Annotated in this window: 50 protein-coding genes, 2 tRNA genes, 3 rRNA genes, 1 other RNA gene and 1 riboswitch (2 of these 57 cut by a window edge); of the genes, 21 read left to right on the top strand and 35 right to left on the bottom strand. The window is 61.3% G+C overall.

The features are described from left to right. The 4 genes from COCCU_RS03785 to COCCU_RS14920 form a co-directional block, all read right to left on the bottom strand. Positions 1–923, bottom strand: partial view of an ATP-binding protein gene (locus COCCU_RS03785; protein WP_156230291.1) — the 5' portion only. Its footprint begins 688 nt before the window's first position; 923 of the gene's 1,611 nt are visible here — the first part of the coding sequence; its start codon is at positions 921–923; its stop codon lies off the left edge, out of view. After that, positions 920–1,690: a bifunctional DNA primase/polymerase gene (locus COCCU_RS03780; RefSeq protein ID WP_156230290.1), complete on the bottom strand. Its 771-nt coding sequence runs from the start codon at positions 1,688–1,690 to the stop codon at positions 920–922. Before COCCU_RS03780 ends, COCCU_RS03785 begins: the two co-directional genes overlap by 4 nt. Positions 1,691–2,037: 347 nt before the next feature. Beyond that, on the bottom strand, positions 2,038–2,463 hold the full coding sequence (locus COCCU_RS14925) for a phage antirepressor KilAC domain-containing protein (RefSeq protein WP_407924161.1): 426 nt from the start codon (positions 2,461–2,463) through the stop codon (positions 2,038–2,040). Positions 2,464–2,685: 222 nt separating this feature from the next. Then, positions 2,686–2,859: an excisionase family DNA-binding protein gene (locus COCCU_RS14920; RefSeq protein ID WP_156230288.1), complete on the bottom strand. Its 174-nt coding sequence runs from the start codon at positions 2,857–2,859 to the stop codon at positions 2,686–2,688. A 250-nt stretch (positions 2,860–3,109) separates the two neighbouring features. Here COCCU_RS14920 and COCCU_RS03765 point away from each other — a divergent pair, with 250 nt between their 5' ends. The 3 genes from COCCU_RS03765 to COCCU_RS03755 all read left to right on the top strand — a co-directional run bounded on the left by COCCU_RS03765 (position 3,110) and on the right by COCCU_RS03755 (position 5,878). Further along, positions 3,110–3,448, top strand: coding sequence for a helix-turn-helix domain-containing protein (locus COCCU_RS03765; protein WP_156230287.1), 339 nt, complete (start codon positions 3,110–3,112; stop codon positions 3,446–3,448). A 13-nt stretch (positions 3,449–3,461) separates the two neighbouring features. Next, positions 3,462–4,568, top strand: a complete 1,107-nt coding sequence (locus COCCU_RS03760; protein ID WP_197088427.1) for a tyrosine-type recombinase/integrase — start codon at positions 3,462–3,464, stop codon at positions 4,566–4,568. A gap of 389 nt (positions 4,569–4,957) precedes the next feature. Beyond that, positions 4,958–5,878, top strand: coding sequence for a DUF1906 domain-containing protein (locus COCCU_RS03755; protein ID WP_156230285.1), 921 nt, complete (start codon positions 4,958–4,960; stop codon positions 5,876–5,878). A 39-nt stretch (positions 5,879–5,917) separates the two neighbouring features. Here COCCU_RS03755 and COCCU_RS03750 read toward each other — a convergent pair whose 3' ends face one another. The 6 genes from COCCU_RS03750 to COCCU_RS03725 all read right to left on the bottom strand — a co-directional run bounded on the left by COCCU_RS03750 (position 5,918) and on the right by COCCU_RS03725 (position 11,997). Beyond that, on the bottom strand, positions 5,918–6,805 hold the full coding sequence (locus COCCU_RS03750) for a hypothetical protein (protein ID WP_231598849.1): 888 nt from the start codon (positions 6,803–6,805) through the stop codon (positions 5,918–5,920). 84 nt (positions 6,806–6,889) lie between these two features. Further along, on the bottom strand, positions 6,890–8,539 hold the full coding sequence (locus COCCU_RS03745; protein WP_156230284.1) for a solute symporter family protein: 1,650 nt from the start codon (positions 8,537–8,539) through the stop codon (positions 6,890–6,892). 3 nt (positions 8,540–8,542) lie between these two features. Next, on the bottom strand, positions 8,543–8,890 hold the full coding sequence (locus COCCU_RS03740) for a DUF485 domain-containing protein (RefSeq protein ID WP_407924152.1): 348 nt from the start codon (positions 8,888–8,890) through the stop codon (positions 8,543–8,545). Between the two features lie 371 nt (positions 8,891–9,261). After that, positions 9,262–10,122, bottom strand: coding sequence for an aldo/keto reductase (locus tag COCCU_RS03735; protein WP_156230283.1), 861 nt, complete (start codon positions 10,120–10,122; stop codon positions 9,262–9,264). Positions 10,123–10,162: 40 nt separating this feature from the next. Continuing rightward, a complete protein-coding gene (fkpA, locus tag COCCU_RS03730; protein WP_156230282.1) occupies positions 10,163–10,525 on the bottom strand; it encodes an FKBP-type peptidyl-prolyl cis-trans isomerase FkpA in 363 nt (120 codons plus the stop codon). A 158-nt stretch (positions 10,526–10,683) separates the two neighbouring features. Next, positions 10,684–11,997: a citrate synthase gene (locus COCCU_RS03725; protein ID WP_156230281.1), complete on the bottom strand. Its 1,314-nt coding sequence runs from the start codon at positions 11,995–11,997 to the stop codon at positions 10,684–10,686. 527 nt (positions 11,998–12,524) lie between these two features. On the opposite strand from COCCU_RS03725, the gene serC reads away from it, so the two are divergent. The 3 genes from serC to COCCU_RS03710 all read left to right on the top strand — a co-directional run bounded on the left by serC (position 12,525) and on the right by COCCU_RS03710 (position 15,601). Further along, positions 12,525–13,664, top strand: a complete 1,140-nt coding sequence (gene serC / locus COCCU_RS03720; RefSeq protein WP_156230280.1) for a phosphoserine transaminase — start codon at positions 12,525–12,527, stop codon at positions 13,662–13,664. 105 nt (positions 13,665–13,769) lie between these two features. Then, positions 13,770–14,687, top strand: coding sequence for a septation protein SepH (gene sepH, locus COCCU_RS03715; protein ID WP_156230279.1), 918 nt, complete (start codon positions 13,770–13,772; stop codon positions 14,685–14,687). Positions 14,688–14,701: 14 nt separating this feature from the next. Further along, positions 14,702–15,601, top strand: coding sequence for a DUF6928 family protein (locus tag COCCU_RS03710; RefSeq protein ID WP_231598848.1), 900 nt, complete (start codon positions 14,702–14,704; stop codon positions 15,599–15,601). On the opposite strand, the gene COCCU_RS03705 is transcribed toward COCCU_RS03710, so the two are convergent. Together COCCU_RS03705 and COCCU_RS03700 are read right to left on the bottom strand one after the other, a co-directional pair. Then, positions 15,598–16,437 carry a TrmH family RNA methyltransferase gene (locus COCCU_RS03705; RefSeq protein WP_407924151.1) on the bottom strand — a complete coding sequence of 280 codons (840 nt, stop codon included), beginning with the start codon at positions 16,435–16,437 and terminating at the stop codon, positions 15,598–15,600. The genes COCCU_RS03710 and COCCU_RS03705 overlap by 4 nt on opposite strands. A 39-nt stretch (positions 16,438–16,476) precedes the next feature. Beyond that, entirely contained in the window at positions 16,477–17,940 is a 1,464-nt protein-coding gene (locus COCCU_RS03700) for an NCS2 family permease (RefSeq protein WP_156230277.1), read from the bottom strand. A gap of 211 nt (positions 17,941–18,151) precedes the next feature. Here COCCU_RS03700 and COCCU_RS03695 point away from each other — a divergent pair, with 211 nt between their 5' ends. Beyond that, positions 18,152–18,790: a hypothetical protein gene (locus COCCU_RS03695; protein ID WP_197088426.1), complete on the top strand. Its 639-nt coding sequence runs from the start codon at positions 18,152–18,154 to the stop codon at positions 18,788–18,790. Between the two features lie 3 nt (positions 18,791–18,793). Here the strand turns inward: COCCU_RS03695 and COCCU_RS03690 are convergent, their stop codons facing one another. After that, positions 18,794–19,519, bottom strand: coding sequence for a DUF3027 domain-containing protein (locus COCCU_RS03690; RefSeq protein ID WP_407924150.1), 726 nt, complete (start codon positions 19,517–19,519; stop codon positions 18,794–18,796). A 22-nt stretch (positions 19,520–19,541) separates the two neighbouring features. On the opposite strand from COCCU_RS03690, the gene COCCU_RS03685 reads away from it, so the two are divergent. Beyond that, positions 19,542–20,318: a glutaminyl-peptide cyclotransferase gene (locus COCCU_RS03685; RefSeq protein WP_156230274.1), complete on the top strand. Its 777-nt coding sequence runs from the start codon at positions 19,542–19,544 to the stop codon at positions 20,316–20,318. Positions 20,319–20,329: 11 nt separating this feature from the next. After that, positions 20,330–20,875: a DUF2771 domain-containing protein gene (locus tag COCCU_RS03680; RefSeq protein WP_156230273.1), complete on the top strand. Its 546-nt coding sequence runs from the start codon at positions 20,330–20,332 to the stop codon at positions 20,873–20,875. 28 nt (positions 20,876–20,903) lie between these two features. Here the strand turns inward: COCCU_RS03680 and COCCU_RS03675 are convergent, their stop codons facing one another. Further along, positions 20,904–21,290: a cold-shock protein gene (locus tag COCCU_RS03675; protein WP_156230272.1), complete on the bottom strand. Its 387-nt coding sequence runs from the start codon at positions 21,288–21,290 to the stop codon at positions 20,904–20,906. 369 nt (positions 21,291–21,659) lie between these two features. Then, positions 21,660–21,826: riboswitch (cyclic di-AMP (ydaO/yuaA leader) on the top strand. 7 nt (positions 21,827–21,833) lie between these two features. On the opposite strand from COCCU_RS03675, the gene COCCU_RS03670 reads away from it, so the two are divergent. Further along, the gene (locus tag COCCU_RS03670; protein WP_156230271.1) at positions 21,834–22,451 is read left to right on the top strand and encodes a resuscitation-promoting factor Rpf1 domain-containing protein; all 618 of its coding nucleotides are present in this window, start codon (positions 21,834–21,836) and stop codon (positions 22,449–22,451) included. 153 nt (positions 22,452–22,604) lie between these two features. On the opposite strand, the gene COCCU_RS03665 is transcribed toward COCCU_RS03670, so the two are convergent. After that, positions 22,605–22,799 carry a hypothetical protein gene (locus COCCU_RS03665; RefSeq protein WP_156230270.1) on the bottom strand — a complete coding sequence of 65 codons (195 nt, stop codon included), beginning with the start codon at positions 22,797–22,799 and terminating at the stop codon, positions 22,605–22,607. Between the two features lie 64 nt (positions 22,800–22,863). Here COCCU_RS03665 and COCCU_RS03660 point away from each other — a divergent pair, with 64 nt between their 5' ends. From COCCU_RS03660 to COCCU_RS03645, 4 genes are all read left to right on the top strand, one after another. Further along, entirely contained in the window at positions 22,864–25,101 is a 2,238-nt protein-coding gene (locus COCCU_RS03660; RefSeq protein ID WP_156230269.1) for a helicase-associated domain-containing protein, read from the top strand. Positions 25,102–25,177: 76 nt separating this feature from the next. Then, positions 25,178–26,905 carry a DNA repair helicase XPB gene (locus COCCU_RS03655; RefSeq protein WP_156230268.1) on the top strand — a complete coding sequence of 576 codons (1,728 nt, stop codon included), beginning with the start codon at positions 25,178–25,180 and terminating at the stop codon, positions 26,903–26,905. Beyond that, entirely contained in the window at positions 26,902–27,543 is a 642-nt protein-coding gene (locus COCCU_RS03650; protein ID WP_156230267.1) for a DUF3239 domain-containing protein, read from the top strand. The genes COCCU_RS03655 and COCCU_RS03650 overlap by 4 nt, the downstream gene beginning before the upstream one ends. A gap of 24 nt (positions 27,544–27,567) precedes the next feature. Further along, on the top strand, positions 27,568–28,734 hold the full coding sequence (locus tag COCCU_RS03645; RefSeq protein ID WP_156230266.1) for a pyridoxal phosphate-dependent aminotransferase: 1,167 nt from the start codon (positions 27,568–27,570) through the stop codon (positions 28,732–28,734). Between the two features lie 140 nt (positions 28,735–28,874). On the opposite strand, the gene rrf is transcribed toward COCCU_RS03645, so the two are convergent. The 13 genes from rrf to prfB form a co-directional block, all read right to left on the bottom strand. Continuing rightward, positions 28,875–28,992, bottom strand: a 5S ribosomal RNA gene (gene rrf / locus COCCU_RS03640). Between the two features lie 142 nt (positions 28,993–29,134). Beyond that, positions 29,135–32,209: ribosomal RNA gene (locus COCCU_RS03635) — 23S ribosomal RNA — on the bottom strand. A gap of 359 nt (positions 32,210–32,568) precedes the next feature. Beyond that, positions 32,569–34,085: ribosomal RNA gene (locus COCCU_RS03630) — 16S ribosomal RNA — on the bottom strand. Together the 16S, 23S and 5S rRNA genes form the textbook arrangement of a ribosomal RNA operon. Before the next feature lie 675 nt (positions 34,086–34,760). Next, positions 34,761–35,516 carry an iron ABC transporter ATP-binding protein gene (locus tag COCCU_RS03625; RefSeq protein WP_156230265.1) on the bottom strand — a complete coding sequence of 252 codons (756 nt, stop codon included), beginning with the start codon at positions 35,514–35,516 and terminating at the stop codon, positions 34,761–34,763. Beyond that, a complete protein-coding gene (locus COCCU_RS03620; RefSeq protein WP_231598913.1) occupies positions 35,513–36,547 on the bottom strand; it encodes an iron chelate uptake ABC transporter family permease subunit in 1,035 nt (344 codons plus the stop codon). Before COCCU_RS03620 ends, COCCU_RS03625 begins: the two co-directional genes overlap by 4 nt. A gap of 19 nt (positions 36,548–36,566) precedes the next feature. Then, a complete protein-coding gene (locus COCCU_RS03615) occupies positions 36,567–37,586 on the bottom strand; it encodes an ABC transporter permease (protein WP_156230263.1) in 1,020 nt (339 codons plus the stop codon). 219 nt (positions 37,587–37,805) lie between these two features. Continuing rightward, positions 37,806–38,816 (bottom strand): siderophore ABC transporter substrate-binding protein, encoded by a 1,011-nt coding sequence (locus tag COCCU_RS03610; RefSeq protein ID WP_156230262.1) that lies wholly within the window; start codon positions 38,814–38,816, stop codon positions 37,806–37,808. Positions 38,817–39,215: 399 nt separating this feature from the next. Continuing rightward, positions 39,216–39,594, bottom strand: a transfer-messenger RNA (tmRNA) gene (ssrA, locus tag COCCU_RS03605). A 76-nt stretch (positions 39,595–39,670) separates the two neighbouring features. Next, the gene (locus COCCU_RS03600) at positions 39,671–40,030 is read right to left on the bottom strand and encodes a DUF488 domain-containing protein (protein ID WP_156230261.1); all 360 of its coding nucleotides are present in this window, start codon (positions 40,028–40,030) and stop codon (positions 39,671–39,673) included. Next, positions 40,027–40,530 (bottom strand): SsrA-binding protein SmpB, encoded by a 504-nt coding sequence (smpB, locus tag COCCU_RS03595; RefSeq protein WP_156230260.1) that lies wholly within the window; start codon positions 40,528–40,530, stop codon positions 40,027–40,029. Before smpB ends, COCCU_RS03600 begins: the two co-directional genes overlap by 4 nt. A 25-nt stretch (positions 40,531–40,555) precedes the next feature. Next, a complete protein-coding gene (gene ftsX, locus COCCU_RS03590; RefSeq protein ID WP_156230259.1) occupies positions 40,556–41,458 on the bottom strand; it encodes a permease-like cell division protein FtsX in 903 nt (300 codons plus the stop codon). Between the two features lie 18 nt (positions 41,459–41,476). Continuing rightward, the gene (gene ftsE, locus COCCU_RS03585) at positions 41,477–42,166 is read right to left on the bottom strand and encodes a cell division ATP-binding protein FtsE (protein ID WP_156230258.1); all 690 of its coding nucleotides are present in this window, start codon (positions 42,164–42,166) and stop codon (positions 41,477–41,479) included. A 31-nt stretch (positions 42,167–42,197) separates the two neighbouring features. After that, a complete protein-coding gene (gene prfB / locus COCCU_RS03580; RefSeq protein ID WP_156230257.1) occupies positions 42,198–43,307 on the bottom strand; it encodes a peptide chain release factor 2 in 1,110 nt (369 codons plus the stop codon). A gap of 78 nt (positions 43,308–43,385) precedes the next feature. Here prfB and COCCU_RS03575 point away from each other — a divergent pair, with 78 nt between their 5' ends. Together COCCU_RS03575 and hisN are read left to right on the top strand one after the other, a co-directional pair. Next, complete coding sequence (locus COCCU_RS03575; RefSeq protein WP_156230256.1) at positions 43,386–44,237, top strand: inositol monophosphatase family protein; 852 nt, start codon at positions 43,386–43,388, stop codon at positions 44,235–44,237. A gap of 19 nt (positions 44,238–44,256) precedes the next feature. Next, positions 44,257–45,039 (top strand): histidinol-phosphatase, encoded by a 783-nt coding sequence (gene hisN / locus COCCU_RS03570; protein ID WP_156230255.1) that lies wholly within the window; start codon positions 44,257–44,259, stop codon positions 45,037–45,039. Positions 45,040–45,049: 10 nt separating this feature from the next. Here the strand turns inward: hisN and COCCU_RS03565 are convergent, their stop codons facing one another. Further along, positions 45,050–45,955, bottom strand: coding sequence for a S1 family peptidase (locus COCCU_RS03565; RefSeq protein WP_231598846.1), 906 nt, complete (start codon positions 45,953–45,955; stop codon positions 45,050–45,052). 186 nt (positions 45,956–46,141) lie between these two features. Between COCCU_RS03565 and COCCU_RS03560 the strand changes: the two genes are divergently transcribed. After that, positions 46,142–47,980: a BCCT family transporter gene (locus COCCU_RS03560; RefSeq protein WP_156230254.1), complete on the top strand. Its 1,839-nt coding sequence runs from the start codon at positions 46,142–46,144 to the stop codon at positions 47,978–47,980. Between the two features lie 65 nt (positions 47,981–48,045). Here COCCU_RS03560 and COCCU_RS03555 read toward each other — a convergent pair. The 3 genes from COCCU_RS03555 to COCCU_RS03545 form a co-directional block, all read right to left on the bottom strand. Further along, positions 48,046–48,122: transfer RNA gene (locus tag COCCU_RS03555), tRNA-Met, on the bottom strand. Between the two features lie 196 nt (positions 48,123–48,318). Continuing rightward, positions 48,319–48,395, bottom strand: a tRNA-Met gene (locus COCCU_RS03550). Positions 48,396–48,508: 113 nt separating this feature from the next. After that, positions 48,509–51,496 carry a UPF0182 family protein gene (locus COCCU_RS03545; RefSeq protein ID WP_197088425.1) on the bottom strand — a complete coding sequence of 996 codons (2,988 nt, stop codon included), beginning with the start codon at positions 51,494–51,496 and terminating at the stop codon, positions 48,509–48,511. An 84-nt stretch (positions 51,497–51,580) separates the two neighbouring features. Here COCCU_RS03545 and COCCU_RS03540 point away from each other — a divergent pair, with 84 nt between their 5' ends. Both COCCU_RS03540 and COCCU_RS03535 read left to right on the top strand, forming a co-directional pair. Next, positions 51,581–52,108, top strand: a complete 528-nt coding sequence (locus tag COCCU_RS03540; protein ID WP_156230252.1) for a PPA1309 family protein — start codon at positions 51,581–51,583, stop codon at positions 52,106–52,108. A 68-nt stretch (positions 52,109–52,176) separates the two neighbouring features. Continuing rightward, positions 52,177–52,884 (top strand): hypothetical protein, encoded by a 708-nt coding sequence (locus COCCU_RS03535; protein ID WP_407924160.1) that lies wholly within the window; start codon positions 52,177–52,179, stop codon positions 52,882–52,884. Positions 52,885–52,886: 2 nt separating this feature from the next. On the opposite strand, the gene COCCU_RS03530 is transcribed toward COCCU_RS03535, so the two are convergent. Beyond that, positions 52,887–53,939, bottom strand: a complete 1,053-nt coding sequence (locus COCCU_RS03530; RefSeq protein WP_156230250.1) for a YlbL family protein — start codon at positions 53,937–53,939, stop codon at positions 52,887–52,889. Between the two features lie 81 nt (positions 53,940–54,020). Between COCCU_RS03530 and COCCU_RS03525 the strand changes: the two genes are divergently transcribed. After that, entirely contained in the window at positions 54,021–55,382 is a 1,362-nt protein-coding gene (locus COCCU_RS03525) for a zinc-dependent metalloprotease (RefSeq protein WP_156230249.1), read from the top strand. Here COCCU_RS03525 and COCCU_RS03520 read toward each other — a convergent pair. Next, on the bottom strand, positions 55,379–55,876 hold the full coding sequence (locus tag COCCU_RS03520) for a M48 metallopeptidase family protein (RefSeq protein WP_156230248.1): 498 nt from the start codon (positions 55,874–55,876) through the stop codon (positions 55,379–55,381). The genes COCCU_RS03525 and COCCU_RS03520 overlap by 4 nt on opposite strands. Before the next feature lie 46 nt (positions 55,877–55,922). Between COCCU_RS03520 and COCCU_RS03515 the strand changes: the two genes are divergently transcribed. Then, a complete protein-coding gene (locus tag COCCU_RS03515) occupies positions 55,923–56,753 on the top strand; it encodes a hypothetical protein (RefSeq protein WP_156230247.1) in 831 nt (276 codons plus the stop codon). On the opposite strand, the gene COCCU_RS03510 is transcribed toward COCCU_RS03515, so the two are convergent. Continuing rightward, a protein-coding gene (locus COCCU_RS03510) for an ATP-dependent DNA helicase UvrD2 (RefSeq protein WP_156230246.1) crosses the window boundary here: on the bottom strand, positions 56,747–57,282 show its end. Its footprint extends 1,525 nt past the window's final position; only the last 536 of its 2,061 coding nucleotides appear in the window; the start codon falls outside the window, past its right edge; its stop codon occupies positions 56,747–56,749. The genes COCCU_RS03515 and COCCU_RS03510 overlap by 7 nt on opposite strands.

Here is a 57,282-nt window from a genome sequence, read left to right as displayed (position 1 = left end):
AGGATTACGCAGCGACGGAATCGGATGATTGCTAGGTCGCCGTCGCTGTAGAGCCTCCTCTTCACATCGCCGTCGCCTGTGACTGCTCTGCAAAGAGCGTCGCTGAACCAGGGCTGGATGGAAGAGGCGTTGTCAATCCCGACGACCCAGGAACCAGCCGCTGCTGTCACCCATTGTTCTTCCCCGCGGGGTGCTGTCCGATTCTGCACAGAGGAGGGGTCAACCATTTGCCCTAGTCTCTTTGTGGCCGTGCTTTTGGCGGTCCCCTGCTCGGCTAAGAGAGCCAGGACTGGATGCGGGATATTGGGCGCGATGAGGGACGCCACCAGCCAGGCGAGAACGGGACGATGATCCTCCTCGACGATATTGAGATGACCGAAGAGATCCCTGACCCCTACGGCTCCCTCCGGGTGCTCTCCCGGTGCGGGAAGCTCCGACGTGAGCTCAGTCCTATGGAACTTCACCGGAGCGGTGGTCTGTGCTGTCCACTTTCCTCCGGCCACCCGAAAGACAGTTCCTTCCGGGTCACCTCGGTCGATGTAGACAGCCCCGTCCTTCTCGGCTACTCGTAGGTGGAGTTCTTCCGGAGAGACGTCGCTTGCGACACCTTCCAGAACCACCAGGCAATCCGCGAGAGCTGCTTGATTAGCCACTCGTCCTTCCGTTTCGAAGAAGGCACGCGCCAGGTCTGCCCGAAGCCCCCTACGGCCTCCTCTGAACATGTGGACCAGGTGTGGCTTGTCTTCTTGGTAGGCAAACGGGTCACCGGATGGAGTGACCCCAAACTGGAAGCGCTGTTCCGCGAGGCGAATCAGCTTCACCGCCACCGGCTGGTTCGGATCTTCACGTTCCTGTTCTTCCTCTAGTTCAATTGACAGTTCCTCCGGTGCGGGGCCTGGTTCATGGTCACCAAAGGAGATCATCGGCTGCCCCCCAAAACCGCATGTCGGGCGCTTTCAAGGGTTCCCTCGATTTCGGGGAGGTCGAGCCCGATATCTAGTGCGACTTCGAGCAGGTCCTCGTCGAGGTTGAGACCCTTCTCGTAGACCCGACAACCCACCCAAAAGAGCAGGTTGTTTCTTTCTCCCTCCCGAGCACCGGTCAGCGTCCGGAGCAAAGCCCTGTCCTCCTTACCTACGAAGGTGCGTGCCCTCTTCTTTGGATTCCAGCTCGCCCTAAACACCGTCCTGATCAGATGGTCCGGGAGCATGGCTATTGGTGTCATAGTTTCCCATCTGTACGCCTCTCCAGTGGTCGGATGGATTGACCCGGGCAGGACCGTGAGCTGGCGTGAGTTCTTCAGATCGATTCCCGGGCCGGCTTTGCCTCGCACAGGCAGGTTGTAGGGGAGCTTGAACCACAGGTGGCGTCCCCCTCGACTTGTGCGGGCAGTGAGGGTTGTCGGGAGGTCACAACCCTCGTTGAGTTCCTGCCAGGTGTCGTCACCTCCGTTTCGAGGGTCAATATCAACTACGATGTGCCCGTTGAAGACCATCCCTCCGATATTGGAGAAGGGCATCTGGTACCACCACCAGTTGATCTTGTTCGGGTCACGGGTGGCCTCGTTCTGATATCCCTTGAGAATCGGGAGTTTTCCATTGAGTGGGAAGACTCGGAATCCTAGCTGTGCCAGCTCTAACGCGGCGTGGTGCCTGGGAGATAGCCCGTCCCATGTTGTCGGTGTGGCCATTAGAAGACCTCCTTACTTCTGAAGTGTCCCCATAGGGGACGGTGGGTGGATTTCTTGTTGAAGTCTTGATGCGGAAAATCGTGCAAGAACGAGCTGTGCCTCTGCTGTTCCAGGGCGCTGACTGGGCCTGTGGTTAGGCAGGTCCAGTCGTGAGCTCGAATCTCGTTCGTCAAGCCCTGTCCAGGCTCAGCACCTGTCTTGACCAGATGGGAGGATTGTTCACGAGCCGGAGCTGGGCGGTCGGTCCTCTACAGCACTCAAGAGCGCATCCTCCCCGCCCTGCGGTCATTCTTTGAAGGTTTCCGCTCTCTGACTTGTATCAGGGCGAGGAGGAAAAGGAGGGTCGTTTACCTGGTGGGCTTCCCGTCTCTTAGTGGAAAGGGGAAGTCCAGAGGAGGAAGCTCCAGTCGCTTCCTGACGTAGTTGATCCCCGAAGTTTTCACTCTTGTGGTGTAGCCCTCACCATAGGTTCCGTCGATCCTCGGAAACTGGACCTGAAACACCTCAAAATGGTGTGCGTAGGGCTGGTATGGGGTGTTCCTCATGCCGGCTCCAGACATCAAGATCCGCTTCTCATGGAGCTCATCAAACAACTGCTGCCGGCCCATCCCCATGCTCTTGGCGAGAACCCCAATGCTGTGAGTTCCATTCGTGGGAACACACTCAATACAGTCATATTGGCTGCACACCAGAGCCCTTGCCCCACCCTGCTGCTGGCAGAGCCAGGGGGAATGAGCTCCCCACGGAGGACATGAGCTACGGCTCTCATGCATGTTAGGATTACGGTGGTCAAACAAGGGAGACACCTTTCATTTTGACTGGGACTCGACGTGTGCGAACGTCGGGTCCTTTTTTGCTTTATGTATCGCTGTGGTTTGAATTCCGGGTGCGAATCGTCCTGCTTCACATCACTCCCCTCTTTACAACTCTTGCCCCTGATCCTCCGCCTTGACGGTCACCATCGGTGGAGAGATCGCGGTCGATCCTGTCGCGTCTCATGCGGCCAACCCCTCCAGGTACTCGTCGGCCCACTCGCGGCGGATTCGGTAGGTCTGCCCGAGAAGCACTCCCTGAAGGTTCTTCCTACGCAGCTCTCGCCGGACATGTGACGGGGAGCATCGTAGATAGCTCGCCGCCTCGTCCGTTGTCAGCCAGGTGCCGTACTCCATCTATGCCCCTCCTCTAGAGAACCATTTAGCTCATCAGGTGCGCAGCCAGCTTCCCAACACGCTGGCCTGCCACAGATCACCATTGCATATCTAAGCGCACCACGTCAACCGTCTGACCTGCGGAAAGATATTCAAATGGAGAGCAATCTACTTGAATTTTTTCCCGCCCAATCCGGGGGACTAATTTTTCAAGTACCGGAAGAATTACTTGAATGTTGCGCAAGAGCGCATCGGACGCTACCGTGAGCACATGAAGTTCCGTGAATGGTTATCGAACGTCACCAAGGACAGCCAAGGCGAGATCGCCGAGAAGATCGGTGTATCCCGACGCACACTTCAAAATCAGATCTACCGGGGCCCTCGAATCGAAACTGTCATCGACATCTCGGAGGCTTACGACGTGAATCCGGTCAAAACCCTCATCGACCTAGGCTTCCTGAACCCCAAATGGGCGATCCCTTCAAGGGCTGACAGAGAGGCAGCTTTGGGGTCAGCCACGGCGGAAGAGCTGGCCACTGAGGTCACTCGCCGACTACGGGCCGCAGAAGCAACTGATGAAAATTCCCCCGACAAACCCCCTACTCATTAGAGGAGATCACCCCATGGCATCAATCCAAAAGTACCCAGCAAAAAAGGCCAAAAAAGGCTACATGTGGCGAGTTCAATACGCTGGCCCTGACGGTGTCGGTCGAACCAAACAGGGATTCCGAACGAAGGATGAGGCCCAAGCATGGGCAGACAGCAACGCTGTCTCTGCCAGGACCGGCGAATGGATCAGGCCCGAGGACCAGCGCACCACAATCGCCGAGGTGTGGCTCCGGTGGAAAATCGCACGCGAGAAACAACTCACCGTGTCCTCGTGGCGCAGCATGGAAGCGGCTTGGCGCAATCATGTGGAGCCGGTGTGGGGACACAGGACCGTGGGGAGTGTCCATCCCGCCGAGGTTCAGGACTGGGTAGACCAACTCAACCTGTCAGCCTCCACTATTCATCGCGCCTTCAACCTCCTGAGGAACCTCTTCGATGACGCGGTTCGTCTTCGTCAATTGCGCACGAGCCCTTGCGCTGGGGTGCAGCTACCGTCCCGACAGCAGTCGAAGGACACGACACTTAATCAAGAACAAGTCAGTCTTCTCATCAAACAGACGAATCGCTACAAGTCCTTAGTGGCCTTCCTCGCCTACACGGGAGTGCGCTGGGGGGAAGCAGCCGCTTTGACTGTGGCCGACGTGGACCTCCAGAAGCAGCGGGCTGCCATCACAAAGTCAGCCTCCACTGTGGGAGGAAAGGTCATTGTCGGAGGAACAAAGACCGGCACCGCCAGGAGCGTCGCCATCCCAACACCAGTCATTCCCCACCTCAAGGAGGCGATGAAGGACAAACGCCCCACCGCTCTTCTATGGACTAATCGGAACGGCAGGCATGTGACAACCCCGAGCCGCCGCTCCTGGTGGCACTCTGCGGTCGATGCCTGCAAAGAGATCGACGGCTCTTTCCCCGATGTCACCCCCCACGATCTCCGCCATGCTGCTGCCTCAGTGCTTCACTCTGCCGGTGCCAATGTCCTGGTAATCCAGCGCCAGTTGGGCCACAGTTCAGCGAAGATGACCCTCGATAAATACAGTCATCTTTTCGACTCCGACCTCGACGCCATAGTGGATGCTTTCCCCCAGGATCGTGGAAAGGTCGTGGAAAGCGAGGTAAATTGACGATAACTGCAGGTAAACAGTAGAACGTCAGAGGTTCGATTCCTCTCTGGGGCACCACAGAAACACCCCCCTGAACAGCCACGATGAAGTGGAAGGTCAGGGGGTTGCTTCATTTCTCATTCACCGTGACACACGAATTCCCCCACACAATGGTTGGCTCTCTCCCCCGGGATCCCAGAAGAGCCTGTAGATATTCTTTCCCCAATCAAGCCCGCATTCACCCAGTTGGGTGATACTTTCAGGTGCTTTATCCTGAAAAAGTGTGTCCACATTCATCTGGTAGAAGCATAAGGCTATTGCTAACGTGACTCCTGTTGCATTTTTTCAGGTGCATTTCGCATGGCTCACCCTCCGGGGTGAGCGGTTGAACCCCTAAGGAAGTCACTCGGATGACCACATCGCCCTTCAATGCCCCCATCAGCCGCCGGACGCTCTTCCGGGCGGCTGCCGTCGCGGTGACCGCAGGTGTCGCCGTCCAGGCCGCCCCCAAGGCCTTCGCCCTGGGACCGGTGCTCGGTACCGTAATCGACTACGCCGCCGGGGTTCCCAGCGCCCAGTCGATCAAGAATGCCGGCCACCTGGGTGCGGTCCGCTATGTCTCGGATCGTCGGCCGGGCACGGAGAGCTGGATGGTGGGCAAGCCGGTGACTCTGCGGGAGACTCAGGCATTCGCTGCCCTGGGTCTGCAGACCGCCAGCGTCTACCAGTTCGGTAAGGCAGAGACCGCTGATTGGAAGCGGGGCGCCGCCGGTGCCGCCATCCATGCACCGAAGGCCATTGCCCTGCATGTGGCTGCCGGTGGTCCCACCAATCGGCCGATCTACGTTGCCATCGATGACAACCCCAGCCTGAGCGAATTCAACGGGCAGATCAGCCCCTACCTCCGGGCTTTCGAGGTGGCGCTGCACGCGGCCGGCTACCAGATGGGCATCTACGGCAACTACAACGTAGTCCAGTGGGCCACCGAAGATGGCCTGGGTGAGTTCTTCTGGATGCACAACTGGGGTTCTGGCGGAAAGATCCACCCGCGTACCACCATCCACCAGATCCGTATCGACAAGGACACCCTGGATGGCGTGGGCATTGACATCAACAATGTCTACGCCGCTGATTGGGGCCAGTGGACCCCGGGTGTGGCGCTTCCCTCCATCCCGGGCAACTCCGGTGGTTCCAACTCCGACTATGTGAACCCGGGTACCACTCCCCCGCCGGCGGCTGGTTCCTCCCTGCCGGCAGCTGGTCAGGCTCCCACCGCGGAGCAGATCAACCAGGGAGCCCAGCTGTTGAACGTGCTTTCCAGCATGGGTTAGTCCCACCACGGTCGAACCCTCAGTTCAAGGATCTGCCCATCAGTTCTTCTCGGGCAGGTCCTTTAATTGATTCTCCACCAGCGAGGTCAGGTCTTCCGCTGATCCCGTCACGGCGGCGGCGACCACGAAATCTTCGCCGAAGGAGACTGAGGAGTGCAGCTCGAGGTCATCGGACCAGCCCCATTTGCTGCCGATGACCCCGGGCAGCACCGCTGTGCCGAAGTTCTGTTCATAACCGTCGGAGGCCACCTCATCAGACTTGGACATGGCCACCAGAATGGGGTGGGTGGGGTCCTCCTCCAGCAACGCCGCGATGAAGGTCACCACATCATAGGTGGAGGTGAGACTGTAGCCCCAGCGCTCATTGGAACGGGTGGACAACAACTCATATTCCGCCGCGGTCTCATCGATGGCTTCCGGATATTTCCGGTGGAGTTCCTCTGCCGTTTCATCGCTGGATGAGCTGATCATGTCCAGGGCGGCAAAGCGTTCCGCTGTGGTGCCGTTCTTGAGCACGTAGTCCGCCAGGTAGAGCTTTATCAGGCTCAGCGCAGGTCGGGCGAAACGTTCCGTGGCGGTGCCCGCGTGATAGTCCTCGCTGAGGCTGATGTAGGTCACCTGGGAACCGGTGGTGTGCCGCAGGAATTCCTCGATGACATCCTCTTCATCAGCCTCACCTTCTTCAACGTCCCCCTCATCAGCCTCAGGAGCTCGGCTGAAGGACTCCGGCACCGAAAGCGTGGCCCGGGTCGGGGGCAGTCCGCCCGGCCTTTCAGATTGGCTCTGGACAGAAGAATTCCCGCCGCCGAAATATACGACGAAGGGAATGGAGGAGAGGGCGATTAGAGCGATCAGGGTGAAGAGAACCCCCCAGGGGCGGATTTTTTTCCGCTTTGTGGCTCTCACCGCCGCGGGTGAGGGTGTCATGCCCCAAATACTAGTACCGCCCCAGTGCGCGGCACTGGGGCGGTACTGTGTAAATCTTCTGGTGTGGACTTTTAGCCGGAGATCTTAGTGATCGACCGCAGCTTCAACGCCGACGCCGGTGAGGGAGCGAACCTCCATCTCAGCCTGGAGTTCTTCCATGTTATCCGGCTTGCCGAGGTAGGTACCGACGATACCGGCCAGGAAAGCCAGCGGGATGGAAACCAGACCCGGGCTGGTCAGCGGGAAGATCGCCCAGTCGGCACCCGGAACCATGGCGGTATCGGTTCCGGAGACTGCCGGGGAGAAGAAGATCAGGACCAGCGCGGAGATCAGGCCGGTGTACATGGAGGCCACTGCGCCGACGGTGTTGAACTTCTTCCAGTACAGGGAGTACAGGATGGTCGGCAGGTTCGCCGAAGCTGCGATGGCGAAGGCCAGGGAGACCAGGAAGGCGACGTTCTGCTGCATCGCGAGGATGCCCAGGACAATGGAGACGACACCGATGACGATCACGGTGATACGGGAAACCTTGACCTGCTCCGCTTCGGTGGACTCACCGTTACGGAAGACCGCGTCGTAGATGTCATGGCCGACCGCCGCAGAGGCGGTGATGGACAGTCCGGCGACCACGGCAAGCACCGTGGCGAAGGCGACCGCCGAGATCAGTGCCATGAAGATCGGGCCACCGAGCTCGAGAGCCAGCAGCGGCGCGGCAGCGTTGGCGCCACCCGGTGCAGCGAGGATACGGTCCGGGCCGACCAGTGCAGCAGCTGCGTAACCCAGCACCAGGGTCATCAGGTAGAAGGCGCCGATGAGGATGATGGCCCAGACCACGGACTTACGGGCCTCACGGGCGGTGGGCACGGTGTAGAAGCGCATCAGGACGTGCGGCAGACCCGCGGTGCCCAGCACCAGGGACAGGCCCAGGGAGACGAAGTCCAGCTGGGAAGCCAGGTCGCCACCGTACTTCAGGCCCGGGTTGAGGATGTCAATGGCCTCATAGCCCTTGTCTGCCAGGGTGGCGGAGCTGGCATGCATGGCGACAGCCTCGTCCAGCAGAGTGTTGAAGCCGCCCTTGATGGCGACGAAGGACCAGACGGTCATGACGGCGACACCGGCGACCAGCAGCACAGCCTTGATCATCTGGACGTAGGTGGTGCCCTTCATGCCGCCGATGAGGACGTAGGCGATCATGACGACACCGACGACGGCGATGACGAGTGCCTGGGAGCCGAAGGAGTGCAGATCCAGCAGGACGGAGACCAGGGAACCTGCACCGGCCATCTGAGCGATCAGGTAGAAGAGGGTCACGAAGAGGGTGCCGAAGGCAGCGGCAATTCGGACCGGCTTCTGGCGCAGGCGGAAGGAGAGCACGTCCGCCATGGTGAAGCGGCCGACGTTACGCAGCGGCTCAGCGACCAGCAGCAGGGCCACCAGCCAGGCGACGAAGAAGCCCACGGAGTAGAGGAAGCCATCGTAACCACTCAGGGCGATGGAGCCGACGATACCGAGGAAGGATGCCGCAGAAAGGTAGTCACCTGCGATGGCGAGACCATTCTGGGTACCGGAGAAGGAGGCACCACCGGTGTAGAAGTCGGAGGACTCCTTGGTGGTCTTGCCGGCGCGGAGCACCACGGTCATGGTGACCACGATGAAGACCACGAAAACCGAGATGTTGAGGATCGGGTTACCGGTGGATGGCGCTTCCTGCGCCAGGTAAAGGGTGCTGTTCATCTTCTATGCACGACCTTCCATTGCTTCCCGGATGGCCGTCTGACGCGGTTCCAGGTTCTTGTTGGCGAAACGGATGTAAATCCAGGTGATCAGGAAGGTCGTGACGAACTGCGCCAGACCAAGCAGCAGGCCGACATTGAAGCCCGGGATGAGCTCCACCGACATTGCCTCGGGAAGGAAGGTGGCAACCACAACATAGGCGATGTACCAGACAAAAAATGCTATGGAAGTGGGGAATGCAAAGCCCCGGAACTTGGACCGGAGGGCCTGGAACTCAGGGCTTTTCTGCATCGCCACAAAATCTGCGGCGGTTGGCTCACGCCGTTGTTGAATCGGAGGTGTCGCGCTCACGGCTGCTCATCTCACTTTCTTTACCGCTGAATGACGGTCTTTAGAAGACATAGAAGGTGACCACCCAATGTGGGTGCCGTCACAATCCTTGTTGCAAACTTAAGTTACCCAACTCACATTGCAATGAGTAAGCGCAATTGGCTACTTTCTTGAATTTTCATAATAATCTACCCCCGAGAATCTCTTTCACCAGCAGATTTAAGACAAATGACATCACCCCCACAATGTTCAAAAAGGAAGTTTTGCAAATTCTGCAAAGTCTGTCATTACAGGATTCACTAGCTTCACTAGATGTCTTCACAAAACAAAACCGGGTAAGAAGGGTGAGTTAACATCTTCTTACCCGGCCACTGGGGACCTCAGGACCGCGACTAGACCTCACCCGGATAGGTCAGCGGATCCCCGAAAACGCGACCGAAACCGCGCATCTCATCAAGGGCGTTGATCTGCTTGAGCTGCCCCGTGGAAAGCTCGAAATCGAAGAGCTGGATGTTCTCCTGCAACCGGGACCGCGAGGCGGTCTTGGGCACCACGGAAATACCCTGCTGGGTCGCCCAACGCAGGATGACCTGGGCGGGTGAGCGCCCCACCTGATCGGCGATATCAGAGATCAGGGGGTTCATCAGCAGCAGCCCCCGCCCCAGGGGGGACCAGGCTTCGCTGAGGATCCCCAGTTCCTCATGCACCTTGCGCAGGGGCGCCTGGGAGTATCCGGGGTGCAGCTCGACCTGGTTCAGGGCCGGTACGACCCCGGTCTTGGACACCACTTCGCGGAGCACCTCTTCATAGAAGTTGGCTACGCCGATGGACTGCACGGTGCCCAGTCCCTGAATCTTGGCGATTGCCTCGAAGGTTTCCACATACAACCCGCGCTGGGGCCAGGGCCAGTGGATGAGATAGAGGTCCAGATAGTCCAGCCCCAGTCGACTGAGGGAGGCGTGGAAGGCCCGTGAGGCGGCTTCCGATCCGTGGTCCTCATTGCGGACCTTCGAGGTGATGAAAAGTTCATCCCGGGTCACATCGCCGGCCGCGATGGCCTCGGCGATCCCCCGCCCGATCTCGGACTCATTCCCGTACATGGCGGCGGTGTCGAAGTGCCGGTAGCCCGCGTCAATTGCTTCGCGGACCACCCGCACTGCATCCTCGCCGGTGATCTTCCAGGTGCCGAGGCCGATCTGCGGCATCTCGGTCCCGTCATTCAGAGTGAAGGTGGGTACCACTACTTGGTTCATGCCCTTATTCAACACCACAAAGCTGCTTTCAGTAGCCCGATCAGCTACCGACACCGATCAGATCGATGATGAAGACCAGGGTGCGACCGGACAGGGGGTGTCCGCCACCAGCCGGGCCGTAGGCTGCCTCCGGAGGGACGGTGAGCTGACGACGTCCGCCGACCTTCATGCCCGGGATCCCCTCCTGCCAGCCTGCGATCAGACCGTTCAGCGGGAACTGGGCGCTCTCGCCCCGGTCCCAGGATGAGTCGAATTCCTGGCCGGTCTCGTAGTCGACACCGACGTAGTGGACCTCAACCAGCCCGCCTGGCTGGACCGCGTCCCCCTCGCCCTCAATGAGATCGACAATGACGAGGTCTTCCGGTGCCGGACCGGCGGGGATTTCAATCTGCGGCTTTTCCATGAGGATCAGAACTCCTTGGATTTCTCAGGTAGTGCGTATGATTCCGGACCGGGACAGAAAACGGGCCGGATACTTCACCTGCCATTATAAGTGGCTGGTGTCGCATCCGACCCGTCAGGCACGCCGTTGACTGGCGGCCACCCTCTTAATGGGAGGGATTAGCGCTGTTCACGGGGAACGAAGCTGCGCAGAGTCTCGCCGGTGTAGATCTGGCGCGGGCGGTTGATCTTGGTGTTCATCTGCAGCTGCTCGCGGAAGTGGGCGATCCAGCCCGGCAGGCGGCCGATTGCGAAGAGAACGGTGAAGAAATCAGTGGGGAAGCCCATGGCGCGGTAGATCAGGCCGGTGTAGAAGTCCACGTTCGGGTAGAGCTTGCGCTGGATGAAGTAGTCATCAGCCAGGGCGATCTCCTCAAGCTTCATGGCCAGGTCCAGCAGCTCATCGCCACCGAGGTGTGCGAGCACCTCATGTGCGGTCTCCTTGACGATCTGCGCACGCGGGTCATAGTTCTTGTAGACGCGGTGGCCGAAGCCCATCAGGCGGACGCCGTCAACCTTGTTCTTGACCTTGTCCATGAACTCGGTGGCGTCACCGCCGTGGTTGTTCTGGATGTCCTCGAGCATTTCCAGAACAGCCTGGTTGGCGCCACCGTGCAGCGGGCCGGACAGGGCGTTGATGCCACCGGCGACGGAGGCGAACATGTTGGCCTGTGCGGAACCGATCATGCGCACGGTGGAGGTGGAGCAGTTCTGCTCGTGATCAGCATGCAGGATCAGCAGCTTATCCAGGGCCTTGACCAGGATCGGGTCGATCTCGTAGGGCTCGGTCGGGTAGCCGAACATCATGCGCAGGAAGTTCTCGCGGGCGTTCAGCGAGTTATCCGGGTACATGTAGGGCTTGCCCTGGGAAGCGCGGTAGGCGTAGGCGGCCAGCATCGGTACCTTGGCCATCAGGCGTACGGTGGCCTTGTCCAGCTGCTCTTCGTTCAGCGGATCCAGCTGGCCCTGGTAGTAGGTCGAGAGGATGTTCACCGAGGAAGCCAGGACGGACATCGGGTGTGCGTTGCGCGGGAAGATGTTGAACTGGGACTTGAAGTCCTCATCCAGCAGGGTGTGGTGGCGGATCTCATCGTTGAACTTGTGCAGCTCATCGGTGGTCGGCAGCTCACCCTTGATCAGGAGGTAGGAAACCTCGTTGAAGGTGGCGTTTTCAGCCAGCTCAGCGATGTCGTAGCCGCGGTAGCGCAGGATGCCTTCATCGCCGTCGATGTAGGTGATCTTCGACTCGGTGGAGCCGGTGGACACATAACCCGGGTCGAAGGTGGTGAATCCGGTTTCGGAGAGCATCTTGCCCAGTTCGATACCAGAGCTACCTTCGGTGGCCTGCTTGATCTGCATCTCAAACTCACCACCGGGGTAGTGAAGGACGGCCTTGTCGTTGTTCTCGGAAGCCACAGTTTCCCTTTCAAACATCAGTTGTCAATTTATCCCGGGTCCCAGGATGCCCACCGCAAGGCGGGCCGCCATACCGCAGCCTGGCCACCACACCCCTGAGGGTGAGATGATCGCATCCACGCCGATCCCGCCGGGGAGTATAAGCCATATTTCAGCTAAGGCGACGCTACCACGGAATGGGGTGCGGGCTAGCTCCCCAGGTCGGCCTTTGCCAGCCCTGGGAACCCTAGGTAATCCCTATGGAATTATTACCTGCCCTTGAGACCGTGGAGCCCCGACGGTAACCAGCGTGTCACCGGCCTATTTCCGCCAACACCCGTGCCACTCGTCACAACCCATCGTGGGACACAGCACACTCTAGCAAATTTTGTAATGATTGCCACAACAATGTGGCCACATCCACAATCTCCCTCCCTATTGGGGTAGTCAGAGAGGTCACCCCCGTCACCGGGGAAAAGTCACCCATGGCTATCTATCTATCAACAGGTTTGGTTATGGTGGAAACGTCCAAATTGTGTGACCGTCGTGAAAGTGTGCAGGAGATTATGAGCGAGTCCTCCCAGTTCCCCACCCTCCCCGAAGAGCTGCTCCCGGCGGACGGCCGCTTCGGTTGTGGCCCCTCCAAGGTGCGCCCCGAACAGATCCAGGCCATCGTTGCAGGTGCTGAATCCGTTATCGGCACCTCTCACCGCCAGCCGGCGGTGAAGAACGTGGTCGGCTCCGTCCGCGAGGGCCTGTCCGACCTCTTCTCCCTGCCCGAGGGTTATGAGATTATCCTCTCGCTGGGTGGCGCCACCGCTTTCTGGGATGCCGCGACCTTCGGTCTGATCGAGCAGAAGTCCGGACACCTCTCCTTCGGTGAGTTCTCCTCCAAGTTCGCAAAGGCTGCGAAGCAGGCACCCTGGCTGGATGATCCCACCATCCTGGAAGCCCCGACCGGCGATGCCCCGGAGCCGACCGCCATTGAAGGCGCCGATCTGATCGGTTGGGCCCACAATGAAACCTCCACCGGCGCCATGGTTCCGGTTGTTCGCCCCGCAGGTTCTGAGGGTTCCCTGATCGCCATCGACGCCACCTCCGGCGCCGGCGGCCTGCCCGTCGACATCTCCCAGTCCGATGTCTACTATTTCTCCCCGCAGAAGTGCTTCGCCTCCGACGGTGGCCTGTGGTTGGCTGCGATGTCCCCGGCCGCGATCGAGCGCATCGAGAAGATCAAGGCTTCCGGCCGTTTCATCCCGGCTTTCCTGGATCTGCAGACCGCGGTGGATAACTCCCGCAAGAACCAGACCTACAACACCCCGGCCGTGTCCACCCTGCTGATGCTGGATGCCCAGGTCAAGTGGATGAACGAGAACGGTGGCCTGGACGGCATGGTCGCCCGCACCACCGCTTCCTCCAACACCCTCTACAACTGGGCTGAGCAGCGCGAGGAGGCTTCTCCTTATGTCACTGCCCCGAGCAAGCGTTCACTGGTCGTCGGCACCATCGACTTCGATGACACCATCGATGCCGCAGTCCTGGCCAAGATCCTGCGTGCCAACGGTATCCTGGATGTCGAACCCTACCGCAAGCTGGGCCGCAACCAGCTGCGCGTCGGCATGTTCCCGGCGATTGACACCGCCGACGTGGAGAAGCTGACCAAGGCCATCGATTTCGTTCTCGATGCTGGTCACGCCCGCGCCTAAGCTGGCCTGACCGCCTAACATGCGCCGCGACTTCACACGTCGCGGCGCTTTTCTGCGTTAGGGTTGCACTTATCAACACTTTGCCCATCCCCGAAGGAGAACGGCATGCGCGAGCTATTCCTCGTCAGCAGTGAATCGACGGATTCCTCCCTGGTCTTCCGGAGCACCGCAGACCCCTCGGAGGCCGCCGAGCAGTTCTTCCTGGCGGTCGACGAAAATCTGCGCGCTGTGCTCCTGGGTCAGGCGCCCCCCAATCCGGAACCCGGAGAGGACCCCGCCCTCGCCCCCGAACCGGAGGTCCGTACCCCGGTGATACCACCCACCGAACCCCGCCCAGCGCGCGTGGAAACCGATCCCCGAATCTCGGCGCCGATGACCATGCGTCCCCGGGAAATCCAGGATCGGGTGCGTGCGGGTGCCACCGCCGCTGAGCTGGCGGAGGAGATGGGTGTGACGGAGGCCCGGGTGGAACCTTTTGCCTACGCGGTTCTCTTGGAACGCGCCCAGGTGGCGGAGACCGCCAAGCGGGCGCATCCCGTGCGTGATGATGGCCCTGCCCGCCTCACTCTCTGGGAGGTGCTGGCCACCGCTTTCACCGCCCGGGGTAATGATCTTTCCCAGGCCACCTGGGATGCTTACCGGGATGCCTCCGGTCAATGGGTGATCCAGGTGTCCTGGCAGGCCGGGCACACCCAGAATGTGGCGGAGTGGACCTTCCAGAATCATGCCACCAGCTCCCCCACTGCGGTGGCCCGTAATGCGGTGGCCGCTGAGCTGACTGATCCGGATTTCGTTCAGCCGGTGCGTTCGCTTTCCTCGGTGGGTGGCAGCGGGATCCGTTATGTGGAGGAGTTCGGGGATGAGGAGGAGCCGGAGGAGAGTGTGACGGCTCCGGAGGAGGATGAGCTGCGTGAACCGGAGCCGGAGCAGGCTCCGGTGAAGCGGCGTCGTAAGGCGGTGACCCCGCACTGGGAGGATGTCCTCCTCGGGGTCCGGACCAACACCAAGCGTCCCAAGAACTAGCAGGGGCGCTGGCGATGATGGATTCCTGGGACCGGGCGGAAAATCCCCGTGGGACGGTGGTGACGTTGTGGTTTGTCACCGCCTCCTCCCCTGCTGAGGTGATCGCCGCGGAACCCCGGGCGGACCGTGGCTATGGCCGTAAACTGTTGGCCCAGATGAACCCCGCCTGGCCGATCAGCCCGATCGGGCAGTTCCCGCTGAACCGTTCCACCCCGGCTGCTGAGGGGGAATTCTATATTGCGGGTTTTCCGGGTGTCACGGTGATTCAGACGGTGGTGCCGGATCTGGAGTTGCTTTCCGAGCTCAGCCCCCGGTTACGCAATGCGGTGAAGGCCCCTGATGTCTATGCTTTCGCGTTGAATGAGGCGGCTGACTTCGGTGGTCTGGCGCATTGGCACCGCGGGGAGTTGAAGCGTTCGCTCTGTGCCAGGCCGATGGAGCTGCGGGAGGATCTGGGTCTGCCGGAGCCTTTTGAGAGTCCTTTCTGGGCGGGGGAACGGGGAACGCCGCGGGGAGGGATCTATCTTCCCTTTGATCCTCCGGATCTGGTGGTGGAGGCGCAGCGTAGTTGGCTGGGTTTTGAGGTCAGCCCGGCGGGCCCGGACATCAATGTGGTGGCCTATGCCGTGGATGGCCGTCCGGAGCCGAAGGTGCAGCCCCATCCCACGCAGCTGCGCCGTAGTGTCGGTGAGATCGCCAGTGCGGCCACTGCCCGCCTGGGTATCGGGGCCAGCCGGGGTGACTATGACGATTATGAAGAGCATGAGGAAAGCTCCTCCACCTCGGAGGAGCTGGCCCGGCTGGCGGGTGCCGCCGCCGGGGCGGCGAAGCGTGCGGGGCGGGGACTGCGTTCCCGGGCGCGGTCCCTGCGGGAGACGGTCGTCGATAAGCTGCGGCACACGGACCGCCCTTAACGCAGGGAGCGCTGTCTTTCGTAGAAGGCGATGGCCGCTGAGGTGGCCACGTTGAGGGAGTCGGTGTCCGGGGCCATGGGGATCCGGGCCCGGATATCGGTGGCCCGCATGGCGTGTTCGGTCAGGCCGGGGCCTTCCCCACCCACGAGCAGGGCGATCTTGTCCCAGGGCCGGCCCGCGGCGTCGACAAGCGCATCAGCGAGGTGGGCGGCGCTGGCATCAGGGGTCAGGGACACCAGGCGGAAGCCGGCCGCCCGGAGTTCCTCCAATTCGCGCTGCCAGGTGGTGTAGGTGCCGCCGAAATGGGCGAAGGGGGTGCGCAGGACATGTCCCATGGATACCCGCACCACGCGGCGGTAGAGGGGGTCCGCACAGCCGTTGCCGAAGAGCAGGGCATCCACGCCCATGCCGGCGGCGTTGCGGAAGAGGGAGCCGATGTTCTCGTGGTCACCCACGCCCTCGAGCACCACCACGGTGCGTGCGCTCTCCAGGATCTCCGCCACGGGGGTTTCCTCGACCCGCTCAGCGGCGGCGAGCAACCCGCGGTGCATGTCGAAACCGGCGACCTCGGCGAGGGTGGCACGGTCCACGGCATAGACCGGGGTCTCCCCCACTGCCGCCCGGTTCGCGGGTTCGGCGAGGAAGCTCTCCAATTTGGCGGGGAAGCCCACCAGGGCACGCACCGGGAAGCGGGAAGCGAAAAGCCGACCCACCACCAGGGGGCCTTCCGCGATCACCAGTCCTTTGCCACCCGGTAGATCGGGGCGGTTATCGGAGTGGTTGAGATTGCGGACATCGTCCAGGCGGGGGTCGGCGGGGTCTTCGATGCGGATCACACCCCCCATGCTAGAGGGCGGTGCTCCCAGGGCGGAAAATTAGCCCAGCAGAGCCATGATCGGGTCCATCGCGAAGTAGACGACGAAGAGGGCGGAGATCAGCCACATGATCCAGTGGACCTCGCGGATCTTGCCGGCGGCGACGGTCATCAGGGTGAAGGCGATGAAACCGACGCCGATGCCGTTGGCGATGGAGTAGGTCATCGGCATGACCACGATGGTCAGGAAGGCGGGCAGGGCGATGTGGAACTTGGAGAAGTCGATGTCGATGACCTGGGCCATCATCATGGCACCCACGATGACCAGGACCGGGGCGGCGGCCTCGATGGGGACGACCTCATAGAGCGGGGTCAGGAACATCGCCAGCAGGAAGAGGACACCGGTGACGATATTGGCCAGACCGGTGCGGGCACCATCCCCGACACCGGCGGCGGAGTCCGCGAAGACGGTGGCAGAAGACGATGAGGTGACACCACCGACGATGGCGCCGGCACCCTCAACCACCAGGGACTTCTTCATGTCGGGCAGCTCATTGTTCTCATCGACCAGGTTGCCCTGCTTGCCCAGGGCGGTCATGGTTCCCATGGCGTCGAAGAAGTTGGCCAACACCAGGGTGAACACCAGCATGGTGGCGGCGACGACGCCGATGCGGGTGAAGGCACCGAAGAGGTTGACATCACCGACGATGGACAGGTCAGGCAGACCACCGAAGGAGGTGGGCAGCGCCGGAACCGCCAGGGACCAGCCGCCCGGGTTCTCCGCGGAGGAACCTGCCCCGACGACGGCCTCGACGATCATGGCGATGATGGTGGTGGCGAGGATGCCGATGAAGAGTCCACCGCGGATCTTGCGGACGACCATGGTGCCGCAGATGATCAGACCGATGATGAAGACCAGGGTGGGCCAGGCGTTGATGGATCCGCCGTCACCCAGCTGCACCGGGACGGTGGTCATCGCGGCATCCGGGACGCGGGTGACAAACCCTGCGTCGACCAGACCGATCATGGCGATGAACATGCCGATGCCCACACCGATGGAGGCCTTCATGGCCGGTGGGATGGCACGGAAGACGGCGGTTCGAAAACCGGAGACCGCCAGAATGACGATGACGATGCCATCCAGGACCACCAGGCCCATGGCTTCCGGCCAGGTCAGGCCTTCACCGGCGACCAGGGTCACCGCGACCAGGGTGTTCAGTCCCAGGCCGGTGGCGATACCGAAGGGATAGCGGGCGATCAGGCCGAAGGCGATGGTCATCACGCCGGCGGCCAGGGCCGTGGCGGCGGCGACCTGGGGGATGCCCAGGGTGTTGCCGGCACTGTCCTCAGCGGTGCCGAGGATCAGGGGGTTCAGAATCACGATGTAGGCCATCGCGAAGAAGGTCACGACACCGGCACGGACCTCAGTGCCGAGCGTGGAACCCCGTTCCGAGATTTTAAAGTAACGGTCAAGCGCGCCACCCGATGGTTTGGCAGCGGTTGATTCGTCCAGGCGTTGGGTCATCCGGAGATCTCCATATCAATAATGAACTGGTAATTCACCGTCTAAGAGTCCCACTCACACCCCCGTTTCTCAAAAAAATTCAGCACATTACTGAGCAAAATCACAGGTGGTGCTACCTTGAGAATTCCAGTTCAAGAGGGAAGTTGTGATGGTTACCTTTGATTTTACGGTTAAGGACCGCCGGGTCGCCCACTTCGAGACGCTCCTAGCGATGTTGCATCGACAAGAAGACTTTAGCCCAGCCCAGGAAGAAGAGCTGATTGAAAAGCTCCGCGCCTCCGGGCCCGGTGTACATCGCGTTGTGCTGACGTCCCGACCGGGCACCTTCACGGTGGATCTTCGCCCCATGGAAGACCGGGGCAGTGAGATCATCATGGATGCCGCCGGCACCCCGGATCAGCGCCAGCATCCCCACCAGCCGGGTGGGGACCGCGGTTGGATCCTCACCCAGCTCTCCCGGATCCGACGGGGCGGGGCCGGGGATTCGGTGCTGCTGGATGAGTCTGGGCAGATCATCTCCACCATCACCGCCCCCCTGGTGTTGCTCGAGGGCGCCAATGTGCATGTCAGCGATCACCCACTCCTCACCCCTTCACTGATGCTGGATGAGGTGGTGGCCCATCTGCTGGAGCATGGTCTGCAGCTGATCCATTACCCGGCCGGCTTCACCATGCCGCCACTGCGGCGCGGGGAGGTCTGGGTGCTCAACCCGCTGAGTGGACTCTGCAAGGTCTCCGGCTGGCTGGAGTACGGCTCCATCGTGACTCCCCGACCGCTGCCCCAGCGGATTCCGCCGACCCACCTGGAGGTGGAGGCCTGGCGCTGGGAGCAGGCCACCGATCTGAGTTAAAAGCTAGTAGTCGACGGGGAGCTCATCGTCGAAGGCGCTCGGTGGCTCCTCCCCCTGGCTCGGGGTGGGCGGGGTTTCGGAGTGGGCGCCGCAGCCATAGGTGGCGTGCACCAGGTGACCATCGGCGGAATATTCATTGGCACAGACCCCGAAGTTCTCCCCGATGGCTCCCTCCACCTTGAGGTAGAAGGCGCAGCTACGGCAGTGCAGGGCGGCTTTCTCCGCAAATTCGGAGGTGGGGCCATAGTCCCCGGTGTGCCAGCGGTGGCGGGCCTCCTCCAGGCCATGGCGGCTGATCCGGTAGCGCCCCTCAACCTTGTCCAGGCGTTCATCGCCGGGCATCGGCGGCATGAGGTCTCCGGGGCCGAGATCACCCGGGCGGACTCTTTCCTCATAGGGCACCCAATCAGGTGCCTGCAGCGCCTCGTGGGCGGGCACCAGGGCTACTTCATTGACGGTGACGTGGCGGGAACCTTCGGCACAGGCCAGCACGGCATTCCATTCCCAGCCGTGATAGCCGGGGACTGCTGCCTGGAAACGGTGGGTGGCCACATTAGGGCCCAACATCGACACTCCGATGTGTTCTCCGACCTCACCATCGCCGAGTTCCTCCAGCGAGCCTCTCGCGACCTGGATGGCGCGGGCGTCGAGAAGCGGGTTGGTGTTTTTCCTTCGGGGATTACGTTGACGTTGACGGGACACGCCCCTATTATCCATGTCCTGCGGCATTATGGTTAACATGCCCCTGCACATGCCTAAAATTCTTGCTGCCCTGAGCCTGCTCCCGATGCTCAGTTCCTGCGCCTCCGGTGCCGCCACCCCGGCCGAAACCGGGGTGCAGTACCTGGAACCGGAGATCATCCAGGTGCACCCCTTCGATGAGCGGAGTTTCACCCAGGGTCTGGAGGTGGATGAGCAGGGCAATCTGCTGGTGGCCACCGGAATGGTGGGTGAGTCCCGGCTCTACCGCGTCACCCCTGAGGGTGAGGAACTGCAGTCCGTGGACCTGGACCCCGCTTTCTTCGGGGAGGGCGTCACCGTGGCCGGAGCGGACCTCTGGCAGCTGACCTGGCAGGACGGGGTTGCCATCCGGCGCGATGCCGGAAGCCTGGCGGAGCTGGGCCGCTACCCCCTCAGCACCGAAGGCTGGGGAATCTGCTCCCGCCAGGATGAGCTGCTGCTCTCTGATGGTTCCGCCGCTCTCTCCCGCCTTGATCCGGAGACCTTTGAGCTCCGCGAACAAACTCGGGTCACCTTGGAGGGTGTGCCCGTGGAGGGGCTCAATGAGCTGGAGTGCGTGGGAGATGAGGTCTACGCCAATGTTTTCCTGAGCACCGAGATCATGCGTATCGACGCCCTGAGCGGGGAGGTCACCGCCGTCATTGACGCCGCCAACCTGCCCAATAACGCCACCCCGGACCCCAACCACGTCCTCAACGGCATCGCCCACCTGGATAATGGGAGCTTCCTGTTGGGCGGTAAACGCTGGCCGGACCTCTACGAGGTTCGTTTCGTACCCTCCGCCTAGGATGGATGATCATGGTCAGTCCTAAGAAAGCCAAGAAGAAGTCACTGCTGCGGGTGCTCACCCTGATCATCGCCGTGGTGATCGTGGTGGTCGCCTCTGTGCTGGTGCAGACCTGGTGGAATAACCGTCCCGGACCAGAACCGGCGGAGATCTCCCTCACCGCCCGGGTCGGCGAGCAGGAGATTGAACTTCTCCCCTACCTCGCCTGTGAGCCGGGCACCGAGTGTGAGGAGGGTGATATCCCCGCCCTTGAGGTCGGCCCCGGTGAGACCCTGGAGCTGGAGATCCCCGAGGAGGTGCACCGCGGGGAGTGGTCCCTGCTGAGCATCTACGATGATCCGGCCGCCAATGACCAGATCCTGCATGCCGGTTATGACGCGGACAGCGCGGAGATCCCCGGGTCGGTGGATCCGGTCGAAGAAGGGAATGCAGAACGGCCCCGCCTGGTGGTGGTTGAGGTGTCCGCCGTGATGATTGGCACGGACGCTGATGGGGAGGAAACTCCCTTGAGCGTCGTCTGGTCCCTCAACACCCAGGGCGAGGCCGTGGAGAATTAGCTGGGCTGACGTGAACCCCTCTTGGGGGTCAGACGTCGAGTTCGCGGGCCACGGCCCGCAGGATCTCCGCCACCTGGTGGCCGGCCTTACGCTCCGGGTAACGACCCGAACGCAGATCCGGCTGCACCTTGAGCTCAAGCAGGGTCACCAGGTCCGAGATCATGCTGTGCAGTTCCTCCGGCTGGTACTTGTGCTGGGGACGGCGTGCCTTCGGTTCCTCCAGTACCCGGACGCGGAGCGCCTGGGGGCCCCGACGACCTGCCGCGAAATCAAACTCAATGCGCTGACCGGGGTGGAGTTCTTCAACGCCCTCCGGCAGCACCTGCTTGCCCACGTAGACGTCCTCGTCCCCCGGGTTAGAGACAAAACCGAAGCCTTTACCGGCGTCGTACCACTTCACCTTGCCAATCGGCACTTGATCTCACCGCTTTCTCTATGAATCAGCGCGGCGGAAGATCTTTGCCGCAGGCGATTCCTTGAATGACATGAAGCAGTGATTATACACCCCGGGATAACCACCCCCCTGAAGCACAAAAATCACGCATGAGATACAAATCACACCCGTTTCCATAACGCTTTGACCTGCGCCGTTATTCCCCCTTTTCCCCTTTAGGAATCATTCCGCGCCTTTAACGTGACTCAAACGTTATAAAACGTTATTGTGGTCGGCAGGCACAAGGGGAATGATCCCCGCCGACGCTAACGCCTAACCCTGTCTGAGCGTCGGACGGGCCCCGGAAGATGTGCACGATAACCCGTCAGAGCGGCGGAAATAGCCGCTCATTGAAACTGAACATCGACATTACAGACAGGGGCGGGGAACCCACCGCGGAACCATCCGCACCGGAGGACAACCTCCTTGGGGTGAAGCCGCAGCACGCGGCCGGGCAGTCTGAATCCTCACAGCCCGAACCCGACAGCTCACCTCGCAGGCGGACAATGAGAGGAATCCTTTTTCATGGCACGTCACAACAGCAAGTCCGCTACCTTCGCCAAGATCGCCGCTTCCACCGCCGCATTCGGCGCAGCAGCCACCATCATGGCACCGACCGCAACCGCCGCCCCGGACTCCGACTGGGATCGACTGGCACAGTGCGAGGCCGGCGGCAACTGGAAGATCAACACCGGTAACGGTTACCACGGTGGTCTCCAGTTCTCCCCCTCCACCTGGGCTGCCTACGGCGGCACCCAGTTCGCCCCCTACGCCTACCAGGCCACCCGGGAGCAGCAGATCGCTGTCGCCGAGCGCACCCTCGCCGGCCAGGGTTGGGGCGCATGGCCGGCCTGCTCCGCACGTCTGGGCCTGAACTCCGCCCCGACCCCCCGGGATGTCGCCGCCGATGCCCCGGCGCAGGTCCAGCAGGTCGTCGCTGAGGCCACCGCCGCTGTCGCCGAGAGCAGCTCCCAGGACGATGCCCTCGCCGTCGACGCCGTCTACGGTCTGCTGCGCGAAACCTTCGCCTCCTACGGTGTGGGTGTCCCGGCACAGGTTGAGTCCTACTACGCCGCCAACCGCCACGACTTCAACTCCTTCTACACCGCCAACCGCGAGGTCATCGACTCCGTCCTGGTGTAAGTCCGCTGGTACCTGCAGCCGGATCTGAGCCCCCAGAGGGGGTTCGGATCCGGTTTTTGCGTGGGCTGGAGTCCTTCAACACGGGACCACAGAGACAGATATCCCCGCCCCACCGGGAGAATTCCGGTGGGGCGGGGATATCTGCTGAAAAGGTCAGTCCCGGCTTAAGCGGGTGTAGGGGTGGACGTAGCCGGTCGCCTCATGGGGAACCGGGAATACGATGTCATCGCCATAGGGGCTGGAAGCTCCGGCGAGGAGGGAGTTAATTTCGGTGACTACATGTCCGCCACCCGGGACCTGCTTCGGCCAGCCCGGATCGACATAGCCCTTCTTCTCAACGTTTGCCATAAGCCCTATTCTGTCAAATACCGGCACAAAAAGTAACTTAAGAAGGGTTCAAGTTCCTCATACCATGAAAAATTCCCGCTCTCAGGGCCCTGGTGACGAAGATTTCCGGAGCTGGCTCTCCCATCTGGAGGATGAACAGCTGGCAGTTATTCTGCGCTCCCGCCCCGATGCGGTCCTTCCCCTTCCTCCTGGTTTCGGCCCCCTAGCTGCACGTTTAAGGCTTCGCGCCTCAGTGTCCCGGGCGGTGCGGACCCTGGATGCCCTGCATCTGGCGGTCCTGGAGGCGGCAGCTGACGTGGGGGCGGAACTTCATCCGGTGAGTGCCCCCGAAGTGGTGAAGGAGTTCCAGTCCCGGAGCCCTGATGCCCCCGGTGGGCTCATCGAGGAGGCGATCCAGGGTCTGCGGGAACGGGCGTTGCTCTTCGGCGAGGGCCGGTTGCAGCTGGTGGCCGAAGCCATGACATCCCTGCCGGCGGACTGGCAGCTGCTCCCCGCGGCCGATGAAAGCCGACTCTCCGCCGCCCGGATCGGGGAGCTCCTGGCGGAGTTGGATCTGCGCCAGCGGAAGGTGCTGGACACCCTCAATAACTCCGGGGGGCGTGGGCTGACCCGGGATGCCGCCCCGGATGCGGATCCCACCCGGCCGATCCCCCAGTTGATTGCCGCCGGCCTACTCACCCGCATTGATGCAGAGACCGTCGGTCTGCCGCTGAACATCCGACGCATCATGCGGGGGGAGGGGGAGCTGGAGGTACCGCTGCTCCCCTCCCCCAGGTTTGCGGCGGGGCAACCGGATGCCCGGGCCCAGACCCGGGCGGATCAGTCCGGGGCGGCGGCCGGTCTGGAGGTGGCCCGCCAGCTGCACCAGCTGATTGATCTGCTGGGTGCCCAGCCGGTGGCCCTGCTCAAGGATGGTGATGTCGGGGTTCGGGCGGCCACGAAACTGGCGCGGGACCTGGACCTTTCCGAGGCAGATCTGATCCGCCTGGTGTGCCTGGGTGAGGCCGCGGGTCTGCTGGGTCGCGGGGAGCCGGCAGGTGAGAGCGGCGATCATCTGGCACCCACCCCAGCTGTTGAGGAGTGGCTGGATGCGGATCTGGCTACTCGCTGGTCCCTGCTGCTGCGCGGCTGGTGGACCTCCACCTGGGACACCTGGCAGGAGGAGGACCGCCTGCTTTCGGAGAACTCACGTCGGGAACATCTCCCGGAGACCCGTCGCCTGCTGTGCTCCCAACTGACCCGCCCCGCCATCGGCACCGCCCTGAGTGAGGATGAGGTGCTGGCGGATCTGCATTTCTCAGCCCCCGTGGCGGCCCTGCGGATCGGTACCACCATGGCTCAGGAGCTGCTGGCCGAGGCCCGTTGGATCGGTGCGCTCTCCGGTGGGGTGGCCACCTCGGTGCTCCGCGCCCTGGTGGCGGGTGAGGATCCGGCGGAGATCGCCGCTGAGATCACCCCGGGCACCGTGGAGAAGGTGATTCCCCAGGCGGACATGACGATCATGGCGCCGGGTCCCCTGCCGCGTGAGCTGCAGGCGGAGCTGGATCTGCTGGCGGAATTGGAGTCCGCCGGACTGGCCAGCATCTACCGGGTCACGGAAAACTCCCTCCGCCGCGCCATGGACACCGGTCGGAGTTCGGAAGATCTCAAGGACTTCCTCAGTGATCATTCCCTGGGTGAGGTGCCACAGTCCATCAGCTACCTGATTGATGATGTCGCCCGCCGTCACGGCACCCTGCGGGGTGGGCCTGCGATGAGCTACCTGCGTTGTGATGATCCGGCGGTGATGGCCCAGGTAGGCAACTCCCCTGCCGCAGAGCTGCTGGGGTTGCGCCAGATCGCCCCGACCATCGTGATCGCCCAGGCTCCCCTGGCCCGGGTCATCGCTGCCCTGAGGGAGCAGGGGATCCACGCGGTGGCCGAGGACACCAGTGGGGCCAGCCTGGACATCCGCCCACCTGCGGCCAGGGTGAATGTGAAGACGCGCCCCACTATCCGGCCGCAGCCCCTGGATGAAACCCGGATCAGGGCTGCTGTCGCCGCCATCAGGCGGGCCGAAGATGCCGAAAAACCGGGGGCACCCCTGAACGATCCCCTGCCCGTGCTGCAGGCCGCGGCACGGGCGGGACGGACTGTGACCCTCGGGTTCGTCGATAAGCAGGGTGTGGCGGTGCAGCGTGTGGTCCGGCCGATCAAGGTGGGCGGGGGTCAGGTGGATGCGGTGGACCCGGTGAGTGGTTCGGCACACCGCTTCACCCTGCACCGCATCACCGAGGTGATCGTGGATGAGAAGCCGGGGTAGACACCTGGTTCCGCTTTGGCCCATGTCAGTGACATAATGAGTGCATTTGGCATCTGATCCCCTTCAAGGAGGAAATTTGGGCTTCGGTGACGGCCCCCTGATCGTCCAGTCCGACAAAACCGTGCTGCTTGAGATCGACCACGCCCTGGCCGCTGACGCACGCGCCGCGCTCGCCCCCTTCGCGGAGCTGGAGCGCGCACCTGAGCATGTCCACACCTACCGCATCACCCCGCTCGCGCTGTGGAATGCCCGCGCCGCCGGGCATGATGCGGAGCAGGTGGTGGATGTGCTGGAACGCTACTCCCGCTTCCCGGTGCCCCAGGCACTGCTTATCGACGTCGCGGAGACAATGTCGCGCTATGGCCGGGTCCGCCTGCACAAGCACCCCGCCCACGGCCTGCTCCTGGAGTCTGCGGAGCCCGCCATCCTGGCGGAACTGCAGCGCCACAAGAAGATCAAGCCGATGCTCGGCGCCCCGATCGACCCCGAGAGCATCCTGGTCCACCCCTCTGAGCGGGGGCGGTTGAAACAGGAACTGCTGAAGGTGGGCTGGCCGGCGGAGGACCTGGCCGGATATGTCGACGGTGAAGCCCACCCCATCGCCCTGTCCACCGAGAATGAGGACTGGGAGCTGCGTGACTATCAGCGCTATGCCGCTGATTCTTTCTGGGAGGGTGGTTCCGGGGTGGTGGTGCTGCCCTGCGGTGCCGGTAAAACCATGGTCGGTGCGGCATCCATGGCTCGCGCCCAGGCCACCACCCTGATCCTGGTGACCAATACGGTGGCCGGCCGACAGTGGCGGGATGAACTGATCAAGCGCACCACGCTCACCGAGGATGAGATCGGCGAGTACTCCGGCGAAAAGAAGGAGATCCGCCCGGTGACAATTGCCACCTATCAGGTGGTCACCCGCAAAACCAAGGGTGAGTACCGGGCACTGGAGCTCTTCGACTCCCGCGACTGGGGCCTGATCATCTACGACGAGGTGCACCTCCTGCCCGCCCCGGTGTTCCGGATGACCTCCGACCTGCAGTCCCGGCGTCGCCTGGGACTGACCGCCACCCTGGTGCGGGAGGACGGTCGGGAGGGTGATGTCTTCTCGCTGATCGGGCCGAAACGTTATGATGCCCCCTGGAAGGACATTGAGGCCCAGGGTTTCATCGCCACCGCGGAATGCGTGGAGGTCCGCACCACGATGAGCGAATCGGAGCGGATGGTCTATGCCACCGCGGAAAGTGCGGACCGCTACCGCCTGGCGGCCTGTGCGGGTTCGAAGCTGAGGGTGGTGGAGAAGCTCCTGGCACAACATCCCGGGCAGCCCACCCTGATCATCGGTGCCTACCTGGATCAGCTGGAGGAACTTTCGGCCCGTTTCCAGGCGCCGGTGATTGAGGGCAAGACCTCCAATAAGAAACGCCAGGAACTCTTCGATAAATTCCGTTCCGGGGAAGTCTCGGTGCTGGTGGTCAGCAAGGTGGCGAATTTCTCCATCGACCTGCCCGAGGCCGCCGTGGCGATCCAGGTCTCGGGTACCTTTGGTTCCCGACAGGAGGAAGCCCAGCGTCTGGGTCGTCTCCTCCGCCCCAAGGCCGATGGTGGGGAGGCCCACTTCTACTCCGTGGTCAGCCGGGACAGCCTGGACGCGGAGTACGCCGCCCACCGCCAGCGGTTCCTCGCCGAGCAGGGTTATGCCTACCGCATCCTCGACGCCGAGGACCTGGTGGTTCCTCCCCTGCCGGCCGAGGACACACAGATCAGTGAAAACAACGACGCAGCTGATGCAGCTGAGGAAGAACTCCAGTGAAGGTATTCAAGTTCGAGGTCGATGAGGCCTACGCCAAGGAAAACAATGAGATGCTGCGGGACAACAACCGCTTCAAACTCTCCGGCAGCATCTTCTCACTGGTGCTGCTGGTTTTTGGTGGGGTCATGTGGTGGTTGGCCGATGGTGCCGCCTGGGGTTGGATCAGTGGCCTGGTCTTCGCCGTGCTGGCCCTGATCTTCCTCGGGGTGACCTTCGTGGCACCGCAGAAGATGGGCAGCCCCCAGGAGCTCTACGACCGTTATCCCCTGGCCCCGGCCATCATCGTGGAGGCCAACGCCCGGGATGCGGTGATCATGGCCCTGGTCAACACCAACGTGGATCCCCAGATCCCGCCGCGGTGGGGGCTGGCGCTGCGCACCATCAACCGCACCGGAGTGCACCAGAACAAGGTGGGCACCCAGGTGCCCGTGGCCGCTGTCCATGGTCAGCGTGCCACCAAGGATCCCCACCACTGGCTGCAGATTCTGCCCATGCCGATCACCTGGGGAACCAAGGACAAGGATGTGGTCAACGAGGCCCGCAAGTCCATCCCCCATGAACAGTGGGTACTTCTGGAGAAGCACCGCAACCGTTATGAAGAGGTCAAGGGAACCCGCTACAACATGCTGGTGCTCTAGGGTTTTCCTCTAAGCTCGGGGGTTATGAATCAGGTAGTCAAACGCCTCCAGCCCTTTACTGAAACCATCTTCGCCACGATGACCGCAAGGGCCGTGGCACACCGGGCCATCAACCTGGGGCAGGGATTCCCTGACTCTGATGGCCCTTCTTCCATGCTTGACACCGCCGTGGCGCAGATCCGGGCGGGCAGTAACCAGTACGGCCCCGGTCGGGGAGAATCCCGGCTCCGTGAGGCCATCGCCCGGCAGCGCTCCCGCCGCTACGGTATCGACTATGATCCCGCCAGCGAGGTCCTGGTGACCGTGGGAGCCACTGAGGCGATCACCGCTACTGTCCTCGGGCTGGTGGAACCGGGGTCCGAGGTGATCCTCCTGGAGCCCTACTATGATGCCTACGCCGCAGCCATCGCGCTTGCCGACGCCGTGCGCATCCCCGTCCCGTTGAAAACCAGCGGCAACAGCTGGGCCCCGGATATCGCGGCTATCCGTTCCGCGATCACCGAAAAGACCTCGATGATCATCCTGAACAGCCCCCATAACCCCACCGGCTCGGTCTTCGGGGCAGCAGACCTGGCGGAGCTGGCCGAGGTGGTGGTCGAGCATGATCTCCTGCTGCTTTCCGATGAGGTCTATGAGTACCTCACCTTCGATGCTTCCACCCACACCGCCATGGCGATGCTGCCGGGCATGCGGGAACGCACCGTCACCGTCTCCTCGGCCGCCAAGACCTTCAACGCCACCGGATGGAAGACCGGTTGGGCGTTGGCCCCCGCCCCGCTTCTCGACGCCGTCCTCAAGGCCAAGCAGTTTATGTCCTATGTGGGTGCCACTCCTTTCCAGGCGGCCGTGGCGCATGCCCTGGATGCCGAGGAAAGTTGGGTCACCGAGATGGTCAGCGGGCTGCAGCGAGAAAGGGATCTGTTGAGGGAGGTGCTGCTGGAGGTCGGTTTCGAGGTGGCAGCAAGCCAGGGCACCTATTTTCTCATCGCAGATATCTCTCCCCTGGGTTATGAGGACGGGGTGGAGTTCTGTCTCCAGCTGCCCGAGAAGGCCGGTGTGGCAGCCATCCCCGTCCAGGTGTTCACTGACTATCCTGAGCTCTGGCAGACGAAAGTCCGCTTCGCCTTCTGCAAACAGCCGGCCACCATGGCTGAGGCCGCAAAGCGACTGCGAGAAGCCCTGGGCTCCTAGGTTTTCCTGGGTTGGCTGCACTCCCCCAGTGGGGCTGTCCCAGGTTTTTGTGGGATACGAAAAAAGAGGTAGGCCCCGGGAAGAGAAACCATGTTCTCTTCCCGGGGCCTACCCCTTGTTTTTTCTTGCATGAAGTTAAAGGTTGGCAGCGACCTACTCTCCCACACCCTCCCAGGTGCAGTACCATCAGCGCGAACGGGCTTAGCTTCCGGGTTCGGAAAGGGACCGGGCGTGACCCCGCCGCAATAAACCACCAACACACTCAAACAACACGAACCAACCACACCCCACCACACAGGGGGATGCGTGTCGTGTCAGACACTGCACAGTGGACGCGAAGCAACCCTCAAGATCACTCGTTACAAGTTACGCACAACCACCAACCCCAAGGGCCAGCAGATATATGTGTGTTATCGGTAAATTAGTACCGGTCACCTCCACACCTTACGATGCGTCCAGATCCGGCCTATCAACCCCATAATCTATAGGGAACCTCAAAAGAAACCTCATCTCAAAACAGGCTTCCCGCTTAGATGCTTTCAGCGGTTATCCCTCCCGTACGTAGCCAACCAGCCCTGCCCCTGGCGGAACAACTGGCACACTAGAGGTACGTCCGTCCCGGTCCTCTCGTACTAGGGACAGCCTTCTTCAAGTTTCAACGCGCACGGCGGATAGAGACCGAACTGTCTCACGACGTTCTAAACCCAGCTCGCGTGCCGCTTTAATGGGCGAACAGCCCAACCCTTGGGACCTACTCCAGCCCCAGGATGCGACGAGCCGACATCGAGGTGCCAAACCATCCCGTCGATATGGACTCTTGGGGAAGATCAGCCTGTTATCCCCGGGGTACCTTTTATCCGTTGAGCGACACCACATCCACAAGTAGGTGCCGGATCACTAGTCCCGACTTTCGTCCCTGTTCGAGCTGTCACTCTCACAGTCAAGCTCCCTTGTGCACTTACACTCACCACCTGATTACCAACCAGGCTGAGGAAACCTTTGGGCGCCTCCGTTACCATTTAGGAGGCAACCGCCCCAGTTAAACTACCCACCAGGCACTGTCCCCAACCCAGATCATGGGCCAAAGTTAGATGTTCAATCCGATCAGAGTGGTATTTCAACAACGACTCCCACACAACTAGCGTCATGTGATCTAAGTCTCCCACCTATCCTACACAAACCGAACCGAACACCAATACCAAGCTATAGTGAAGGTCCCGGGGTCTTTTCGTCCTGCCGCGCGTAACGAGCATCTTTACTCGTACTGCAATTTCACCGGGCCTGTGGTTGAGACAGCAGGGAAGTCGTTACGCCATTCGTGCAGGTCGGAACTTACCCGACAAGGAATTTCGCTACCTTAGGATGGTTATAGTTACCACCGCCGTTTACTGGGGCTTAAATTCTCAGCTTCGCCCATAAATGAGCTAACCGGTCCTCTTAACCTTCCAGCACCGGGCAGGCGTCAGTCCGTATACCTCAACTTAAACGTTTTCGCACGGACCTGTGTTTTTAATAAACAGTCGCTTCCCTCTATTCTCTGCGACCACAACCAGCTCAAGGTGTAAAACCCGTCACCAGCCATGGCCCCCCTTCTCCCGAAGTTACGGGGGCATTTTGCCGAGTTCCTTAACCACAGTTCACCCGAACGCCTTAGTATTCTCTACCTGACTACCTGTGTCGGTTTAGGGTACGGGCCGAATGTGCACTCGCTAGAGGCTTTTCTCGACAGTACAGGATCACCAACATCACCCCGAAGGGCTACGCATCACGCCTCACACACCTGGGCCGGCGGATTTACCTACCAACCCGTGCTACACGCTTACACCACAATCCAATAAGTGGCTCGGCTACCTCACTGCGTCACCCCATCACTTAGCTACTACCAGCTCAGGCTCCACGCACGCCCCGACAGACACCATCAAAGATGACATCCGAAGGATTATGGGTGGTTAGTATCACTGATTCACCATGGGCGCACACACTCGGGTACGGGAATATCAACCCGTTATCCATCGACTACGCCTGACGGCCTCGCCTTAGGCCCCGACTCACCCTGGGAAGACGAACTTGACCCAGGAACCCTTAGTCATCCGGCGGATGAGATTCTCACTCATCAATTCGTTACTCATGCCTGCATTCTCACTCGCACACAGTCCACACCCGGTCACCCAAGCGCTTCACCCCGTGCACGACGCTCCCCTACCCAATAATATAAATATCATTGCCGCGGCTTCGGCGGTGTACTTGAGCCCCACTACATTGTCGGCGCAGAACCACTCGACCAGTGAGCTATTACGCACTCTTTCAAGGATGGCTGCTTCTAAGCCAACCTCCTGGCTGTCTTCGCGATCCCACATCCTTTTCCACTTAGTACACCCTTAGGGGCCTTAACCGGCGATCTGGGCTGTTTCCCTCTCGACTATGAAGCTTATCCCCCACAGTCTCACTGCTGCGCTAACTTAAACCGGCATTCGGAGTTTGGCTGACATTGCTAAGATTGTAGTCCCGCTCAACCAACCAGTAGCTCTACCTCCGGCAAGCACCACACAACGCTGCACCTAAATGCATTTCGGGGAGAACCAGCTATCACGGAGTTTGATTGGCCTTTCACCCCTACCCACAACTCATCCCCTCAGTTTTCAACCTAAGTGGGTTCGCGCCTCCACGACGTCTTACCATCGCTTCACACTGGCCATGGGTAGATCACCCCGCTTCGGGTCCAGGACATGCCACTAAAACACACTAGTTAGTATTCGCTTTCGCTACGACTACCCCACTCAACGGGTTAACCTCGCGACATGCCGCTGACTCGCAGGCTCATTCTTCAAAAGGCACGCCATCACCTATTACAGCTCTGACGGATTGTAAGCACACGGTTTCAGGTACTATTTCACTCCCCTCCCGGGGTACTTTTCACCATTCCCTCACGGTACTAATCCGCTATCGGTCATACTGAGTATTCAGGCTTACCGGGTGGTCCCGGCAGATTCACAGCAGATTCCACGAGCCCGCTGCTACTCGGGACATAAACAACAAGAAACACAGTGTCTTCACGTACGGGACTCTCACCCTCTCCGGCAGGTCATCCCAAACCACTTCCGCTAACACCGTGCACCCTGCGCCCGGCTGGTAGACCAGACACGCTTAAATCCCACAACCCCCACAATGCAACCCCTACCAGGTATCACACATCACAGGTTTAGCCACTAATCCATTTTCGCTCGCCGCTACTCACGGAATCACTATTGTTTTCTTTTCCTGCGGGTACTGAGATGTTTCACTTCCCCGCGTAACCCCCACAACCACTATGAATTCATGGAAGGGTGACCGCCCATAACGACAGCCGGGTTTCCCCATTCGGACATCCTCGGATCAACGCTTAGTTGGCAACTCCCCGAGGCATAACGCAGCCTCTCACGTCCTTCATCGGCTCAGTATGCCAAGGCATCCACCGTGTGCCCTTAAAAAACACACACAAAACTTCTATCACGACAAGGTCGCGATGAAATTGCTTACTTACAACAAGAATAAAGATGCTCGCGTCCACTATACAGTTCTCACACAACACACCACCCACCACCACACACCCCACCCGAAGACGAGACACCTGATACGTAGATGATCAGTCACGGAACAAAAATGTTGTCCCAGACACCCAACAGCATGCCACCCCACCACCGTCAGACAGTGAGTTATCTTTTGCTCATCGACCACGCATCCAAGCGTGGGGAATCATATCCACCCGATTAAAATGCCGGCGGGCCAACAAACGTGACCACCAACCGGTGTACCCCACCCACACAGTGGATGAAAGGATTTTCTAAAGCTCCTTAGAAAGGAGGTGATCCAGCCGCACCTTCCGGTACGGCTACCTTGTTACGACTTCGTCCCAATCGCCGATCCCACCTTCGACAGCTCCCCCCTTACGGTTGGGCCACTGGCTTCGGGTGTTACCAACTTTCATGACGTGACGGGCGGTGTGTACAAGGCCCGGGAACGTATTCACCGCAGCGTTGCTGATCTGCGATTACTAGCGACTCCGACTTCATGGGGTCGAGTTGCAGACCCCAATCCGAACTGAGGCCGGCTTTGAAGGATTAGCTTACCCTCACGGGTTCGCGACCTGCTGTACCGACCATTGTAGCATGTGTGAAGCCCTGGACATAAGGGGCATGATGATTTGACGTCATCCCCACCTTCCTCCGAGTTGACCCCGGCAGTTTCTCATGAGTCCCCACCATAACGTGCTGGCAACATAAGACAAGGGTTGCGCTCGTTGCGGGACTTAACCCAACATCTCACGACACGAGCTGACGACAACCATGCACCACCTGTGAACCAGCCACAAGGGAAGACGTATCTCTACGCCGATCTGGTCCATGTCAAGCCCAGGTAAGGTTCTTCGCGTTGCATCGAATTAATCCACATGCTCCGCCGCTTGTGCGGGCCCCCGTCAATTCCTTTGAGTTTTAGCCTTGCGGCCGTACTCCCCAGGCGGGGCGCTTAATGCGTTAGCTACGGCACAGAAGACGTGGAAGTCCCCTACACCTAGCGCCCACCGTTTACGGCATGGACTACCAGGGTATCTAATCCTGTTCGCTACCCATGCTTTCGCTCCTCAGCGTCAGTTACTGCCCAGAGACCTGCCTTCGCCATTGGTGTTCCTCCTGATATCTGCGCATATCACCGCTACACCAGGAATTCCAGTCTCCCCTACAGCACTCAAGTTATGCCCGTATCGCCTGCACGCCCGGAGTTAAGCCCCGGAATTTCACAGACGACGCGACAAACCACCTACGAGCTCTTTACGCCCAGTAATTCCGGACAACGCTCGCACCCTACGTATTACCGCGGCTGCTGGCACGTAGTTAGCCGGTGCTTCTTATCCAGGTACCGTCACCTTGCGGCTTCGTCCCTGGCGAAAGGAGTTTACAACCCGAAGGCCTTCATCCCCCACGCGGCGTCGCTGCATCAGGCTTCCGCCCATTGTGCAATATTCCCCACTGCTGCCTCCCGTAGGAGTCTGGGCCGTATCTCAGTCCCAATGTGGCCGTCCACCCTCTCAGGCCGGCTACCCGTCGACGCCTTGGTAGGCCATTACCCCACCAACAAGCTGATAGGCCGCGAGCTCATCCCACACCGAAAAATCTTTCCACCACACCTCCACGATGCGGTCCTATCCGGTATTAGACCCAGTTTCCCAGGCTTATCCCGAAGTGCGGGGCAGATCACCCACGTGTTACTCACCCGTTCGCCACTCGAGTACCCCCGAAGGGGCCTTTCCGTTCGACTTGCATGTGTTAAGCACGCCGCCAGCGTTCGTCCTGAGCCAGGATCAAACTCTCCATAAAAGACAACCAACACCCCGAAGGACGCCGATCAATCAGACTGAAAAGCCCGACAACCTGACAAACAAACCACGACCCACCCCCCACAAAGAGGAACAGGCCACTGGCAATTCATCCAAAAAATTACTGATCAACCATCAGACCCCCCCTTCCCTGACGGGGAAAAACAAACGGGGATCCGACATAAAAACTTAGTCAACCATACCGACTGACCCCACCCCGAAAGATGCGGCCCATGATTTACAGTGCAAGCAACGATCTCTCACACCCGGTATGACCCGACCCACCACACCCAAACCGGATGCAGGCAGGCCACGACAAACAAAAAATAAAATGGCACACTATTGAGTTCTCACACAACATTCACACACAGCACTCACACCCATTATCATGGGGCAGGTGTTTCTGCGGCTGAATTGCAACCCTACTCCCGACATTCAGAGAATGTCAACTTCGGGTTCATCTTCGCTTCAACTCGGTGTAACACCTCGTTGCGGCGACAGGGCATTAATCTACATACCTTCCCAATTTCCCACAAATCACCAGGTCACGCCAGGTATAGACGATTCCTCATCCACACCGAAGCGAACCTGGAAGTTCATCTTCGGCCTTTCGAAGGCCTGGAAAGCATTAAACGGCTGCCACTTCCCTGGGGAAGTGGCAGCCGTTGTTCATTCTCTAGTGATAAGCCGCGATCTTTCCGTGCGGCCCATCAATCACCTGAATGGGAGTATTGAAGATCTCGCTGAGGATCTCATCCTGCATGATCTCTTCCGGAGTTCCCATCTTCTCCAGCTTTCCGTACTTGATCGCGATGATGTAGTCGGCGTAGCGGGCGGCAAAGTTAATGTCGTGGAGAACCACGATGATGGTGCGGCCGAATTCCCGGGCGGCATGCTCAAGATGTTTCATCATCTCCACCGAGTGGGCGATGTCAAGGTTGTTGAGTGGCTCATCGAGGAGAACGTATTCGGTTTCCTGGCAGAGAACCATGGCTACGTAGGCGCGCTGACGCTGACCACCGGAGAGCTGATCAAGATAGCGGTTCTCCAGCTCAGTCAGGTTCAGGAAGTCGATGTAGCGGGAGATGATCTCCTCGTCTTCCTTATTCAGACGTCCCTTGCTGTAGGGGAAACGGCCGAAGCCCACCAGCTGGCGAACCGTCAGCTTGGTGACGAAGTGATTCTCCTGCCGGAGAATGGAGATGATCTTCGCCAGGTCCTTGGAGCTGGTGGAGGAAACATCGTACTGACCGACCTTGATCTCGCCTTCGTCCATTCCCAGCAGTCGGCCCACCATGGTGAGCAGGGTCGACTTGCCGGCACCATTGGGTCCGACCAGGGCAGTGAGTCCGCCGGAGGGGATCTCCAGGTTCACCGGGCCGATCTTGACTGAGCTGGAGTAGTCCTTCTTGACGTTCTTTAGCGTGATCACAGTCGGCCCTTTCTGAGAATGACGATGAGGAACACAGAGCCACCGATCAGCTCGATGATGATCGAGACAACGCCCTGCGCATTGAAGATGTGGTTCATGATGAAGTAGGAGCCGGTGAGCACCACGAAACCGAGCAGCACGGCCATCGGGAAGATATAGCGGTGATCATAGGTGTCCGCGAACTGATAGGCCAGGGTGGCCACCAAGAATCCGAGGAAGGTCATCGGCCCGACCAGGGAGGTGGAAACCGCCATGAGGACCGACACCAGGATCAGGGTGTAGATCGAGTTCCGACGGTGGTTCATTCCCAGGTTGGTGGTGGTGTCCCGACCCAGGGAAACCACATTGAGGTTCCGGGAGTTCAGCACCAGCAGCACGCCGGCGATGAGAACCAGCGGGATGGCGATCGGAAAGTACTCGGTCTCGGCATTGTTGACGGATCCGAAGAGACGTGCGGAGAGCACATCGAATTCGGAGGGTGTCAGGGCACGCTGCATGAAGGTGGAGAGAGAACCCAGTCCGCCGCCGATGACGATGCCGACCAGCAGCATCGCGTGCATGTTGCCACGCTTGCCGGTCAGCAGCCAGGAGTAGAGCGCCAGGCTCAACAGCACCATGACCGCCATCTGGCCGAGGAACATCTCCAGGTTACGGGTGGCCAGCAGTGCAGTGGCACCGAAAAGAAAGACCGTGGTGGTGTGGATGACCGTGTAGAGCGCCTCAAAACCCATGATCGAAGGAGTGATGATGCGGTTATTGGTCACGGTCTGGAAGGAGACGGTCGCCAGCGCCTGACAGACCGCGACGATCGCCATGACGAAGACGGACTCCATCCGTCGTTCCGCGATCAGCACAAAACCGGGGTGCCCCACCGGCATCGGGTTATCCCACCAGATCAGACCCCAGGTGAAGACCACAGCGGCAAGGATCATCGCACCGAGGATGATCCAGTACCTACGTCGCGCCTTGGTGCCCTGGAAGGCACCTGCGCTGCGGGGCCGTGGGACGGTGCGGCGCTCCGCGGCGTCGATAAGCGTTTTTTCCGAGTTATCAGCCACGGTCACGCCGCCTCACGATCAGATAGACGAAGACCACGGCACCGATGATGCCGAGAACCACCGACACCGGAACCTCGAAGGGGGCGATGATCAGGCGGGCGATGATGTCACAGAGGGTGACCACCGCAATGCCTGCCAGACAGACCCAGGGCAGGTTGGAGCGTAGGTCATCGCCACGAAACATCGAGACGATATTGGGCACGATCAGCCCCAGGAAAGGCAGACTGCCGACGACCACGGTGACCACACCGGTGGCGATCGCGATCAGGCCGGTGCCGATCAGGATCATGCGGTTGTAGTTCAGGCCCACATTGGTGGCGATCTCCTCGCCCATTCCGGCCACGGTGAGGCGGTCAGCGAAGAAGAACACCGCGATCACGACGATGAGCACGATCCACAGGACCTCATACTGACCGCGGTAAACCGTATTGAAGGAACCGGCGAACCAGATACCGAGCTGCTGGAGCATATCGGTCTGCAGGGCGAAGAAGGTCGAGACGGAACTGACCACCGCACCGAGCATGATGCCGATGATCGGGACGATCAGTGAGGACTTCAGGGTCACCCGGCGCAGGAAGAGGAAGAAGACCATGGTTCCGATGAAGGAGAAGACCACGGCACCGAACATCCGGTCCAGGATGGTGGCGGCCGGCACGAAGTACATCACGAAGAGCAGGCCCAGGCCCGCCCATTCCGTGGTGCCGGTGGTGGATGGTTCCACGAAGCGGTTCTGGGTGAGCAGCTGCATAACCAGGCCGGACATCGCCATGGCCGCGCCCGCCAGCACCAGAGAGATGGTGCGCGGGATACGCACCGCCTCAAACATCAGGGTGCCGTCCTCACCACCGAAGATGTCATATTGACCGGTGAAGAGGGAGATGAAGAGCAATCCTGCGACAGCCAGGATGCCGAGGAGCAATTTCCAGTCGAAGAGTTTGGCGCGAGTCTGTCCTCGTTGCTCATTCGGAATTTCTTGCGCTGGCCGGGGTGACGCAGCAGAAGCGGTGGACATTGACTCACACCCTCCTTCTGGTCTCGGCACGCCGATTGGCGTTGAACATGCGGAATACCTTGATTTCTACTGTGGCACTCGGATTTTAAGTTTGGCTAACCACAACTAATGATAGATGGTGCTTTAAATGGAAAAGAAGGCTGTCTCGATGGAACGAGACAGCCTCCCGAATTCAGCAGGAAGCACCCAGGTTCCCCCGAGGGGAATCCTTCGTCCTACTTACTTAGCCGCACCTTCGAAGAGATCGGCCAGACCGTTGAGGATTTCGGTGTAGGTGATGATGTTCTCGTTGGTGTAGGTGTCAGCCGGAGCGTAGTACACCACGTCATCCTGGATGGCGGCGACGTTGGAGAGCGCCTCATTCTCGGAGATGACATTCTCAGCCGCGACGTACTCGGCCTCATCGCGGGTGTTGGTGCCGCCATCACGGTCCAGGACCAGCAGGATGTCCGGGTTGGACTGGGCGATTGCCTCGACGTTGATGTCATCACCCTCGTGATCGTCGGAGGCGCTGTCGACCTCCAGGGCCGGGGTCAGGCCGACCAGATCGAAGATCGGGCCGTAGGTGCGGCCGACGGAGGGGGCGATGTAGCCGATGTTGCCACCGGAGACGTTGACGGCCATGACGGTCTTGTCGGAGATTGCCTGGTAGGCGGTCTTGGCACGCTCAAGGGCATCCTCGAACTCCCCGACCAGCACAGCTGCGTCCTCTTCCTCGCCGAAGATCTCACCGAGAGCCTCAGCCTGACGGATCAGCTCCCGGTCCAGGGCCTCATCGTCGCGGGGGTCCAGCTCGACGATGGCGGCATCCGGGTTCAGGGTGGAGATGTCATCGTAATACTGGGCGAAACGCTGACCGTTGATGATCAGGTCCGGCTGCGCGGCGGTCAGGGCCTCCAGGTTGGGCTCACGGTGGGAACCCATGTCGGCGATGGACTCATCTTCCTTGTAGCCGCTCACGGTGAAGGGAACCAGAGCCACCGGAGCGGCAACCAGATCGACACCCCAACGGTCCAGCAGCTCGAAGGCGCGGTTATCGGTCGCGGCGACGGCGGTGGCCGGCTGCGGAACCTCAACGGTGCCGTGGTTGTCTTCGACGCTCAGGGTGCTGGTCTCAGCGGCGGCGGTGGTGTTATCTGCCTCAGTGCTCTCCTCGGTGGAGGAGCAGCTTGCCAGTGCCAGTGCAGCGGCGGTGACGAGGGAAACCAGCTTGAAACGAGTGTGCGCCATGACATCCTTTTTCAATGCACTGAAGGCTCCCCGAGGAGCCCCAGGCATGTTGTTTTAGTGAGGTTAGGTTACGTTTATGGAAACTAACACAGCCTTCAAACTTAGCCAAGCCTTGGTTAAATGAACATTCCCCAAAATACTGAGCAAATAGCCCTCTAGCTGCCCTTTTATCCCCTCATGTTAGACCAGGCATTTATTCTCGTGGGGGTAGATTGACTCACACCCATACTTCCCAATCGCTAGAGTCACCATTACACTCCCGAAAAAGGTCATTCCGAACACGAGGAGATAACCCCGCAGATTGCGAAAGGGACAGCCTGGGACATTGGCAACCCTGCGGCAGATTCACCCGTAGATACGACAAAACCCCCGGTCACTATCGACCGGGGGTTTTACCTTTGGTGGAGCTGCCGGGAATTGAACCCGGGTCCTCCGTTACCTCGCCAGGGCTTCTCCGTGCGCAGTTCGCGCGGGATCTCTACTCGGCCCTCCGGCGCGGACGAACTCGTTCCGGATGATGGGCCCAGTCAGCGGTGTGAAGTCCCGTTCAGCCCCGTTGACACGGCTGAACAGCAAGTCCCTCTAGTCGTTGCCAGACACCGGATCAGGGACCTAACCGGGCTGACAGACACGCGGTCGCTACTTAGGCAGCGAGGGCGTAGTCGCGCTGAGTATTCTCGGCGCTTATCATTTTGCTGCGACGCTTACGGTGGTCACCAGCCTGCACCGGCACGCTTCCCCTGGCTTAATATACGAAGTCGAAACCATAATCAGCCCCGTATCCCACCGGTTGGGATGCTGCGTTCTTCCCGGTGGATGGTTCATGATAACTCACCCGGGGAGATAGCACAAGATCAGGATGACAGCCATTCGGCGAGCACCACGGCCTGGTTGTGTTCCCGGTCCCGGGCGGAGTACAGCAGAACAATATCCCCCTCCCCCACCAGTTTCTTGAGCTTAACCAGATCCGCATTAGCTTCCGACTGAGCGGCCTCCAGTTCAGTGCGGTAGCGCCGCGCGAACTCCGGGAAGCGTTGGGGATCATGGTTGAACCACTTGCGCAGTTCGGTGGAGGGTGCCGCCTCCTTCAGCCATTCATCATGGCCGAGCTCGGTTTTCTTTATGCCACGCGGCCAGATCCGGTCCACCAGAACCTTCACCCCGGGTGCATCAGCACTTTCGAGGTCCCGGACATTGACCGCGTGGATACTCAACCCTTGATCCCCTTGATGCGGCGGCCCAGTTCGCGGGTCACTTCTCTTTCCTCGGTACGACGTTTGATGTCCTGTCGTTTGTCATAGTCCTGCTTACCCTGCGCCAGGCCGAGTTCCACCTTGAGGCGGCCGTCCTTGAAGTAGAGCTTCAGCGGAATCAGGGTTTTATTGCCGTCGCGGACCTTACCCATGAGGGTGTCGATCTCACGGCGGTGGAGCAGCAGTTTGCGGGTACGCTTCGGCGAGTGGTTGGTCCAGGTTCCCATAGTGTATTCCGGGACGTGGAGGTTTCGGAGCCAGACCTCACCACCATCGATGGTGGCGAAGGCGTCGACAAGCGATGCCTTACCCTCGCGGAGCGACTTGATCTCGGTGCCGAGCAGCACGATGCCGCACTCATAGGTGTCGAGGATCGTGTAGTCGTGGCGGGCTTTTCGGTTGCTGGCCACGACCTGACCGTCGGCACCGGCCTTATTGGTCGTCTTCTTCTTTTTTGCCATAACCCCTATGACTCTACAGACCCACTTATTTACGCACGTAGAAGCGCAAGGTGATTTCTGCGGTGATCACCGAAAGCAGCACCCCGATGACCGTGATCACCGGGATCACCGCCCAGATGTCGCCGCTCTGCACCGGGGCGATCAGCCGGGCGTCATAGAGACCGCTGAGGGCTTTATCCACCAGGAATTCCTTGCCCAGGAAAAGCCCGAGGCCCGCGAATACGGAACCCAGGAGGCTGGCGATCACGGCTTCCAGGATGAAGGGGGTCTGGGTGTACCAGCGGGAGGCTCCCACCATGCGCATGATCGCCATTTCATCGCGGCGGTTATAGGCGGTCATCTGCACCATGTTGGCGATCAGGAAGATGGCGGCCAGGGCCTGGACCGCGGCGATGGCGAAGGTGGCCCAGCGCACCGCATCCAGATTCTCCACCGCCCCACGCAGGTCATCGGCCTGATCCACCACCGCATCAACCTGGGGAAGTTCCCGCACCGGATCCAGCGGGGTGGTGTCCAGGGGGTCGGCGAGCCTGATGTGCAGGGCCGCGGGCAGGGCATCGGGTGAGGTTTCGGCGACCAGCTGGGGGTCGGTGAGCTCGAAGACCTCGACGAAGCGCTGGTAGGACTGCTCCTGGGAGCGGAAGATCAGTGCCTCGATGCCCTCCGCGCCGTCGAGAAGCTCCCGGACCTCGAGGCAGGCCTCGCTGGAGCAGTCCTCGTCATTGGCGGAGGTGTCCTGGTCGAACTGCACCATCACCTCGACCCGGTCGAGGTAGATATCCTTGGTGTCATCGGTGACCTTGGTGACCACAAAGCCCGTGGCCAGCAGCGCCAGGGAAATGGCGGTGGTGATCACCAGCGCCACGGTCATGGTGATGTTGCGGCCCAGGCCGCGGAAAGTTTCGCGGAGAACGAAGCCGAGTCTCATCTTTGTGCTTCCTCTCCCCTATCGGGATTCGCCGTAGATACCGCGGGCGTCATCACGCACCAGCTTGCCCAGCGATAATTCGATCACCCGGCGGCGCAGCTCATCCACGGCGCGGGCATTGTGCGTGGACATGATGACGGTGGTGCCGCCCCGGTTGATCTGGGTGAGCAGGTTCATGATCTCATCGGCGGTCTCCGGGTCGAGGTTGCCGGTGGGCTCATCCGCCAGAAGTACCAGGGGGCGGTTGACGGAAGCCCGCGCAATGGCCACGCGCTGCTGTTCACCCCCGGAAAGTTCATGGGGCATGCGGTTGGCTTTACCACCCAGCCCGACCATGTCGAGGGTTTCCGGCACCAGTTTGTTGATGGTGGCGCGCTTCTTCCCGATCACCTCGAGGGCGAAGGCCACATTATCGTGGACGTTGAGCTTGGGTAGCAGCTTGAAGTCCTGGAAGACGTAGCCGATCCGCTGCCGCAGCTCATTGATCTTCCGCCCCCGCAGCGTGTTGACGTGGACATCATCGAGGTGGATATTTCCGGAGGTGAGATTCTCCTCCCGGACCAGCAGCTGCAGGAAGGTGGACTTGCCGGAGCCGGAGGGGCCGATGAGAAAGACGAACTCCCCCTTGTCGATCTGCAGGGAGAGATTGTCCAGGGCGGGGCGCGGGGAAGTTTTATAGACCTTCGTCACCGAGTCAAACGTGATCACCTAAGACACCGTACCCAACCCAGGCGCAAAATCAGGCCCCTGATTTCTGCTGCTGCGACATGCGCCAACGAATACCGGCTTCCAGGAAACCGTCGATCTCACCACCCAGCACCTTGGAGGGGTCATTGACCTCGAAGTCATTCCGCAGATCCTTGACCATCTGATAGGGGTGCAGGACATAGGAGCGCATCTGATTTCCCCAGGAGGCGTTGCCACCGGCACCGAGGGCATCCATTTCGGCGCGTTCTTCCTGACGCTTCTTCTCCAGCAGCTTGGCCTGGAGCACCCGCATGGCAGAGGCCTTGTTCTGGATCTGGGACTTCTCGTTCTGACAGGTCACCACGATGCCGGTGGGGATGTGGGTCAGGCGGACCGCGGAGTCGGTGGTGTTCACCGACTGGCCACCCGGGCCAGAGGAACGGTAGACATCCACCCGCACCTCATTGTCGGGGATGTCGATGGAGTCCACCTTCTCCACCACCGGCAGCACCTCAACCTCGGCGAAGGAGGTCTGGCGGCGGCCCTGATTGTCGAAGGGGCTGATGCGCACCAGGCGGTGGGCACCCTGCTCCACGGAGAGCTGGCCGTACATGTAGTCACCGTGCACCACGAAAGTGGCGGACTTGATGCCGGCTTCCTCGGCGTAGGAGATGTCGTAGATGTCGACCTTGTGGCCGTTCTTCTCCGCCCAGCGGACGTACATGCGCATCAGCATCTCGGCCCAGTCGGCGGCATCCACACCACCGGCGCCGGAACGGATGTTGATCACGGCTTCACGCTGGTCATATTCCCCGGAGAGCATGGTCTTGACCTCGAGGGCCTCGATCTCCTCACGGAGTTCCGCCAGCTCGGCGTCAGCCATCTCCTCGCCGCCCTCCTCGTCCTCGCCCAGTTCGTACATCACCGGCAGATCCGCGACGCGCTGTCGCAGGTCGGTGATCTTGCGCAGGCGGGACTGCACCGCGGAGAGTTCCGAGGTGACCCCCTGGGCATGGTCGGGGTCGTCCCAGAGGGAGGGGTCGGAGGCCTGGGCCTCGAGTTCGCGGACCCGGTCGGACATCTCCTCGGGGTCCATCACTTTCTCGATGGTGCTCAGGGTGGCGTCTAGTTCATTGAGCGCTGAGGTGATTTCCGGTCGCATGGAGACAAATATACCTGCCCCGCCGGACACCCCCTTATCCCGGTGCTCAAGCGGAACCTTGAGGTGTCAGAGGGCACAATGGAGATCATGACCTCTCCTCAATCTTTTCCGGACATGATCAGTGCCGTGACCAAGACCTTCATCATCGCCCACGAGCAGGACTCTGATGAGCACTTGGCCCAGTCCCTGGTCTACAACGCCGCCCGGATGGCCTGGCGGATGCGTGAGGCCGGGGTGGACACCGAGTTCAAGACCTCGGTGTCTGACCTGGTCACCGATGCTGACCGTGGTGCTGAGCAGTTCGTCTCCGGGGTGTTGGAGGCGCTCCGCCCGGAGGACGGCATCATCGGCGAGGAGGGTGCCAGCCGCGCCAGCACCTCCGGCCGCACCTGGATCATCGACCCGGTGGACGGGACCTACAACTTCGCCGCCGGCAATGACTACTGGTGCTCCGCTCTCGCCCTGGTTGAAGGCGACCCGACCAACCCCAGTCAGGTTCTGCTCGGGGCGGTTCATCGCCCCGCCATGGGGTACACCTGGTTCGGCGGCCTCACCCAGCCGACCACCCGGGACGGACAGGGAGTGGAGAAGCTTGTCGACGCCCCCGTCGACCAGCTCTGCCTGGGAACCTACCTGCATCCCCAGTTCATGAAGGATGATGCGATCCGCGCAGCCTGGCTGGGGGTGGCCAGCGAATTCGCCACCGTCCGCATGCTGGGTTCGGCTTCGGTGGATCTGGGTTCGGTCGCCGATGGCACCCTGGATGTGTGGATGCAGCACTCCGTGGCGGATTGGGACTGGCTGCCGGGCCTGGCCCTGGTTGAGGGTGCCGGCGGCACCGGAACCAAGGTGGAGGCAGGTGGGGTCACCTGGTGCATCGCCGGCAACTCCCAGGCGGTTTCCCAGGTGGTCGCCCTTCTGGAAGGTTAGCCAACTAGAATGAGCTTTCATGTATCACTATGCAGATGATCTCGCTCTTGCCCTGGAGCTGGCTGATATCGCCGATGGCATCACCCTGGACCGTTTTGAGGCCACTGACCTGGCGATTGAATCCAAGCCGGACATGACCCCGGTCTCGGATGCGGACCTCGCCTGCGAGGAGGCGCTGCGTGCGAAGCTCAGCGAAGCCCGCCCCGCAGATGCCCTCCTCGGGGAGGAATTCGGTGGCGAGGTGGAACATTCCGGCCGCCAGTGGGTCATTGACCCCATTGACGGCACCAAGAACTACGTTCGGGGGGTGCCCGTGTGGGCGACCCTGATTTCCCTGCTCGAGGACGGTGTCCCGGTGGTTGGTGTCATCTCCGCCCCGGCCCTGGCCCGCCGCTGGTACGCAGCCAAGGACAGCGGTGCCTTCCGCACCTTCAGCGGCGGCTCCCCCAAGCGCCTGCAGGTCTCCAAGGTCAACGACCTTTCCGATGCCTCCCTCTCCTTCTCATCCCTCTCGGGCTGGCAGGAGCGGGGGCTACGGGAAAAGTTTGTGGCCTTGAGCGATGAGACCTGGCGACTGCGGGGCTACGGAGATTTCTTCTCCTACTGTCTCGTCGCCGAGGGTGCGGTGGACATCGCCGCCGAACCCGAGGTCTCCCTCTGGGACCTGGCCGCCCTGGCCATCCTCGTGGAGGAAGCCGGCGGCACCTTCAGTTCCCTGGCCGGGGTCTCCGGCCCGCACGGTGGTGACGCGGTGGCCACCAACGGCGTGCTTCACGACGCCGTGTTGGCCCAGTTCTCCTAGCCGATTCCCGCTATCCTGCGACGCGGAAGCCAGCCCCGACGCCACCGCTGGCGTTGAGGGTGGCGAGGATGGCGTTCATGTTGGTGATCACGGTGGGCATGAACAGCTGACCCTGCAGCGGAGTCTGGCACTGCAGCTGGTAGTAAGGCAGCAGACCGCCGGACACCATGCCGACCATCTGGCGCCCACGCATCACCGGGGCCCCGGAATCACCCTGCATGGCGCAGACCTGAGCGATGGTCATCGAGTTATTCGCGGTCCAGACATTGCCGCAGCTGTGACCGGTGGCCACCCCCTGCTTGCAGAGGGTCTCACCGGCGGCGGGGGCGGCGCCGCCCACTGAGTCCACCCGGAAGCCGTTGTAGCTGTTGGTGATGCGGGCGTTGCCCCCGAACTGGATCACCGAGAAGTCCTGGGCCGCGTTCGAACTGACCACCCTGCCGGATTCCCCGATCTCCCAGGAGTCCGCCGACATCACCACATCACCAGGCTGGCCACAGTGTCCGGCGGTCAGACCGACCATCCGGCCGGCGGCATCATATCCCGCCACACCCAGGGTGCACATCATGGTGTCCCCGACGAAGATCGGGGTACCCGGACCGTAGAGGGAGAAACCCTGCGCCTGAGCGTCATGGGAATCCTGGGGAATGTCCGGGGAGTCGAAGAAACTTCCCTGCACGCGCTGCAGTACCGGGTCACCCACGGAACTCGCCAGCACCTGCGAGGAGGTGTCATTGCGCCAGTGGTAGTTCGGGCCATCCGCACGGGCATAGTCAGAACCCTGCTGGATCGCCTCCCCCACGGAGGCGGGAATATCCGGAAGCTCATCAGCACCAGCTGCCGGGACGGCGAAGAGGGCGGCAGCCCCCATGATTCCGGCAGCGATGAACGACCTCAGTCGGTGCTTCCTACGCATTCACTTCAACTTTCTTTCACTCCAGGCGATAGCTTTTATCCATCATGCCATGCGCGGGGTGCATTGAACCCTGCAACTTCTGTGACTTCAGCGACGAAAGTGCAAAACGGGACATAAGTTTCTCCTTATGGAAATAACAACCATTAAAATGGTGCGCCCATCCATTCCCCAGCAGAAAGAGCTCCCATGGACGACAAAGTCCCGAAGTCTGAGTTCGGAAAAATTCAGAGTGCACTGCGGAAAGCCTCCTCCGGCGAGCGCTCCATCCACCCGGCGTTGGTCCCCGGAATCAGCGTGGACGACACCGACACGCCTTTTCCCACCAACAAGGTGGTTTTCGCGGTCGCCCTGCTCGCCTCCCTGTCCATCTTCATATGGGCGATGATCTCCCCCGAGGGGCTCAACACAGTGGGCACCACCATGCAGGGTTGGGTGGTGGCCAATTTCGGCTGGCTCTTCAGCAGCCTGGTCATCCTGATCATGATCTTCATGTTCGTCATCGGTTTCGGCCCCACCGGGCGGATCCGGCTCGGGGCCGATGACAGTGAACCCGACTACTCCACCACCTCGTGGATCTCCATGCTCTTCGCCGCCGGACTCGGCATCGGCCTGATCTTCTACGGGCCGATGGAATCCCTGGTCCACTTCATCACCCCTCCCCCGGCCTCTGATCTCCAGGCGGAGAGCACTGACCTGGTCGTGCAGGCACTTTCCCAGGCCATCTTGCATCAGGCATCCATGGCCTGGGGAATCTACGCCCTGGTCGGTGGTGCCCTGGCCTACGCCTCCTACCGCCGTGGCCGTCTGCCGCTGATCTCATCCCTTTTTGAACCGGTGTTCCCGAATGGCAACAACCGCGTCGCCGGCAAGATCATCGACATCTTCGCCGTGCTGGTCACCCTCTTCGGGACGGCCACCTCCCTGGGCATCGGGGCCCTGCAGATTCAGACCGGCACGTCCATTGTCACCGGCCGTGACCTCAGCGGCGATGGTTTCCTCATCGTGACCATCACCGTGCTGACCATCATCTTCATCTTCTCCGCGGTCTCCGGCGTGAAGAAGGGCATCCGCATGCTCTCCAACGCGAATATGTTCCTGGTCATCGCACTCTCCCTCTTCGCGCTCCTGACTGGTCCAACCGTCTTCCTGTTGGATCTGGTGCCTGCCACCATGTTGAACTTCTTCGCCGGTCTCCCCGAGATGCTCTCGGTTTACCCGAGTGAGGGCCAGGTTGAACAGGAGTTTCTGCAGTCCTGGACCACCCTGCTGTGGGCCTGGTGGATCTCCTGGTCTCCTTTCGTGGGCATGTTCATCGCGAAGATCTCCCGTGGCCGCACGCTCCGCCAATTCGTCACCGTGGTGATTCTGGTCCCTGCCGCAATCTCATCCATGTGGTTCATCATCTTCGGCGGTTCCACCATCCACCAGCGGATGGAGGGGCTTGGAATGGGCATCATCGGCTCCGGCGAGAATGTGATGTTCGATCTGATGGGCCACCTTCCCTTCAGCATCGTGACTTCGATTCTGGTGCTGATCGCCATCATCATCTTCTTCACCACCGCCGCGGACTCCGCCACCAATGTGATGGGCTCCATGTCCCAGTCCGGTCGTGCGGTTCCCTCCAAGCCCGTCACCATCGTCTGGGGTGCGGCACTGGGACTGGTGGCCATGTCACTGCTGCTGGCCGGGGGCCAGAATGCCCTCTCCGGACTGCAGTCCATCATGGTCACCTGCGCCCTGCCCTTCGCCTTCATCCTGGTGGGGGTGATGATCTCCTGGGCCATCGACCTGCGAAATGACCCGTTGATCATCCGCCGCGGTTATGCCCTGAGGGCCATCCGTCAGGGCGTCGCCCAGGGTATCGAGGAACACGGTGATGATTTCGTCTTCGGGGTCACCGAGGTCTCCGAGGAGGATGGCGCTGGCGCGAACTTCGACTCCGAGGATCCCGCCCTGACCGACTGGTACACCGATGCCATCGGCGAAGCCGACCCCGAGGTCACGGTCAAACGGAAGCCACTGTAAATCTGGAGGACTGAAATGCACAAAACCCCTGACCTTTAAGGTCAGGGGCTTTGTGCTGAAGAAGTTGGTAGCGGGGGCAGGATTCGAACCTACGACCTCTGGGTTATGAGCCCAGCGAGCTACCGAGCTGCTCCACCCCGCGTCGGGTGTTTCTTCAATTCACCTCGCCCAGAACTCGAAGCTCTGTGCGATAACCAACACTATACATACCTTCCACGGAAGAACCCAATCGCCGGACTGAGGAGCCCCGTATTTCCCAACGACCCCCAGAATCCGCCACCCAGGCACACACAAAAAGCCCCTGACCTTTAAGGTCAGGGGCTTTGTGCTGAAGAAGTTGGTAGCGGGGGCAGGATTCGAACCTACGACCTCTGGGTTATGAGCCCAGCGAGCTACCGAGCTGCTCCACCCCGCGTCGGGTGTTTCTTCAATTCACCTCGCCGAAACCAGTTGTTAACTGCTCTTGGCGACATGAAGAACTATACTCACCCGACTCATTTTACCCAAATCCCCTGCTCATGACGTTCCTTACTGGGAAACCAGGCTCTGGTAGTCCTCGATGGCCGCATCCAGTTCATCCAGGGCACGACCATATTCCTCATTGCTTCCGGAACGGGCGGACTCAAGACCACTGAGGGCGTCGTTGATGCGACTGATGGCATCACCCTCGGTGCCGCTACCGCTGGCCGGCGGGGTGGCCGCCTCATCGGTTTCCGGGGCCTGCGCCTCAGTCTCATCCGGCTCGGTGGCCTCCGAATCAACCGTGATGTCCTCCGCCTCCTCGAGATCCTGGGCGGCACGCGGGTCAATCTTCACCTGCGCCAGTGCCTCGGAGATGGTCGGTGCGTAACCGACCTCACCCTTGTAGGAGACGAGTACGCGCAGCAGCTTGGGGAAGGCCGAGGCCTGATCCTTACGCTGGGAGTAGATCGGCTCAACGTAGAGGATCTCTCCCCCACCGACCGGCAGGGTCAACAGGTTGCCGTTCTGCAGCTGGTTGGTGCCCTCCCAGAGGGTACGGTCCCGGGCGATCTCATCAGAGGACATCATGACGTCCTGTGCCTGACGGGGGCCCTGGGTCTGGGTGTTGGTGGGCAGCACGCGGACGGTGATCTGGCCGTAGTTGTCCGGATCAGAGGTGACCGTCATGTGCGCGGAGAGGAACTCTCGGTTCAGACCACGGTAGGGGGTGATCAGCTGGAAGCTGGCGTCATTTTCCTCGGTGGCCGGGTCATCAGCGACGATGTAGTACGGCGGCTGGTTCAGCGAGTTCGCACCATCCGGGGAGGTGGGGTCGCTGGGCACGGACCAGAAGGCGTCGTTGGTGAAGAAGACGCCCGGGTCGCTGACGTGGTAGCGGGCCAGCAGCTCTCGCTGGACCTTGAAGAGGTCCTCCGGGTAGCGCATGTGTTCGCGCAGTTCATCGGTGATCTCGGACTCCGGGTTCACGGTGTCCGGGAAGACTCCCATCCATGCCTTGAGGATGGGATCCTCGGTGTCGAACTCGTAGAGCTCCACGGAACCGTCATAGGCGTCCACAACTGCCTTGACGGAGTTGCGGATGTAGGAGACCTCATCGGTGATCAGACGCTGGGTGGTGCCGTCCGGGTTGAGGGCGTCCTCGGTGGCTGCGGTCAGGGAGGTCCGCTCCGAGTAGGGCAGGCTGTCGAGGGTGGTGTAGCCGTCGACGATCCACTTGATGCGGCCGTCCACCACTGCCGGGTAGGTCTTGGAGTCGGTGGTCAGCCAAGGGGCGACCTTTTCCACACGTTCCCGGGGGTCACGGTCGTAGAGGATCTGCGACTCGGATCCGACCCGGTCGGAGAGCAGCAGGTTCATTTCCTGGTAGCGCAGGGCGTAGGCGGCACGGTTGAAGAGATTGCCGAGGCTGACTCCGCCGTCACCGCTGTAGGTGTAGCTGGAGTTGTCGGTGTCGTACTCGACCGGGCCGCTGCCGTTGGCGCCGACGATGGCGTAGTCCGCCCCATCGGTTGCGGAGGCGATGACCGGGCCGTAGTAGATGCGAGGCTGGTCCACTGCCATACCGAGTGCTTCAGCTTCGGCACGCAGCTCATCATTGTTCATGGTAGACAGGTCCGCGACGATATACTCCGGGTAGCCACCTCGGGTGGATCCGACATCACGGGCAACTTCATCGACCTTGTTGGCCGGGGCGGTCACCAGGCCATTGCCGTGGGTGTACACGGTGTGGCGGTTGATCCAGTCGCGCTGGTTGTCCTGCAGGGAGTTGGGGTCCATCTCACGGGCCGCCACCACGAAGTCACGGAGCTCGCCGTCGACCATGTAGCGGTCCATGGCGAGGGTCTCGGGGAAGCCGTAGAAGTTTCGCAGCTGCTGCTGCTGGGTGAAGGTCGGTGAGAGAATCTCCGGGTCGAGCAGGCGGATATTGGAGACGGTGGCCTCATCCGCTGCGACGGCATCGTTGGAGGCACCTTCAGCACCCCAGTTATCGAGGTAGTTGACATCCTCCCCGGTCAGTCCGTAGGCGTAGCGGGTGGACTCGATATTGCGGGCGATGTACTCGGATTCCTTCGCCGCACGGTTCGGGTCAACGGAGAAGCGCTCCAGCAGGATCGGCCAGGCGGTGCCGATCACCAGGGAGCTGAGCACCAGCAGAACGGTGGCCAGGGCGGGGATCCGCAGGTCCTTGATCACAACCGCAGAGAAGAAGGCGACGGCGACCACGGCGGCAATGACCATCAGGATGATCTTGGCCGGCAGCACCGCGTTGATATCGGTGTAGGACGCACCGGTGAAGGTCTGGTTACGTCCCTGCAGCAGGTCATAGCGGTCCAGCCAGTAGCCGGCGACGCGCAGCAGCATCCACAGGCCGGCGGTGATGGCCAGCTGGACCCGGGCGGGGCGGGAGATCGAGCCCTTGACACCGAGTGCCTGGTTGCCGATCCGGATTGCACCGGTCAGGTAGTGGCCGACCAGGGAGATGAGGAAGGCGATGACCAGGAGGGTGGAGAAGGTTTCCAGCAGCAGTCGCAGCGCCGGCAGGGTGAAGGCGTAGAAGCCCAGATCCAGATTGAACTGCGGGTCGGTCTGACCGAAGGGCTGTCGGTTGAAGAACATCAGCACGGTGCGCCAGGTGCCCTGGCCGATGAAGCCGGAGAAGATGCCGACGACCACCGGCAGACCGATGAGCACCGCCTTCACGGAGCGTTCGATCATGACGCGGTACTGGTGGATCGGCGAGTTCGGATCCTCAGAAAGGATGTCCCGGGGCCGGTTTTTCCAGGTGAACCAGGCAGCTGCCCAGATGATCACGCCGGAAATGATGCCGAAGACGAAGAAGAGGACGATCCGGGTGAGCACGACCGTGGTGAAGACACCGCGGAAATCGATCGAACCGAACCACTGCCAATCGGTGTAGACACCGACGAAAACCGGCGCCAGGATTACCAGTGCCGCAACGACACCTATGATCCAGCTGAGTATTCGTGTCGATCTTTTCATTGCGGGTGAGGGTTGTGAAAGGCCGGAAGCCACTTCAACTCCTTATAAATGGGGATACCGGGGTATTCTCCCACCTTACGGTTTTTATATCCCATTTGACGAACAAGGAAAGCGAAAATGACTTCTCCAGAACTTAATGAACAGGCATTGAACCGCGCGATGCTGGAGGCGGTGGACTTTGTCCACGCCGAGGGATGGGACGCCGCCCCCACTCTTTTCGCTCTGGTTCCTTATCACCTTCTGAGCGATCAATTAGATGATAATGAGGATTCTCCGCTGACCCTGGTGGTCCAGGACAACCTCCCCGACAACCTCGAGGCGGGCTCCGAGGCCCTGGCCGACTATGTCTCCCGTATCGCCTGGCCGACGCAGGTGGTGGGCGCGGTCCTGGCTCAGGAGATCCGTTTCCGGGACACCAGCGGGGATGGCACTCCCCGCCCGGCACGACTGTTTTCCGGGGTGCTGCGCTCCAAGCCGGAGCTGACGCTGCTGCAGCTGCGCCCCACTGAGGAAGAGATCGCGGAGCGGGGTCCCTTCGCCGAGGATGAGGTGGAGCTGCGTGGCGGTCCCACGGTGGCCCCGGGGGTGATCGCTGCGCTGCGTTATGGCCTGGAGCTGGATCCGGCCGAGTTCGACCTGGACTAGTCGCGGGGTATTAGACTGGTCGAAAAGCATAACCAGTTCTCAGGACTAGAATTCTCTGGAGAGGCCTCATCGTGTCAGTCTTCCGCCACCGCTTCGCCCGTCTAGCCTTCGCCGTGGCTGCTGTCCCGGTGTTGGGGCTGGGGCTGGCCGCCTGCGGCGGGGAGGAGACCCCACCGGCGGAAACCACGGCCACGGCCACCTCAACTGAATCCGATACTGCCCCCAGCAGCAGCACCCTCACCAGTACGGAAACCGGGACCACCCCGGAGTCGACAACCCGGAGCACCACCTCGGGTCAGGAGAACACCACCACACAGCGGACCTCGGAGGGCAGCCTGGATGAAAGTGTGACGGAGGTGGCCGAGAGCTTCGCTTCCCTGGCCCCCGCCTCCCTTTTCGCCCAGTTTGATGCCTGCAGCCCCAGCGGCCTGGAGGATTCCTGGCAGTGTTCCGGTTCGAAGGTGGGCCAGTTCCAATTCTTCACTGGTTCCGCGAAAGCTGCCTCGACCACGCAGTTGTTGACTGAGCTGCGTTCTTCCCGGGTGGTGGAGGACACCGGTGTCCGGGTGGTGGGGTGGTCGACGCTGGGTACCACGGCGGTGATCACGGTCGTCGATAATGATCGTGGTCTGGTGATGCAGCAGATGATCAGCTCCGATCGGGAGGATCCGGAGGATCTGATCTATGAGCTGGGTCTGGCGGATCGTCCCGCCGAGTCCACCACCTCTTCTCCCGCGGGTTCCGCCACCACAGCCGGAACCATCGAGGAAGCCTAGAACTATTCGCAGGTGATGTAGTCCCCGCCGTTGGCGTAGGCATCCATCTGATCGATGGCCTCCCGCAGACTGTCCACCTTGAGGATGATCAGCTCGCCGTGCCCCCGGCTGGTGGCCTCGGCGCAGTTCGCGCTGGGGGCGAGGAATACCTCAGCCCCGATGTCCTCGGCGGCGGCCACCTTGTGCACGATGCCGCCGATCGGCCCGACACCGCCATCCTCGTCGATGGTGCCGGTGCCGGCGACGAAGTGGCCCCCGTTGAGTTCCCCGGGACTGAGCTTATCGACGACCGCGAGAGAGAACATCATGCCCGCGCTGGGGCCCCCGATGTCCTCGAGGTTGTATTCGACCTCCACCCCGGTGGCCGAGGCGGAGGACATGGTGATGCCGAGGAAACCGACCGCGGCGTCCTGGGGGTGTTCACCCAGTTCAATGTCGAGGGTCTGCTCCTCCTCGCCGCGCCGGATCGCCAGGGCGACGCTCTCCCCGGGGGCCTTGCCCAGCACGGCGCTGCGCACCTGACCAGGTTCGGAGACCTCATTGCCGTCGACGCTCAAGATCACATCCCCGGGCTCGACGAGCCCCTCGGCAGCCACTCCCTCCAGCACCCCGGCGACCTCCACCTGCACGGGCAGGCCGAGGTAGTTCATGGCGGCGACGGTGGCGGCGGCCTCAGAGGTGGAGAAGGCGATCTCATTGCTTTCCCGGACCTCCTCCGGGGAGAGGTTGGGCGGGAATACCTGTTCCAGGGGGACGAGGGTGTCACCGGTGGTCAGCCAGCGTCCGATGACCTGCGGCAGGGTCATACCGCTGCGGACAGAGACGGTGGTCATGTTGAGGTTGCCGGCGACCTCGTCGATCTCGGCCCCGCTGATCTCCACCACTTCCTCCCCCTCAACATCTCCCAGGGTGTTGAAGGTCGGTCCGGGGCCCTCCGCGGCATAGGGCACCGTCAGGCTGATGTCTGTCCCGGGGATGGACTCGAAGGAGACGAGTCCGGTGAGCAGGACTACGGGGACAGCTCCCCAGATCAGGGTTCGGCTTCGGCGTGACACCTCACTGAGGTTACCCTTGTTCGCTCAGAGCGTTAGTAATCCCGTGGCTCTAAGGGGTCCCGGCCTTGTAGATTAAATGGTATGAACTCCAATGGATTCGGCTTTCACTTCGGCAATGATGACAACGACGATGAACGTCGTGACAACCAGAACCCCTTCGGCGGGTTCGGATCCGGCGGGTTGGGCGACATGCTCAACCAGTTCGGGCAGATGCTTTCGGGGATGGGTTCCTCGATGAACTCCCCCGAGGGTGCCGGCCCGGTCAATTATGCCCTGGCAGAGCGAATCGCCCGGCAGCAGATCGGCAAGATTGATCCGGTCCGTGAGCAGGACACCAAGGCAGTGGCGGATTCGGTGCGTCTGGCTGAGCTCTGGCTCGATGACGCCACCATTCTCCCCACCTCGGATGCCACGGTGGAGACCTGGAACGCCGAGGATTACCTGAGCAAGACCATGCCGATGTGGAAGCGGCTGGTGACCCCGGTCGCGGAGCACATGAATGAGGCCCAGCTGGAGTCCCTGCCGGAGGAGGCCCGTCAGATGATGGGTCCGATGCTGCAGATGATGAACCAGATGTCGGGCATGAACTTCGGCATGCAGCTGGGTAATGCGCTCGGTGATCTGGCGGCCCAGTCACTCACCGCCTCTGATTTCGGTCTTCCGGTGGCCCCCAACGGCACCATCGCGGTGCTGCCGAAGCATGTTGCGCAGATCTCCCAGGATCTCAATGTCGGTTCCCAGGATGTGCTGGTCTATATCTGCACCCGGGAAGCCGCCCGCCAGCGACTGTTCAAGCATGTGCCCTGGCTGGTGGAGCGCCTGGTCTCCTCCGTGGAGGAATATGCCGTCGGCCTGGTCATCGACACCTCCCACATTGAGGAGGCGACGCGTTCCCTGAACCTGGAGTCCGGTGATCCAGCCGCCATCCAGGAGGCGATGTCCCAGCTGCAGAACATGGATCTCTCCCCGAAGATCTCCTCCCGTAACGCCGGTGCGGTCACCCGCCTGGAGACCCTCCTGGCCCTGGTGGAGGGTTGGGTGGAGTTCGTGGTCACCAAGGCGATGGGTGAGCGGATCCCCACCACCAATGCCCTGAATGAGGCGTGGCGTCGCCGCCGTGCCACCGGGGGTTCCGCCGAGCAGGCCTTCGCCAAGGTCGTCGGCATTGAGTTCGCCGCCCCGAAGGTCGCCGAGGCGATGGAGCTGTGGCGTCGGGTGGATCAGGCGGTGGGTCAGCAGCGTCGTGACGCGGTCTGGGATCACCCGGACTTCCTGCCGGCAGCCGGTGACCTGGATAAGCCCGCCCAGTTCATCGATGGTCTGCTTGATGACGGTGAGGTCGATGGTTTCGACCCGATCGCCGAGATCAACCGCCTTGAAGAGATGCTCAAGGAACAGGACGAAGACAAGAAGGACGAAGACGACAAGGACGGCGAAAACTAGCCGAAACGCTGGTAGGCCTCCAGGTAGCCCTTGGCGCGTTCCGCCTGGGGCACCTTATCCGCCCATTCCCAGAACTCGGGGGTGTGCCCACCGCTGATGAAGGTGTGGGTGAGTTCGTGGACGATCACCGCATCCAGGACATAGTCAGGCACCTTGCGGAGCCGATCGGAGAGCCGGATATCGGCGGTGGCGAGGGAACAGGATCCCCAGCGCTGCTGCTGGTTGGACACGAAACGGATCGAACCGATCCGGGCCTGCCCGCGCAGCACCTGCCGGTTGAGTTCCTCGGCCCTGACCAGCAGCTGCTCATCTGAGCTGCGGCTGGAGGTGGTTTTGCGCTGCACCTTGGCCACCAGGTCGGCCACCACCTGCTGCTCATCCGCCTGGCTCATGCGGGCGGGGATCCGAACCTCGATCTTCTCCCCCACCAGCCGGGCCTGGGCGGTGCGAGTGCGCCTGGTGGAGCGGATCACTTCAATTTCCGGGGATGCCATGACACCTGAGTCTAACTGTGGTGCAATGACTTCCCGGGGGGAGGATATGGATGAACTGATGTTGGCGCCGGGGGCGCATGTTTTCCTCAGGGGTGCAGGTGCCCTGCAATTCGGGGTGGATGCCACCCGGGCGGGGGTCATTGAGACGGAGAAGGCCCCGGGGTTGGCCACCACGATGCTGGCGGCCCGACAGCCGGTCAAGGCCCGGGAGCTGGAGCGGCGGATCAACGCGCTGGGTTTCTCACCCGCGGCGTCGAAAAGCATCCTGGCGGACCTGGTGGCCTACCGGATTCTCATCCGCCCGCCCGGGGGCACCCTGATCATGCTGGGACGCAGCCCCCTGGCACAGCAGGCCAGGGCATTGGCGGAGGCCGCGGGAATTTCGGTGCGCGCCCCCTTACGCGGCGAATCGGAATATTCCTATCTCTCCCATGCGGAGGTGGAGGCGCCGGTGCTGGTGGTGGATCGGCTGGCACATTCGCGCACCATGGCTCCCCTGCTCGCCCGTTTCGCCCACACCTGGGTGCCGGCGGCGATCCTGGATGGGCGGGGGCTGATCGGTCCGTTACGCATCAAGGGCCGGGGCCCCTGCCCGATGTGTCTGGATCTGCACCGCGCCGAGACCGATGGACGGTGGTATCCCACGCTCAGCCAGCTTCCGGGTGGCCCACCCCGCCCGGATCCGCTGACCCTGGCCGCCACCGCAGCTAAACTCATCGCCCTGGCGCAGCGTCTCAGCGGCCGGGATCTGACCCCACCCGGCGCGCCCCGCACTTCTCTTTCGCCGGGTCTCATCCTGGAGGTTGATCCTCATAGTGAGGATTCTTCCGGGGTGTTGGAGCCGCATCGTCGTTGTCCGGTCTGCTGGTATTACTGAAGTTCGGCGAGGAGGCGGAGCAGCTCGGTCCCGTATTTCTCCACTTTCACCGGTCCGATGCCGGAGATGTCGAGTAGTTCGGTTTCGGTGGTGGGCATGGCTTCTGCCACGGCCATGAGGGTGGCGTCGGTGAAGACGATGTAGGCGGGTACCTGCATTTCGCGGGCCATTTCGGAGCGCCAGGAACGGAGTTCCTCGAAGATTCCTTCATCGGCGTCGGAGCCGCAGTCTTCGCAGCGTCCGAGGACTTTTGAGGTGGCACTGTCCAGGGGCTGGCCGCAATTGCGGCAGCGTTTGGGGCGCACACTCCGGGGCGGGACCTGGGTGATGTCGGGTTCGGGGACCACACCGTCGAGGAAGCGGGTGCGTTTGCGGGATTTGCGGCCCCCTTCCTGTCGGGCGAAGGACCAGGAGCAGTGGAGGTGTTCCCGGGCTCGGGTGACACCGACGTAGAAGAGGCGGCGTTCCTCTTCGATCTGGTGGTCGCCAGCTTTGATGGCGTGGCTGATGGGCAGGGTGTTCTCCACCA

It is taken from the genome of Corynebacterium occultum (assembly GCF_009734425.1).
GTDB classification, from domain to species: Bacteria; Actinomycetota; Actinomycetes; order Mycobacteriales; family Mycobacteriaceae; genus Corynebacterium; species Corynebacterium occultum.
The sequence above is the reverse complement of the archived record's forward strand: the minus strand, read 5'-3'. Positions and strand labels throughout refer to the sequence as shown.

What these genes read in the sequence shown, in the direction of transcription:
- COCCU_RS03780 (WP_156230290.1), bottom strand. Translation starts at nt 1,690, where the DNA reads ATGGCCACACCGACAACATGGGACGGGCTATCTCCCAGGCACCACGCC.
- COCCU_RS14925 (WP_407924161.1), bottom strand. Translation starts at nt 2,463, where the DNA reads ATGCATGAGAGCCGTAGCTCATGTCCTCCGTGGGGAGCTCATTCCCCC.
- COCCU_RS14920 (WP_156230288.1), bottom strand. Translation starts at nt 2,859, where the DNA reads ATGGAGTACGGCACCTGGCTGACAACGGACGAGGCGGCGAGCTATCTA.
- COCCU_RS03765 (WP_156230287.1), top strand. Translation starts at nt 3,110, where the DNA reads ATGAAGTTCCGTGAATGGTTATCGAACGTCACCAAGGACAGCCAAGGC.
- COCCU_RS03760 (WP_197088427.1), top strand. Translation starts at nt 3,462, where the DNA reads ATGGCATCAATCCAAAAGTACCCAGCAAAAAAGGCCAAAAAAGGCTAC.
- COCCU_RS03755 (WP_156230285.1), top strand. Translation starts at nt 4,958, where the DNA reads ATGACCACATCGCCCTTCAATGCCCCCATCAGCCGCCGGACGCTCTTC.
- COCCU_RS03750 (WP_231598849.1), bottom strand. Translation starts at nt 6,805, where the DNA reads ATGACACCCTCACCCGCGGCGGTGAGAGCCACAAAGCGGAAAAAAATC.
- COCCU_RS03745 (WP_156230284.1), bottom strand. Translation starts at nt 8,539, where the DNA reads ATGAACAGCACCCTTTACCTGGCGCAGGAAGCGCCATCCACCGGTAAC.
- COCCU_RS03735 (WP_156230283.1), bottom strand. Translation starts at nt 10,122, where the DNA reads ATGAACCAAGTAGTGGTACCCACCTTCACTCTGAATGACGGGACCGAG.
- fkpA (WP_156230282.1), bottom strand. Translation starts at nt 10,525, where the DNA reads ATGGAAAAGCCGCAGATTGAAATCCCCGCCGGTCCGGCACCGGAAGAC.
- COCCU_RS03725 (WP_156230281.1), bottom strand. Translation starts at nt 11,997, where the DNA reads ATGTTTGAAAGGGAAACTGTGGCTTCCGAGAACAACGACAAGGCCGTC.
- serC (WP_156230280.1), top strand. Translation starts at nt 12,525, where the DNA reads ATGAGCGAGTCCTCCCAGTTCCCCACCCTCCCCGAAGAGCTGCTCCCG.
- sepH (WP_156230279.1), top strand. Translation starts at nt 13,770, where the DNA reads ATGCGCGAGCTATTCCTCGTCAGCAGTGAATCGACGGATTCCTCCCTG.
- COCCU_RS03710 (WP_231598848.1), top strand. Translation starts at nt 14,702, where the DNA reads ATGATGGATTCCTGGGACCGGGCGGAAAATCCCCGTGGGACGGTGGTG.
- COCCU_RS03700 (WP_156230277.1), bottom strand. Translation starts at nt 17,940, where the DNA reads ATGACCCAACGCCTGGACGAATCAACCGCTGCCAAACCATCGGGTGGC.
- COCCU_RS03695 (WP_197088426.1), top strand. Translation starts at nt 18,152, where the DNA reads ATGTTGCATCGACAAGAAGACTTTAGCCCAGCCCAGGAAGAAGAGCTG.
- COCCU_RS03690 (WP_407924150.1), bottom strand. Translation starts at nt 19,519, where the DNA reads ATGCCGCAGGACATGGATAATAGGGGCGTGTCCCGTCAACGTCAACGT.
- COCCU_RS03685 (WP_156230274.1), top strand. Translation starts at nt 19,542, where the DNA reads ATGCCTAAAATTCTTGCTGCCCTGAGCCTGCTCCCGATGCTCAGTTCC.
- COCCU_RS03680 (WP_156230273.1), top strand. Translation starts at nt 20,330, where the DNA reads ATGGTCAGTCCTAAGAAAGCCAAGAAGAAGTCACTGCTGCGGGTGCTC.
- COCCU_RS03670 (WP_156230271.1), top strand. Translation starts at nt 21,834, where the DNA reads ATGGCACGTCACAACAGCAAGTCCGCTACCTTCGCCAAGATCGCCGCT.
- COCCU_RS03665 (WP_156230270.1), bottom strand. Translation starts at nt 22,799, where the DNA reads ATGGCAAACGTTGAGAAGAAGGGCTATGTCGATCCGGGCTGGCCGAAG.
- COCCU_RS03660 (WP_156230269.1), top strand. Translation starts at nt 22,864, where the DNA reads ATGAAAAATTCCCGCTCTCAGGGCCCTGGTGACGAAGATTTCCGGAGC.
- COCCU_RS03645 (WP_156230266.1), top strand. Translation starts at nt 27,568, where the DNA reads ATGAATCAGGTAGTCAAACGCCTCCAGCCCTTTACTGAAACCATCTTC.
- COCCU_RS03615 (WP_156230263.1), bottom strand. Translation starts at nt 37,586, where the DNA reads ATGTCCACCGCTTCTGCTGCGTCACCCCGGCCAGCGCAAGAAATTCCG.
- COCCU_RS03610 (WP_156230262.1), bottom strand. Translation starts at nt 38,816, where the DNA reads ATGGCGCACACTCGTTTCAAGCTGGTTTCCCTCGTCACCGCCGCTGCA.
- smpB (WP_156230260.1), bottom strand. Translation starts at nt 40,530, where the DNA reads ATGGCAAAAAAGAAGAAGACGACCAATAAGGCCGGTGCCGACGGTCAG.
- ftsX (WP_156230259.1), bottom strand. Translation starts at nt 41,458, where the DNA reads ATGAGACTCGGCTTCGTTCTCCGCGAAACTTTCCGCGGCCTGGGCCGC.
- prfB (WP_156230257.1), bottom strand. Translation starts at nt 43,307, where the DNA reads ATGCGACCGGAAATCACCTCAGCGCTCAATGAACTAGACGCCACCCTG.
- COCCU_RS03575 (WP_156230256.1), top strand. Translation starts at nt 43,386, where the DNA reads ATGGAGATCATGACCTCTCCTCAATCTTTTCCGGACATGATCAGTGCC.
- hisN (WP_156230255.1), top strand. Translation starts at nt 44,257, where the DNA reads ATGTATCACTATGCAGATGATCTCGCTCTTGCCCTGGAGCTGGCTGAT.
- COCCU_RS03565 (WP_231598846.1), bottom strand. Translation starts at nt 45,955, where the DNA reads ATGCGTAGGAAGCACCGACTGAGGTCGTTCATCGCTGCCGGAATCATG.
- COCCU_RS03560 (WP_156230254.1), top strand. Translation starts at nt 46,142, where the DNA reads ATGGACGACAAAGTCCCGAAGTCTGAGTTCGGAAAAATTCAGAGTGCA.
- COCCU_RS03540 (WP_156230252.1), top strand. Translation starts at nt 51,581, where the DNA reads ATGACTTCTCCAGAACTTAATGAACAGGCATTGAACCGCGCGATGCTG.
- COCCU_RS03525 (WP_156230249.1), top strand. Translation starts at nt 54,021, where the DNA reads ATGAACTCCAATGGATTCGGCTTTCACTTCGGCAATGATGACAACGAC.
- COCCU_RS03520 (WP_156230248.1), bottom strand. Translation starts at nt 55,876, where the DNA reads ATGGCATCCCCGGAAATTGAAGTGATCCGCTCCACCAGGCGCACTCGC.
- COCCU_RS03515 (WP_156230247.1), top strand. Translation starts at nt 55,923, where the DNA reads ATGGATGAACTGATGTTGGCGCCGGGGGCGCATGTTTTCCTCAGGGGT.